The 56,483-nt window shown below is 70.8% G+C and carries 51 protein-coding genes and 1 pseudogene (2 of these 52 running past the window's edge); 17 read left to right on the plus strand and 35 right to left on the minus strand.

What is annotated here, in order from left to right:
• The 4 genes from H9622_RS13960 to xylA all read right to left on the minus strand — a co-directional run.
• On the minus strand, positions 1–658 hold the 5' portion of the coding sequence (locus H9622_RS13960) for a GTP pyrophosphokinase (protein WP_191767028.1). It extends 74 nt beyond the left edge of the window; the window shows 658 of its 732 coding nt (coding positions 1–658); its start codon is at positions 656–658; its stop codon lies beyond the left edge, outside the window.
• Positions 659–704: 46 nt separating this feature from the next.
• Positions 705–1,538 carry a transposase gene (locus H9622_RS13965; RefSeq protein WP_191767029.1) on the minus strand — a complete coding sequence of 278 codons (834 nt, stop codon included), beginning with the start codon at positions 1,536–1,538 and terminating at the stop codon, positions 705–707.
• 93 nt (positions 1,539–1,631) lie between these two features.
• The gene (gene xylB / locus H9622_RS13970) at positions 1,632–2,936 is read right to left on the minus strand and encodes a xylulokinase (protein WP_191767030.1); all 1,305 of its coding nucleotides are present in this window, start codon (positions 2,934–2,936) and stop codon (positions 1,632–1,634) included.
• Between the two features lie 102 nt (positions 2,937–3,038).
• On the minus strand, positions 3,039–4,226 hold the full coding sequence (gene xylA / locus H9622_RS13975; protein ID WP_191767031.1) for a xylose isomerase: 1,188 nt from the start codon (positions 4,224–4,226) through the stop codon (positions 3,039–3,041).
• A 149-nt stretch (positions 4,227–4,375) separates the two neighbouring features.
• Here xylA and H9622_RS13980 point away from each other — a divergent pair, with 149 nt between their 5' ends.
• Positions 4,376–5,386 carry a LacI family DNA-binding transcriptional regulator gene (locus H9622_RS13980; RefSeq protein WP_191767032.1) on the plus strand — a complete coding sequence of 337 codons (1,011 nt, stop codon included), beginning with the start codon at positions 4,376–4,378 and terminating at the stop codon, positions 5,384–5,386.
• A 352-nt stretch (positions 5,387–5,738) separates the two neighbouring features.
• Positions 5,739–6,044, plus strand: coding sequence for a hypothetical protein (locus H9622_RS13985; RefSeq protein ID WP_225222117.1), 306 nt, complete (start codon positions 5,739–5,741; stop codon positions 6,042–6,044).
• 9 nt (positions 6,045–6,053) lie between these two features.
• Here the strand turns inward: H9622_RS13985 and H9622_RS13990 are convergent, their stop codons facing one another.
• Genes H9622_RS13990 through H9622_RS14005 form a run of 4 tightly spaced genes read right to left on the minus strand, consistent with a single transcriptional unit; the run spans position 6,054 to position 11,656 of the window.
• A complete protein-coding gene (locus H9622_RS13990; RefSeq protein ID WP_191767033.1) occupies positions 6,054–8,420 on the minus strand; it encodes a beta-xylosidase/alpha-l-arabinosidase in 2,367 nt (788 codons plus the stop codon).
• Entirely contained in the window at positions 8,417–9,313 is an 897-nt protein-coding gene (locus H9622_RS13995; protein WP_191767034.1) for a carbohydrate ABC transporter permease, read from the minus strand. Before H9622_RS13995 ends, H9622_RS13990 begins: the two co-directional genes overlap by 4 nt.
• A gap of 1 nt (position 9,314) precedes the next feature.
• Complete coding sequence (locus tag H9622_RS14000; RefSeq protein WP_191767035.1) at positions 9,315–10,352, minus strand: carbohydrate ABC transporter permease; 1,038 nt, start codon at positions 10,350–10,352, stop codon at positions 9,315–9,317.
• 2 nt (positions 10,353–10,354) lie between these two features.
• The gene (locus H9622_RS14005; protein WP_225222118.1) at positions 10,355–11,656 is read right to left on the minus strand and encodes an ABC transporter substrate-binding protein; all 1,302 of its coding nucleotides are present in this window, start codon (positions 11,654–11,656) and stop codon (positions 10,355–10,357) included.
• 133 nt (positions 11,657–11,789) lie between these two features.
• On the opposite strand from H9622_RS14005, the gene H9622_RS14010 reads away from it, so the two are divergent.
• The gene (locus H9622_RS14010; RefSeq protein ID WP_191767036.1) at positions 11,790–12,971 is read left to right on the plus strand and encodes an ROK family transcriptional regulator; all 1,182 of its coding nucleotides are present in this window, start codon (positions 11,790–11,792) and stop codon (positions 12,969–12,971) included.
• Positions 12,972–13,268: 297 nt separating this feature from the next.
• Here the strand turns inward: H9622_RS14010 and H9622_RS14015 are convergent, their stop codons facing one another.
• From H9622_RS14015 to H9622_RS14025, 3 genes are read right to left on the minus strand one after another with little or no spacing between them, the layout of a single operon-like run.
• Positions 13,269–14,321 (minus strand): ABC transporter ATP-binding protein, encoded by a 1,053-nt coding sequence (locus tag H9622_RS14015; RefSeq protein ID WP_191767037.1) that lies wholly within the window; start codon positions 14,319–14,321, stop codon positions 13,269–13,271.
• Positions 14,318–15,865: an ABC transporter permease gene (locus tag H9622_RS14020; protein ID WP_318247129.1), complete on the minus strand. Its 1,548-nt coding sequence runs from the start codon at positions 15,863–15,865 to the stop codon at positions 14,318–14,320. Before H9622_RS14020 ends, H9622_RS14015 begins: the two co-directional genes overlap by 4 nt.
• Before the next feature lie 5 nt (positions 15,866–15,870).
• A complete protein-coding gene (locus H9622_RS14025; protein WP_191767038.1) occupies positions 15,871–16,923 on the minus strand; it encodes an extracellular solute-binding protein in 1,053 nt (350 codons plus the stop codon).
• Positions 16,924–17,150: 227 nt separating this feature from the next.
• On the opposite strand from H9622_RS14025, the gene H9622_RS14030 reads away from it, so the two are divergent.
• Both H9622_RS14030 and H9622_RS14035 read left to right on the plus strand, forming a co-directional pair.
• Complete coding sequence (locus tag H9622_RS14030; protein WP_191767039.1) at positions 17,151–18,554, plus strand: aspartate aminotransferase family protein; 1,404 nt, start codon at positions 17,151–17,153, stop codon at positions 18,552–18,554.
• A 58-nt stretch (positions 18,555–18,612) separates the two neighbouring features.
• Entirely contained in the window at positions 18,613–19,248 is a 636-nt protein-coding gene (locus H9622_RS14035) for an NADPH-dependent F420 reductase (protein WP_191767040.1), read from the plus strand.
• Positions 19,249–19,376: 128 nt separating this feature from the next.
• On the opposite strand, the gene H9622_RS14040 is transcribed toward H9622_RS14035, so the two are convergent.
• Positions 19,377–20,507 carry a Gfo/Idh/MocA family protein gene (locus tag H9622_RS14040; protein WP_191767041.1) on the minus strand — a complete coding sequence of 377 codons (1,131 nt, stop codon included), beginning with the start codon at positions 20,505–20,507 and terminating at the stop codon, positions 19,377–19,379.
• Positions 20,507–21,313 (minus strand): sugar phosphate isomerase/epimerase family protein, encoded by an 807-nt coding sequence (locus H9622_RS14045; protein WP_191767042.1) that lies wholly within the window; start codon positions 21,311–21,313, stop codon positions 20,507–20,509. Before H9622_RS14045 ends, H9622_RS14040 begins: the two co-directional genes overlap by 1 nt.
• Before the next feature lie 105 nt (positions 21,314–21,418).
• Here H9622_RS14045 and H9622_RS14050 point away from each other — a divergent pair, with 105 nt between their 5' ends.
• The gene (locus H9622_RS14050; RefSeq protein WP_191767043.1) at positions 21,419–22,063 is read left to right on the plus strand and encodes a TetR/AcrR family transcriptional regulator; all 645 of its coding nucleotides are present in this window, start codon (positions 21,419–21,421) and stop codon (positions 22,061–22,063) included.
• Between the two features lie 9 nt (positions 22,064–22,072).
• Positions 22,073–22,381 (plus strand): annotated as a pseudogene (locus tag H9622_RS14055) (DUF7882 family protein); the annotation flags it as partial.
• A gap of 122 nt (positions 22,382–22,503) precedes the next feature.
• Here the strand turns inward: H9622_RS14055 and H9622_RS14060 are convergent.
• Positions 22,504–22,821, minus strand: coding sequence for a DUF7882 family protein (locus H9622_RS14060; RefSeq protein ID WP_191767044.1), 318 nt, complete (start codon positions 22,819–22,821; stop codon positions 22,504–22,506).
• A gap of 22 nt (positions 22,822–22,843) precedes the next feature.
• On the minus strand, positions 22,844–23,407 hold the full coding sequence (locus tag H9622_RS14065) for a TetR/AcrR family transcriptional regulator (protein WP_191767045.1): 564 nt from the start codon (positions 23,405–23,407) through the stop codon (positions 22,844–22,846).
• Positions 23,408–23,458: 51 nt separating this feature from the next.
• On the opposite strand from H9622_RS14065, the gene H9622_RS14070 reads away from it, so the two are divergent.
• On the plus strand, positions 23,459–24,535 hold the full coding sequence (locus tag H9622_RS14070) for an SDR family NAD(P)-dependent oxidoreductase (RefSeq protein WP_191767046.1): 1,077 nt from the start codon (positions 23,459–23,461) through the stop codon (positions 24,533–24,535).
• A gap of 86 nt (positions 24,536–24,621) precedes the next feature.
• Here H9622_RS14070 and H9622_RS14075 read toward each other — a convergent pair whose 3' ends face one another.
• The 4 genes from H9622_RS14075 to H9622_RS14090 all read right to left on the minus strand — a co-directional run bounded on the left by H9622_RS14075 (position 24,622) and on the right by H9622_RS14090 (position 30,599).
• Positions 24,622–26,184: an SLC13 family permease gene (locus H9622_RS14075; RefSeq protein WP_191767047.1), complete on the minus strand. Its 1,563-nt coding sequence runs from the start codon at positions 26,182–26,184 to the stop codon at positions 24,622–24,624.
• Between the two features lie 58 nt (positions 26,185–26,242).
• The gene (locus tag H9622_RS14080; protein ID WP_191767048.1) at positions 26,243–28,246 is read right to left on the minus strand and encodes an oxidoreductase; all 2,004 of its coding nucleotides are present in this window, start codon (positions 28,244–28,246) and stop codon (positions 26,243–26,245) included.
• Positions 28,247–28,428: 182 nt separating this feature from the next.
• On the minus strand, positions 28,429–29,589 hold the full coding sequence (locus H9622_RS14085; RefSeq protein ID WP_191767049.1) for a cystathionine gamma-synthase: 1,161 nt from the start codon (positions 29,587–29,589) through the stop codon (positions 28,429–28,431).
• Positions 29,586–30,599, minus strand: a complete 1,014-nt coding sequence (locus tag H9622_RS14090; RefSeq protein WP_191767050.1) for a PLP-dependent cysteine synthase family protein — start codon at positions 30,597–30,599, stop codon at positions 29,586–29,588. The genes H9622_RS14085 and H9622_RS14090 overlap by 4 nt, the downstream gene beginning before the upstream one ends.
• Positions 30,600–30,760: 161 nt before the next feature.
• Here H9622_RS14090 and H9622_RS14095 point away from each other — a divergent pair, with 161 nt between their 5' ends.
• Positions 30,761–31,039 carry a DUF6412 domain-containing protein gene (locus H9622_RS14095; RefSeq protein ID WP_191767051.1) on the plus strand — a complete coding sequence of 93 codons (279 nt, stop codon included), beginning with the start codon at positions 30,761–30,763 and terminating at the stop codon, positions 31,037–31,039.
• A 106-nt stretch (positions 31,040–31,145) separates the two neighbouring features.
• Positions 31,146–31,898, plus strand: coding sequence for a YidC/Oxa1 family membrane protein insertase (locus tag H9622_RS14100; protein ID WP_191767052.1), 753 nt, complete (start codon positions 31,146–31,148; stop codon positions 31,896–31,898).
• 3 nt (positions 31,899–31,901) lie between these two features.
• Here H9622_RS14100 and H9622_RS14105 read toward each other — a convergent pair whose 3' ends face one another.
• Positions 31,902–32,471 carry a two pore domain potassium channel family protein gene (locus H9622_RS14105; protein WP_191767053.1) on the minus strand — a complete coding sequence of 190 codons (570 nt, stop codon included), beginning with the start codon at positions 32,469–32,471 and terminating at the stop codon, positions 31,902–31,904.
• 174 nt (positions 32,472–32,645) lie between these two features.
• Here H9622_RS14105 and H9622_RS14110 point away from each other — a divergent pair, with 174 nt between their 5' ends.
• From H9622_RS14110 to panB, 3 genes are read left to right on the plus strand one after another with little or no spacing between them, the layout of a single operon-like run.
• On the plus strand, positions 32,646–33,401 hold the full coding sequence (locus tag H9622_RS14110; protein WP_191767054.1) for a DUF2520 domain-containing protein: 756 nt from the start codon (positions 32,646–32,648) through the stop codon (positions 33,399–33,401).
• Positions 33,398–34,249, plus strand: coding sequence for a pantoate--beta-alanine ligase (panC, locus tag H9622_RS14115; protein WP_191767055.1), 852 nt, complete (start codon positions 33,398–33,400; stop codon positions 34,247–34,249). The genes H9622_RS14110 and panC overlap by 4 nt, the downstream gene beginning before the upstream one ends.
• A complete protein-coding gene (gene panB, locus H9622_RS14120; RefSeq protein ID WP_191767056.1) occupies positions 34,246–35,169 on the plus strand; it encodes a 3-methyl-2-oxobutanoate hydroxymethyltransferase in 924 nt (307 codons plus the stop codon). The genes panC and panB overlap by 4 nt, the downstream gene beginning before the upstream one ends.
• Before the next feature lie 72 nt (positions 35,170–35,241).
• Here the strand turns inward: panB and H9622_RS14125 are convergent, their stop codons facing one another.
• From H9622_RS14125 to H9622_RS14145, 5 genes are all read right to left on the minus strand, one after another.
• The gene (locus H9622_RS14125; RefSeq protein ID WP_191767057.1) at positions 35,242–35,421 is read right to left on the minus strand and encodes a CsbD family protein; all 180 of its coding nucleotides are present in this window, start codon (positions 35,419–35,421) and stop codon (positions 35,242–35,244) included.
• Between the two features lie 42 nt (positions 35,422–35,463).
• Positions 35,464–36,174, minus strand: coding sequence for a hypothetical protein (locus H9622_RS14130; protein ID WP_225222119.1), 711 nt, complete (start codon positions 36,172–36,174; stop codon positions 35,464–35,466).
• A gap of 317 nt (positions 36,175–36,491) precedes the next feature.
• Entirely contained in the window at positions 36,492–37,031 is a 540-nt protein-coding gene (locus H9622_RS14135; RefSeq protein WP_191767058.1) for a YaeQ family protein, read from the minus strand.
• An 11-nt stretch (positions 37,032–37,042) separates the two neighbouring features.
• Positions 37,043–37,255: a putative acetyltransferase gene (locus H9622_RS14140; RefSeq protein ID WP_191767059.1), complete on the minus strand. Its 213-nt coding sequence runs from the start codon at positions 37,253–37,255 to the stop codon at positions 37,043–37,045.
• Complete coding sequence (locus H9622_RS14145; protein WP_191767060.1) at positions 37,249–38,751, minus strand: SDR family NAD(P)-dependent oxidoreductase; 1,503 nt, start codon at positions 38,749–38,751, stop codon at positions 37,249–37,251. The genes H9622_RS14140 and H9622_RS14145 overlap by 7 nt, the downstream gene beginning before the upstream one ends.
• Positions 38,752–38,776: 25 nt before the next feature.
• Here H9622_RS14145 and H9622_RS14150 point away from each other — a divergent pair, with 25 nt between their 5' ends.
• Positions 38,777–39,193 (plus strand): NUDIX hydrolase, encoded by a 417-nt coding sequence (locus H9622_RS14150; protein ID WP_191767061.1) that lies wholly within the window; start codon positions 38,777–38,779, stop codon positions 39,191–39,193.
• Between the two features lie 21 nt (positions 39,194–39,214).
• Here H9622_RS14150 and H9622_RS14155 read toward each other — a convergent pair whose 3' ends face one another.
• Entirely contained in the window at positions 39,215–39,508 is a 294-nt protein-coding gene (locus tag H9622_RS14155) for a hypothetical protein (RefSeq protein WP_191767062.1), read from the minus strand.
• Positions 39,509–39,722: 214 nt separating this feature from the next.
• On the opposite strand from H9622_RS14155, the gene H9622_RS14160 reads away from it, so the two are divergent.
• Positions 39,723–41,009, plus strand: coding sequence for a cytochrome P450 (locus H9622_RS14160; protein ID WP_191767063.1), 1,287 nt, complete (start codon positions 39,723–39,725; stop codon positions 41,007–41,009).
• A 66-nt stretch (positions 41,010–41,075) separates the two neighbouring features.
• Here H9622_RS14160 and H9622_RS14165 read toward each other — a convergent pair whose 3' ends face one another.
• A complete protein-coding gene (locus H9622_RS14165) occupies positions 41,076–43,430 on the minus strand; it encodes an arylsulfatase (RefSeq protein ID WP_191767064.1) in 2,355 nt (784 codons plus the stop codon).
• 249 nt (positions 43,431–43,679) lie between these two features.
• Between H9622_RS14165 and H9622_RS14170 the strand changes: the two genes are divergently transcribed.
• Positions 43,680–44,762 (plus strand): CorA family divalent cation transporter, encoded by a 1,083-nt coding sequence (locus tag H9622_RS14170; protein WP_191767065.1) that lies wholly within the window; start codon positions 43,680–43,682, stop codon positions 44,760–44,762.
• A 42-nt stretch (positions 44,763–44,804) separates the two neighbouring features.
• Here H9622_RS14170 and H9622_RS14175 read toward each other — a convergent pair whose 3' ends face one another.
• The gene (locus H9622_RS14175; RefSeq protein ID WP_191767086.1) at positions 44,805–46,061 is read right to left on the minus strand and encodes an MFS transporter; all 1,257 of its coding nucleotides are present in this window, start codon (positions 46,059–46,061) and stop codon (positions 44,805–44,807) included.
• Between the two features lie 184 nt (positions 46,062–46,245).
• Here H9622_RS14175 and H9622_RS14180 point away from each other — a divergent pair, with 184 nt between their 5' ends.
• On the plus strand, positions 46,246–47,163 hold the full coding sequence (locus H9622_RS14180) for a hypothetical protein (protein WP_191767066.1): 918 nt from the start codon (positions 46,246–46,248) through the stop codon (positions 47,161–47,163).
• Between the two features lie 13 nt (positions 47,164–47,176).
• Here the strand turns inward: H9622_RS14180 and H9622_RS14185 are convergent, their stop codons facing one another.
• The 7 genes from H9622_RS14185 to H9622_RS14215 form a co-directional block, all read right to left on the minus strand.
• Positions 47,177–48,400: a nitrate/nitrite transporter gene (locus tag H9622_RS14185; protein WP_318247130.1), complete on the minus strand. Its 1,224-nt coding sequence runs from the start codon at positions 48,398–48,400 to the stop codon at positions 47,177–47,179.
• Positions 48,397–49,185, minus strand: coding sequence for a respiratory nitrate reductase subunit gamma (narI, locus tag H9622_RS14190; RefSeq protein WP_191767067.1), 789 nt, complete (start codon positions 49,183–49,185; stop codon positions 48,397–48,399). The genes H9622_RS14185 and narI overlap by 4 nt, the downstream gene beginning before the upstream one ends.
• The gene (narJ, locus tag H9622_RS14195; RefSeq protein WP_191767068.1) at positions 49,185–49,808 is read right to left on the minus strand and encodes a nitrate reductase molybdenum cofactor assembly chaperone; all 624 of its coding nucleotides are present in this window, start codon (positions 49,806–49,808) and stop codon (positions 49,185–49,187) included. The genes narI and narJ overlap by 1 nt, the downstream gene beginning before the upstream one ends.
• The gene (narH, locus tag H9622_RS14200) at positions 49,805–51,496 is read right to left on the minus strand and encodes a nitrate reductase subunit beta (RefSeq protein WP_191767069.1); all 1,692 of its coding nucleotides are present in this window, start codon (positions 51,494–51,496) and stop codon (positions 49,805–49,807) included. The genes narJ and narH overlap by 4 nt, the downstream gene beginning before the upstream one ends.
• Entirely contained in the window at positions 51,496–55,200 is a 3,705-nt protein-coding gene (locus H9622_RS14205) for a nitrate reductase subunit alpha (RefSeq protein ID WP_191767070.1), read from the minus strand. The genes narH and H9622_RS14205 overlap by 1 nt, the downstream gene beginning before the upstream one ends.
• A gap of 96 nt (positions 55,201–55,296) precedes the next feature.
• Positions 55,297–55,968 carry a GAP family protein gene (locus H9622_RS14210; protein ID WP_191767071.1) on the minus strand — a complete coding sequence of 224 codons (672 nt, stop codon included), beginning with the start codon at positions 55,966–55,968 and terminating at the stop codon, positions 55,297–55,299.
• A gap of 161 nt (positions 55,969–56,129) precedes the next feature.
• Positions 56,130–56,483, minus strand: the 3' portion of a protein-coding gene (locus H9622_RS14215) for a type 1 glutamine amidotransferase domain-containing protein (protein ID WP_191767072.1). It continues 195 nt past the right edge of the window; only the last 354 of its 549 coding nucleotides appear in the window; the start codon falls outside the window, past its right edge; the stop codon is at positions 56,130–56,132.

Below are 56,483 nucleotides of genomic sequence, written 5' to 3' on the forward strand. Positions count from 1 at the left end.
GCAGCCGCTCCATGCGCTCGTCCAGCTCGGCGGCCGTGTCGGCGGCGTCCTTGAGCTCGTCGAGCAGTCCGGCGGGCACGTTGGTGTCGTACTTGTAGTAGATCTTGTGCTCGAGGCTCGCCCAGAAGTCCATCGCGATCGTGCGGAACTGCACCTCGACGGGCACCTCGACGCGGCCGCTCGAGAGGAACACCGGCACCTCGACGATGGCGTGCAGGCTCTTGTACCCGTTCGACTTCGGCTCCGCGATGTAGTCCTTGACGGTGATCACTCGGATGTCGTCCTGCGCGGCGAGCAGGTCGAACAGGCGGTACGCGTCCGAGACGAAGCTGCACGTGACGCGCACGCCGGCGATGTCGGTGATGTGCTCGCGGATCGAGCCGAAGTCGGGGTCGATGCCCTTGCGCTGCACCTTCTCGACGAGGCTGTCCGGCGACTTGACGCGGCTGGCGAGGTGCTCGATCGGGTTGTAGTCGTGCACGAGCTGGAACTCGTCGCGCAGGATGCCGAGCTTCGTCTCGACCTCCTGCATGCCGAAGCGGTACTCCATGAGGAAGCGCTCGAACTCGTCGCGCATCTCGCGCAGCTCGGCGGCCGAGACCGTGATCGAGGTGTCGTCGGGACTCGATGCGCGCGCGAGGGGCGCCGGGGTGGCCATGTCCCCCACGCTAGGCAGGCCGGCTACGAGACACCTGTGAGATGCCTCAGCCCTCGAGCGCGCCGCGCGCGCGTTCGGCGTCCTTCGCGGCCGATCGGGCTCGGGATGCTGCAGCCCCCCGCTCCTCCTCGACCTGCCCGAGCGCCGCCTGGGCTCTCGCCTGCTCCTCCTCGAGCCGATCGAGATCGCGGCGCAGGTCGTCGATGCGCTCGGAGACGTGGTCGACGCGCTCCTGCAGCTTCGTCCGCTGCGCCTCGATGCGGGCGAGCTCGCGCTCCGCCTCGTTCGCGAGGCGCTCGGCTTCGCGCGCGGCCTTCTCCGCGGCCTTCCGCGCGCGCCGCTCGGCGAGGTCGTCGCGCTGCCGAGGTGCGGCGACGCCGGGGAGCGAACCGCCGACCGCGTCCGCGAGGTCGGCCTCCTCGAAGGCGCCCGCCTCGAGCGGAGTGACGAGGCGACCCGTCATGACGGCGGCAGCGGCCGCGGCATCCATCACCGCCGCATTTATCGTCTTCTCGACGTCATCCCGCGCCGCGGCGCTGACGGTGACGCCGGCATCCTTCGCGAGGCCGGTGGCCTGGGTCGCGAGTGCGGCGACGAGGGCGCGGCGCTGGCGTCCGAGCCGCGAGAGCTCGGCGGCGTCGAGATCCTCCTGCGCCTCGCGCAGCGCGGCCGAAAGTTCGAGCGCCTCGCCGAGCTGGCCGCCGCGAGCGAGGAGGTTGACCGTCCACGCGGCCACGGTGGGCTTGCGCAGCCCTTTCACCTGCGCGGCGATGGACCGGTCGGCCATGCCGGCACGGGCGTTGCGCGCTGCGGTGAACTCGGCCGGCGGGAGGACGTAGAGCTCGGCCGCTATCGCGTCGAGGTCGGAGCGCTCCGGCATGGGTTCATTGTGTCAGGGGCGGCCACCGAGAGGTCGGGGAACGGGCGGGTTCGGGGGACGGGCGGGTTCGGCGCCGCGAGGTTCGGGGAGGGTTCAGCCCGCGAGAACCGAGGCGGCCTGGCGTGCGGCGCCGAGGGCGACGTACTCGCCGGGCTCGGGCACCTCGACCGCAAGGCCGAGCACGAGGGGAGCGATCGCCCGCACGGCCTCGGACTGCGCGCCTCCGCCGATGAGGAGCGCGCGATCGAGCGGCACACCGAGGCCGCGCAGGGCGTCGAGGCCGGCCGCGAGTCCCGACAGCATCCCCTCGACGGCGGCGCGCGCGAGGTTCTCCCGGGTGGTGGAGGCGAGCGTCATCCCGGTGAGCGACGCCGTCGCGTCGGGCAGGTTCGGGGTGCGCTCCCCCTCGAAGTACGGCACCAGCGCGAGGCCGTCCGCCCCGGGCGACGCGGCCAGCGCGAGCCGCGACAGCTCTGCGTGGTCGACGCCGAGCAGACCCGCGATCGCGTCGAGCACGCGCGCGGCGTTGAGCGTGGCGACGAGCGGCAGGAAGCGCCCCGTGCAGTCGGCGAAACCGGCGACCGTGCCCGTCGGGTCGATCGTGCGCTCGTCGCTGACGGCGAACACGGTGCCGCTCGTGCCGATCGACACGACGACGTCGCCCGGTCCGGCGCCCAGTCCGAGCGCGGCGCCGGCGTTGTCGCCCGCGCCTCCGCCGACGCGGCGTCCGTCCGCGTCCTCGACCCACTCGTCGGGGCCGAGCACGCGCGGCAGCAGCGCGTCGTGCCCGAGCCCCGCCGCCAGGAGGTCGCGGTCGTAGCCGCCGGTCTCGGGGTTCCAGTAGCCGGTGCCCGAGGCATCCGATCGATCCGTCACGAGCTCGTCGAGGACCGGTCCACGCGGCGACTCACCCGCGGGGCCGAAGCCGCGCAGGCGCCAGGTCAGCCAGTCGTGCGGGAGCGCGACGGCCGCAACGCGCGCGGCGTTGCCGGGCTCGGCATCGCGCAGCCAGCGCAGCTTGGTGAGGGTGAAGGATGCCACGGGCACCAGTCCGGTGCGCCGGGCGAGCTCCTCCGCACCGAACTCGGCGGTGAGGTCGGCCGCCGCCGGCGCGGAGCGGGTGTCGTTCCACAGGAGCGCCGGGCGGATGACCCGCCCGCCCTCGTCGAGCACGACCATGCCGTGCTGCTGGCCGCCGACGGCCCACGCCTCGACGTCGGCGAGGCCGCCTGCGTCGGCGATCGCGGCCTGCAGCGCTTCCCACCACGCGGCGGGGTCGACCTCGGTGCCGGCCGGGTGCGATGCACGCCCCTGGCGCACGATCGCGCCGGTGGCGGCGTCGACGATCACGACCTTGCAGGACTGGGTCGACGAGTCGACTCCCATGACGAGCGGCATCGCTCCTCCTTCACGCGGTGGCGCGAACCAGGGGATTCTTCGCGAGTCCGAGGGTGGTGCCCCCGGTCTCGGCGGGAATCCCCTGGTTCGGGCGAGGATGGATCAGCGGGCGCCGAGCAGGTGCTCGGTCGCGAGCTGCTGCAGGCGCACGAACCCGGCGCCCTTGCCGCCCAGGTACACGCTGGGGTCGAAGTCCTCGTAGGCCGAGCGATCGGCGAGGAAGTCGTCGTAGCTCTCCCCCGGGTTGAGGGTCGGGGTCGCGAGCTCGTCGACCTTCGCGGCGGCGAGCGCCTCCTGCACCTCGGGGTCGGCGCGGAACGCCGCGGCGCGCTCCTTGAGCAGCAGGTAGGTGCGCATGTTGGCGGCGGCCGACTCCCACACGCCGACCTCGTCCTCGGTGCGCGAGGGCTTGTAGTCGAAGTGGCGCGGGCCGTCGTAGGCGGGCACCCCACCGGGGCCGCCGTTCTCGAGCAGGTCGACGAGGGCGAAGGCGTTGTGCAGGTCGCCGTGGCCGAATACGAGATCCTGGTCGTACTTGATGCCGCGCTGGCCGTTGAGGTCGATGTGGAAGAGCTTGCCGTGGTACAGCGCCTGGGCGATGCCGGCGGCGAAGTTGAGGCCCGCCATCTGCTCGTGGCCGACCTCGGGGTTGAGGCCGACGAGCTCGGGACGCTCGAGCGAGTCGATGAACGCGATCGCGTGGCCGAGCGTCGGCAGCAGGATGTCGCCGCGGGGCTCGTTCGGCTTGGGCTCGATCGCGAAGCGGATGTCGTAGCCCTTGTCGGTGACGTAGTCGCCGAGCAGGTTCACGGCCTCGCGGTAGCGCTCCAGCGCCTGGCGGATGTCCTTGGCCGAGTCGTACTCGGCACCCTCACGGCCGCCCCACATGACGAACGTCTTCGCGCCGAGCTCGGCACCGAGGTCGAGCTGGCGGAAGACCTTCCGCAGCGCGAAGCGGCGCACGTCGCGGTCATTGGCGGTGAAGCCGCCGTCCTTGAACACGGGCGCGGAGAAGAGGTTGGTCGTGACCATCGGCACGATGAGGCCGGTGTCGGCGAGCGCGCCCTTGAGCCGGTCGATCTGCTTCTGGCGCTCGGCGTCGGTGGACCCGAACGCGAACAGGTCGTCGTCGTGGAATGTGAGGCCGTAGGCGCCGAGCTCGGCGAGCTTCTCGACCGCGTGCACGACGTCGAGCGGGTTGCGGGTGGGCCCGCCGAAGGGGTCGGTGCCGTTGTATCCGACGGTCCAGAGGCCGAAGGAGAACTTGTCGGCGGGAGTGGGGGTGGGCATGACGCTCCTCGATTCGGCGGCGAACCAGGTTCGACGGTGAACTAAATGTTGTTGAAAACAACCTATAGCATGAGCGGATGCTGCGTCCACTGCGTCATCCCGAGAATTACGCTTCTCCATCCCGATACTTTCGGCGCTAGCATCGTCCCATGGCCGATACGTCACGGGTGACCCTCGCCGAGATCGCCGCGGAAGCGGGGGTCTCGCTCGCGACCATGTCGAAGGTGCTGAACGGCCGCACGGACGTCTCGCCCGCGACCCGCGCCCGGCTCGAGGAGCACCTCGCGCGGCACGGGTACCAGCGCCGCACCTCCGCGCAGCGCAGCGAGTTCGTCGAGCTCGTGTTCCACGAGCTCGAGCCGATCTGGTCGATGGAGGTCATCGAGGGCGTCGAAGACGTCGCGCACGCAGCCGGTCTCTCCGTCGTGCTGACGGTGAGCGGAGACCGCCACTCGCCCGCGCCCGACTGGATCGACGGCGTCCTGCGCCGGCGACCGGTCGGCGTCGTGCTGGTGTTCAGCGACCTGGAAGCCCGTTACCGCGAGAAGCTGCGGTCGCGCGGCATCCCGTTCGTCATCGTCGACCCGGCGGGCGATCCGTCGCCCGACGTTCCCTCGGTGGGTTCGGCGAACTGGTCGGGCGGTCTCATGGCCACGCGGCACCTCATCGAGCTCGGGCACCACCGGATCGCCGCGATCACCGGCCCCGAGGACATGATGTGCTCGCTGGCCCGCGTCGACGGCTACCGCTCGGCGATGAACGCCGCCGGACTGCCGATCGACCCGGAGCTGATCCGCTTCGGCGACTTCCACCCCGGCGGCGGAGAGCACCACGGCCGCGAGCTGCTCGCGCTGCCCGACCCGCCGACCGCCATCTTCGCGGGAAGCGACCTGCAGGCGCTCGGCGTCATCGCCGCCGGCTCGGCCGCGGGACTCCGCGTTCCCGACGACCTGTCCGTCGTGGGCTACGACGACATCGCGCTCTCCCGCTGGATGAGCCCGCAGCTCACCACCGTGCACCAGCCGCTGCGGCGTATGGGCGAGGAGGCCACGCGCCTCGCGCTGCGCCTCGCCGACGGCGCCACCGCCGACACCCTGCGCATGGACCTCGCGACGCACCTCGTGGTGCGCGACAGCAGCGCCCCGCCGCCGCCTCGCTGATCAGCCCACCGGGTCGGGTGTCGCAACATCGGAGATCCGGGCGACACACGGGGGCGAGGCATCCGTCGCCCCGCGTGTCTGTCGCGATCTCCGATTCTGCGGCCTCCCCCGCGCCGCGCACCACCGGGAGGGGGCACGGGTGTCGGTGCGGTGCTGGGGCGCCTCCTCAACCGGCGGGGCCGGGCATACCGGGGGGCCGGGCATACCGGGGGCCGGGCCGGCCGGGGGCCGGGCATACCGGGGAGCCGGGCTGGCCGGAGGGCGGGCATACCGGGGAGCCGGACCGGAGTCAAGCCTCCTCCTCCGGCGGGGGAAGCGGCGCATGATCGCTTCACGCGAAAGGAGCGCGCCCATGGTTCTGGAACTGCCGACGTCGTCGCCACGCCCGACCGCCCTGCGCTCCCGCGGAGTCCGCACGCTCCGCGAACTCCCGCCCCGCCGGCCGCAGCAGCCCGCGCCGCTTGACGCCGTCGTGCGGTGGGTCCGCACCGGCGACCGCTACGAGGTCCGGGTGCGCGAGCACCTCGTCGGCTACATCGACGTGGTCGGCGCGGTCTTCGTCGTGCTGGCCGGCGCCCGCTACGACCGTGCCGTCGAGGTGCTCCAGACCCTCGACTTCGACGCGGCCGTGCGGGCGATCAGCTCTGCGGAGGGCTGACGGCGACCCTCACTCCGGGGTCACCCCGACCTGCGCGTGCAGCGCGCGTCCGCTCCCGACGTGGCGCACGTCGCCCGTCACCCGCACCGTGCGGGTTGCGACGATCTCGGCGCTCGAGCGGCCGAAGCCGAAGTCGATGGCGCCCGGCTCGACGCGCCGACGGCCGTCCGCGCCGGTGAACGACACCAGGTCGGCCGGCACCTCGAACGACACGCGCACGCGCTCACCGACCCGCAGCGGCACGCGCGCGTAGCCGATGAGCCGCTGCACGGGACGCACGACCGAGGCGACGGGATCGTGCACGTACAGCTGCACGACCTCGACACCGTCCCGCTCGCCGGCGTTGCCCACGTGGATCGACACCGTGACGGACCCGTCGGCGCTCATCTCGGCTGCCGAGGCCGCGGCATCCGCCCACACGAAGTGGGAGTACCCGAGACCGTGACCGAACGCGAACGCCGCGGTGGGGTCGATGTTCGACACCTCGCTGCGGCGCGCGAGCGCTGCCGCGAGATAGGTCGACGGCTGAGCGCCCGGGTCGCGGGGCACGCTCACCGGCAGCCTCCCGCTCGGGTTGACCCGGCCGCTCAGCACGCCGGTGATCGCCGCGGTGCCCTCCTCGCCGGCGAAGAACGTCTGCACGATGGCCGCCGCGCGCTCGGGAGCCGACCCGAGCGCGTAGGGGCGCCCGGCCAGCAGGGTCACGACCGTCGGCGTACCGCTGTCGAGCATGGCGTCGAGCAGCGCCTGCTGGGTCCCGGGGAGCGACAGGTCGGCGACATCGCAGCCTTCGCCGCTGGTTCCGCGGCCGAAGAGTCCGGCACGGTCGCCGAGTGCCAGCACGACGACATCGGCTTCGGATGCCGCGGCCGCGGCCTCCTCGAAGCCGACGGTCTCGCCGCCGTCGACCGTGGTGCCCTGCGCGTAGACGATCTCGGCGTCGGGGAACTCCGCGGCGAGCGCATCCTGCAGGGTCGGCAGGGATATGCCGATGGGGACTTCGGGATGCCGCACCCCGACGTGCGACGGGAACGAGTAGCAGCCGAGCACGGCGTAGGGGTCTGCGGCGGTCGGCCCGACGACGGCGATGCGCTTCGGGCGGACCAGAGGCAGGGTGCCGTCGTTGGCGAGCAGCACGACGGCCTCCTCGGCGAGACGCCGGGCGAGGTCGCGGTTGGAGGCGGGGTCGAGGTCGACGCTGCCGCGCACATCCTCGCTCGTGCCGGCACGGTCCGCGAGCGCGGACGGCACCGGCGACCAGGCGGCGTCCAGCATGCCGAGCTCCGCCTTCTGCCGCAGCACGCGCCGGAGCGCGCGGTCGATGAGGCCCTCGTCGACCTCGCCGTCCTCGACGGCGCGTACGAACGCCGCCCCGAAGGTCTTGACGGTCGGCAGCTCGACGTCGATGCCCGCGGCGAGCGCGTCGCGCGCAGCTTCCGTCCACCCCTCGCTGTAGCGGTGGAGCTCCTTCAGGAAGGCGATCGAGAAGTAGTCCGCGACCACCGTGCCCTCGAAGCCCCATTCGTCGCGGAGCAGTCCGGTCAGCAGTGAGGCGTCGGCGGCCGTCGGGATGCCGTCGAGGTCGGTGTAGGAGTTCATCACCGAGCGGACCCCGCTCTCGCGGATCGCCATCTCGAACGGCGGCAGCAGCACGTCGGCGAGCTCGCGGGGGCCCACCGAGACCGGTGCCAGGTTGCGCCCGCCCTTGGAGGCGGAGTAGCCGACGAAGTGCTTCAGCGTGGCGATGACGCCCGCCGATTCGACGCCCTGGATGTAGGCGGTCGCGACCGTGCCCACGAGGTACGGGTCTTCGCCGATCGTCTCTTCGACGCGACCCCAGCGGGCGTCGCGCACGACGTCGAGCACCGGCGCGAGGCCCTGGTGCACGCCGACGGAGCGCATGTCGTCGCCGATACGGCGACCCATCTCGCGCACCAGGTCGGGGTCGAACGACGCCCCCCAGCTCAGCGGCACCGGGTAGGCGGTCGCGCCCCAGGTGGCGAACCCGGCGAGGCACTCCTCGTGCGCCAGTGCGGGGATGCCGAAGCGGTTGGCGGCCATGATCCGCTGCTGCGCGCGCTGGAGCGAGAGTGCCCCCGTCGCCGGGTCCACCGGCGCCGTGCCGAACGGCCGCGTGAGCTGCCCGAGCCCCATCGGCAGGATGGCGTCGAGGTCGACGTGGTCGTCCATGTCGTGCTGGTGCGGGGCGACGTCCTCGCCGTCGTCGGAGGCTCCGACCCACACGCCGTACAGCTGCGCCACCTTCTCGGCGACGCTCATCTCGGCGATGAGCGCGTCGACGCGGTCGTCGATCGGCAGCGTCGCATCGCGCCAGGGCGCGACGCTCTCGATGCCTGTCTGGTTCGAGAGGGTCATCCCTTCACCGCTCCTGTCAGTCCGCCGACGATCCGCTTCTCGGCGACGAGGAAGAACGCCAGCGCCGGGATCATCGCCAATGAGGTGTACGCCAGGATCGCGCCGGTGTTCTGCGAGTACTGGCTGGAGAACTGCGTCACGCCGAGCGGGAGCGGCCACAGTTCCTGCGGCAGGCTGCCCGTGCTGATCACGAGCAGCGGAAGCAGGTAGCCGTTCCAGCTCGCGACGAAGGCCAGGATGCCGACCGTGATGAGGCCCGGCTTGGCCAGCGGCAGCATGATGCGCCAGAAGAACCCGATGCGCGAGGCACCGTCGATCATCGCCGCCTCCTCGAGCTCGGCGGGGATCGCCCGCAGGAACGGCACCAGGATGATGATCGTGGTGGGCAGGGCGAACGCGATGCCCGGGATGATCACGCCCAGGTAGGTTCCGTGCAGTCCGAGCGTGCGCAGCAGCAGCGTGAGCGGCAGCGCGGCGACGGTCAGGGGGAACATCAGGCCCGCGGCGAACAGTGTGTAGAGGCCTTGACGGCCGCGGAACTCGTAGCGCGCCAGCACGAAGGCGGCCATGATGCCCGCGACGACGACACCGACGGTCGTCGAGACGGCCAGCACCGTGCTCGCGAAGACGTTGCCCCAGAACCTCGGAGCGCTGAGCACAGCGATCCAGTTCTCGAGGGTCCACGGATCGGGCAGGCCGGCCGGGTTGGCGTTGATGTCGGCGGTGGTGCGCAGGCCGCCCATGAAGACGTAGATCACGGGGCCGATGGCGATCGCCGCGATGACGAGCGCCACGAGATAGACGAACGGCTGGCCCCAGTCGAATCCGCGGCGGACGGGCAGGACGTCGCGCGGCTCGGTCCCGCCGGTGACGATGGTGGTGGTGGCCGACATGTCAACCCTCCCCTCTCTTGCGTCGGACGCCCGGCTCGCGCGTGCGGCGGGCCGAGGATCCGGTGATCGATCCCGCGAGGTCGCGGCGCAGCGCGAAGCGCTGATAGACGAGTGCGATGACGAGCGAGATGACGAAGAGAATCACGGCGATCGCACTGCCATAGCCGGGCTGCCCGGCGAACTGGCCCTGCTGCACCATGTAGGTCGCCATGGATTCCGTCGCGATCCGCCGCACGGCGGGCGCGACGGTGACCCAGATCATGTCGAAGACCTGCAGCGAGCCGATGATCGACAGGAACGCCCAGATGCGGATCGTCGGGCCGAGGAGAGGCAGGGTGATGTACCGCTGGATCTGCCACCAGCTGGCGCCGTCGATGGCCGCGGCCTCGGCGAGCTCGTCGGGCACGCCCTGGAGGCCTGCGAGCATGAGCAGGATGGCGAAGCCGATGTACTTCCAGGTGAGGATGAAGAAGATCGTCCAGAGCGCGAGATCCGGGTCCGCGAGCCAGTTCTGGGCGAGTCCACCGAGTCCGATGGCCTCGAGCGTCGCGTTGACCGCGCCGGTCGGCTGGAGGATGAGTCGCCACGACAGGCCCGCGATGACCTCGGCGAGCACGTAGGGGACGAAGATCAGCAGGCGGAAGACGCTGCGGCCGCGCATGCGCCGGTTGAGCAGCAGCGCGATGCCGATGGCGATCGGACCCTGCACGAGCAGGGACATGATCAGGATGAAGAAGGTGTTGGCGATGGCTCGCTGGAACTCGGGTGTGGTCAGCGCCCGCACGTAGTTGTCGAGGCCGATGAACCGGCCCGAGTCGGCGAGGTTCTCCCACCGGAACGCGGGAGGCAGGTTGTAGAGGCTGTAGACCGCCGCGAGGATCACCGGCAGGATCACGAACCCCAGGAACAGCACGAGCGCGGGGGTGATGAAGAAGAAGATCTCGAGGCGCTTGCGGGCCTCGCCGCGCCGCCGAGGGCGCGTGGGTGCAGGGCCCGGGCCCGCGGTGACCGCGGGCCCGGGCGTGGTGAGAGTGGTCATGTCTACAGCGTCGCCGCGGCGTCCTGCATCCGCTTGACGATGTCCTCCGGCGTGCCGTTGCCTGCGAACAGGTTGACGATGCCTTCGTTCATGGCGTTGCCGACAGTCGTGCCGAACGCGGTGTCGAACCAGAGCTGGACGAAGGATGCCTCGGCCAGCCCGGCTGCGACGGCCTTGAGGTTCTCATCCTCGAGCCCATCCTGTGCGGCGGGCACCGTCGGGATGCCCGAGCCGCTCTCGGCGAAGCGCCGCTGGACGTCCTCGGACATGATGTAGGCCAGCAGGTCGGCGCACTCCGGCGGTGCCTCGGCCGCGCAGCCGAAGCCGTCGCCGCCGCCGAGTGCGGCCGTCGGGTCGCCGGCCGCGCCTTCGATGCCGGGCATCGGGAACCAGCCGAGGAAGGCGGGCACCTGCTGGTCGGGGGTGAGACCGCCGATCGTGCCGGCGTTCCAGTGGCCCATGAGCTCCATGGCGGCCTGGCCGTTGGCGATCATGCCCGCGGAGCTGCCAGCGCCCTCCTGGGGCACGGTGCCGAGGAAGCCGTCCTGGAACGGCTCGATCCCGAGGAACTCCTCGAGCTGCTCGCCCGCCTCGACCCAGCACGGGTCGCTGAAGTCGAACTCCTCCTGACCCGCTGCGAGGGTCTCGGGCGAGCAGGACTTGAGCGCGAACTGGTACCACCAGTGCGCGGCCGGCCAGCCGGCGCCGGCTCCGACCGAGATCGGAACGACGCCCGACTCGCGCAGGTCGGCCACCGCGTCGACGAGGTCGTCGAACGTCTCGGGCACCTCGACGCCGGCCTCTTCGAACATGTCGGTGTTGTACCAGAAGCCCTCGATGCCGAAGGTGAAGGGGACGGCGTAGGTCTCGCCGCCGACCTGCCACGGGTTCACCGTGGCGCCGACGCTCTCGATGGTGTCGGGGATCAGGTCGTCGAGGGGCATCAGATAGCCGTTCTCGACCTGGTCGCGCAGCTCGCCGCCGGGCCACACCTGGAAGAGGTCCGGCGGGTCGCCTGCCGCGAGCGCGTTGGGGATGAGCGTGCGCTGCAGCTCCTCGTTCTGGTAGCCGACCTGTTCCACGTTGACGCCGGGGTTGGCCTCCTCGAACTCGGCCGCCACTTCCTCCCAGACGTCGGGCAGGGGACCGTTGGTGGCGTTGTGCCACCAGGTGAGCGTGACTTCTTCGCCGTCGCCGTCTCCGTCGTCGCCGCCCCCACCGGCCGTACAGCCGGCGAGTGCACCGGCGGTGAGGCCGGCGGCTGCGATCACGGCGAAGACGCGCATCCTGCTGCGTGTGTTCATCCTCGAACCTCTCGAAAGTTTCGACGTCTGCGTCGAAAGTGATGTGGACGTCCTCAGAGTAGGCCGCCCCACATTTGGAGTCAAGCGCAACAAATACCGATCCGATCACGGTGGCGGCCCTACAGTGAGGGGGATGACCGATCCGTCCCCCGCCGCCGAAGGCGTGCGCCAGCGAAACCTGGCCCGCCTGCTGCGGCTCGTGCACCTCGACGGCCCGCTGTCTCGCGCCGCGCTGACCGAAGCGACCGGGCTGAACCGGTCGACCATCGCCGACCTGGTCGCAGAGCTCGCACGCGAGGGACTCGTCGAGGAGCGCGCACCCGATCCGTCACGGCGGGTCGGCCGCCCCTCCCCGGTAGTCGCCGCCGCTCCCCGTGTCATCGCCGCCGCAGTGAACCCCGAGGTCGACGCCGTGACGCTGGCCGCGATCGGACTCGACCGCGAGATCGTGCTGCGCGAGCGCATCGACGTCGACCACCTGGTCACCCCGGAGGAGACCGCGGCGATCATCGCCGAGCGCATCGCGGCGTGGCGGGAGGGCGGACTGAGCGGGGCGCGCATCGTCGCGGTCGGGCTCGCCGTACCCGGTCTCGTACGCGCAGCGGATGGCCTCGTGCGCGACGCCCCCCACTTGCATTGGACCGACGCGCCCGTGCGCGATCTCGTCACCGCGGCCACCGGGCTGCCGACGGTCGTGGGCAATGACGCCAGCCTCGGCGCCGTCGCCGAGCACCTCTACGGCGCCGCGCGCGGCATCGACCACGTCGTCTACCTCAACGGCGGTGCGAGCGGCATCGGCGGCGGGCTGATCGTGCACGGGATGCCGGTGGCCGGCGCCGGCGGCTACGCCGGCGAGTTCGGGCAGAACCGGCCCGGCATCGCGTCGAACGCGGACCGGCGGGCGGGCGAGGGGGTGCTGGAGGACGAGGTCAGCCGCGCACGGCTGCTCGCGGCCGTGCGGCTGTCGGCCGCCGACGAGCCGACTCTCGCCGCGGCGCTCGCGGCATCGGATCAGCCCGACGTCACGGACGAGCTGACGCGGCAGCGCGGCATCCTGGCGACCGCTCTGGCCAACGCCGTGAACGTGCTCAATCCGTCGGTCGTCGTGCTGGGCGGCTTCCTGGCGACGCTCGCCGAGCACGACGTCGAGGGGCTCACGGCCGCCGTCGGCGCGCAGGCGATGACGGCGAACATGGAGGGCCTCGACATCCGCGTCGCCTCGCTGGCCGAGGACCGGCTGCTCATCGGCGCGGCCGAGGCGGCGTTCGAGAGGCTCCTCGCCGACCCCAGCGGCGCGTCGTCCCCCGCGTCCTGAGCACTACACCGCTCGCGCGGCTCGGTCAACGGGGGTGAGGGATGCCGCGGCCCGGCCCAGTCTGGGGAGGTACAGGAGGGCCTTTCCCATGACTGATCCGAACACCTTCCCAGGCACACCGGGAGCTCCGGGCGGCACACCGGGAGCTCCGGGCGGCACACCGGGAGTTCCGGGGGAGACACCGGGGCCGTACCCGACCGAGCCGCCCGTCCCGACGCCGGACGAGCCGCTCGCCCCGAACCCGCAGGAACCCACGTTCCCGTCGCCCGACGAGCCCAGCGTGCCCCGTCCGCCGGGTCAGGAATAGGCGACCGCGGACCCGCTGACGCGGACCGCGACCACGTCGGCGACCCGGGGAATCGACCCGGCGGGCACGCGTGCCAGGAGGGCTCCCGCCTCGCTGTCCAGGTGGACGAGTGCGGCGTGCCCGCCATACTGCACGCGGGTCACGCGGGCGGAGATTCCTCCTTCCGGCGCCAGCTCGAACTGCTCCGGTCGCAGCATCACGGTGACCGGGCCGCTCGCCGGCGGCGAGATGACGAGATCGCCGAGCGGAGTGGACGCCGCCGACCCGGTCGCGACGCCGTCGGTGAAGACGGCCTCTCCGACGAACGTCGCGACCCAGGGCGAGACGGGATGCCGGTAGAGGTCGACAGGCGTGCTCTGCTGCACCACCCGACCGTCGCGCATCACGACCACTGTGTCGGCGATCAGCAGGGCCTCGTCCTGATCGTGGGTGACCATCAGGCAGGTCACGCGCAATCGCCCGAGCAGCGTGCGTACGTCCTCGCGCAGCTCGCCGCGGAGCTGCGGGTCCAGCGCGGCGAACGGCTCGTCGAGCAGAAGCAGCCGGGGCTCGGCGGCCAGGGCGCGCGCCAGCGCGACCCGCTGGGCCTGGCCCCCCGAGAGCTGGTCGGGGTATCGGGAAGCGAGGGCGCCGAGGCCGGTCAGTTCGAGCAGCTCGCCGAGCACGCGCTCGTCGTCGGTCGTCCGAAGGGCTTTCCCTGCCCGGCGCCGGCGGGCCCGGAGCCCCGCACGACCGAACGCGACGTTCTGCGCGACGGTCAGGTGCGGGAACAGCGTCGCGTCCTGGGGCACCCAGCCGACCCCGCGACGCTCCGGAGGCACGACGACCGCGGCGGCATCCGTGACGATCTCGCCGCCGAGTTCGACGCGTCCCGCTCGCGCCGGGATCAGCCCCGCGATCGTTCGCAGCAGCGTCGACTTGCCGCAGCCGCTCGGGCCGACGATCACTGCGAACGCACCGTCGTGCACGCGCAGCGACACATCCGTCAGCACATCCGCACCGCCCAGGTCCACGACGACACCGTCCACCACGAGCTCGCTCATACCGGCCTTCCCATCTCGACACGCTCCTCGCGCGGCGACAGCAGCACCGCCGGAATCGTCGCGAGCACGACGAGCACGACCGCATAGGGTACGGCGGCTCCATACTGGGCGATGTCGGTCCTCGCCCACAGCTCGACCGCAAGCGTCGTCGTTCCCGTGGGGCGGAGCATGAGCGTCGCCGGCAGCTCCTTCATCGCGGTCACCGCGATGAACAGCGCCGCCACCAGGATGCCAGGTCGCGCGAGGCGCATCGTCACGCGCCACCACGTCGCGAGCGGGGCATGCCCGAGAGTCCCGGCGACGTCACCGAGCGCACGGGGGACGCGCTCGATCGACGAACGGATCGTGCCGACCGCCTTCGGCAGGAAGAGGATGCCGTAGGCGAAGGCGAGCAGGATCGACGTCTGATAGAGCGCGGGCACGGCGACCAGCGAGAAGAACACGAGTCCGAGTCCCAGGACGATTCCAGGCACCGCCAGCGGCACGGATCCCGCTGTCTCGAGGATGCGCGACACCCGCCCCGCGTACCGCGCGGCGAGCGTCGCGATCGGCAGGGCGAGGATCACCGCGATGATCGCGCCGGCGACGGACAGGACGATCGTGTTCCCGGTCGCCTCGGCGAGGGCCGAGGCATCCGTCCCGTCCACCGTCTGCGCATTCAGCAGCCGCGCGATGAGGCTCGCGACGGGCACCGCGACCGCGCCGACCGGCGCGATGAGAAGTACGACGGCGGCGACCGGAACGGTCCACCCCGTGAGGCCCGGTGGCCTGGCGCCCGCACGTCCGACGGCGAACTCCCGGCGCGGGCGGAGGCGCCGCTCCGCCGCGAAGATCGCGAGCGCGATGAGCACGAGCACGCCCGCGAGGACGGCGGCGTAGTACCGGTCGAAGCTCGCGCCGTACGCCTGATGGATCGCCGTCGTCAGCACCGGATAGCGGAACAGCGCGACCCCGCCGAAGTCCGCGAGCACATACAGGCAGGTCAGCAGCGCACCGGCGAGCGTCGGGGTGCGGATGCCGGGCCACACGACCGAGACGAACGTGCGCACCGGACCGTGGCCGAGCGTTCGGGAGACCTCGGCGAACGCGGCGGGGGCGCCCCGGAGGGCGCCGACGACGGGGAGGGTCACATACGGAACGGTCACGAGGGTGAGCACCGCCCACGACGGCCAGAACCCGTGGATCCCGGGGAAGGTCGCGAGCCAGCCGAACGCCGCGAGGTACGACGGCACCGCGAGCGGCAGCACGGCCGCCACCGCGAACAGACGCGGCGCGGGCAGTCGGACGCGGCTGAGGGCGAGTGCGCCGGCGACTCCCAGCGCGACGGCGGAGAGGGTGACGGATGCCGCGAGCACGACCGTGTTCGCGAGCAGAAGGGGGATCCGGGGGCGCTCCAGCACCCGGATCACGCCCTCCCACCCCGCTTCGCCGATGCGGACGCCGAGGTAGATGAGCGGGATCGCCGCGAGGACGGCCGACAGCCCCGCCGCTGCGATCAGCAGCAGCGGGGCCTTCCGGCGAGGACTCGAGGTCGAGCGGTCCACGACGCCTAGATGAGGCCGTGCGCGGCCAGGAGCTCCTGCGTCTCGGAGACCGACTCGAGGTCGCTGAGGTCGAGGTCGGGGTTCACGAGGGTGTCGAGCTCCGGAAGCCCCTCCGGCGCGGCGACGCCGGGCACCAGCGGGTACTCGTGCGTCTGCTCGACGAAGTACGCCTGACCGTCCTCGGACAGCAGATACTCCACGAAGGCGACGGCATCGGGATCGCCCTGTGCGCCGGCGAGGATCGCCGCTCCCGTGACGTTCATGATCCCGCCCGCGTCACCGGGGAGGAACTTCAGCTGTGCGCGCATGTTCTCCGCACCGACCTCCTCGGCCGCCTCGTACCAGTAGTAGTGGTTGATCAGGCCGAGCTGCGCCGCGCCGGTGTTGACGAGCTCGAGCGAATCACCGTTGCTTTCAGTCAGCACCGGGGCGTTTGCCGCGATTCCTGCGACCCACTCGTCCGCCGCCTCCTCGCCCTCGAGGACGCGAAGGCCCGTCACGAAGGACTGGAAGCTGGCATTGCCCGGGGCGAACGCGACCTTTCCGTTCCACTGCGGCGCCACCAGATCGTCGGTGGAGTCGGGCACCTCGTTCGCGGTGAGCTGGCTGCCGTCGTATGCGATCACACGGGCGCGCCCCGTGATGCCGACCCAGCTGCCATCCGTGCTGGTGAAGCCCGCGGGGACCGCGTCGGCGAGCTCGGCGGGGATCGCCGAGGCGAGGCCCGCCTGGGTGAGCGCGCCGAGCGCGCCGGCGTCCTGCGAGAGGAACACCTCGGCGGGAGTCGCGTTCCCCTCCTCGAGCAGCAGCGCCGCGATCTCGCCCGTCGAGCCGTATCGCGCCTCGACCTCGATGCCCGTCTCTTCCGTGAACTGCTCGATCAGCGGTCCGATCAGATCCTCGCTGCGGCCCGAGTACAGCGTCAGCACGCCATCGCTCTCGATGGCGGCGCCATCCTCCGACGGCGCGGAGCCGGGGCCCGACGGCGTGGCTGCGCAGCCGGTGGTGACGAGAGCGACGACGGCCAGTGCCGCCATCGCGGTGCGTCGAGGGGTCATGCAGGATCTCCTTCACGAACGGATGACTGGATCAGGTAAGCCTAACCTTAGTCCGTACGCGTGAGCGAACATATGACGCCCGACTGCGCGCCGACGCCGCCGAGCCGGAGGCGCGTCAGCGCGTCCGGCTCGGTCGGTGAGACCGCACCAATTGTCTGCCGGGGCCACTGACGCAGCCGATGGCCCACGGCGTAGGGTCGGGGACACGTCCTACGGAAGGCCCACCCATGTCGACCACGACCGAACGCCACGCCCGCACCGAGGCCGAGCTCCAGCAGATGGCCAAGGATCATCTGTGGATGCACTTCGCCCGCCAGTCGGTGATGACCGAAGGACCGGGCGTCCCGATCATCGTCAAGGGCGAGGGCCACCACATCTGGGACTCGCAGGGCAGGAAGTACATCGACGGCCTGGCCGGCCTGTTCGTCGTCGCCGCCGGTCATGGCCGCAAGCGCATCGCCGAGGTCGCCGCGAAGCAGGCCGAGCAGCTCGCCTTCTTCCCGATCTGGTCGTACGCGCACCCCGCCGCGATCGAGCTGGCCGACCGCATCGCCGACTACGCGCCCGGCGACCTCAACAAGGTCTTCTTCTCCACGGGCGGCGGCGAGGCCGTCGAGACCGCCTTCAAGCTCGCGAAGTACTACTGGAAGCTGCAGGGCAAGCCCACTAAGCACAAGGTGATCTCGCGGTCCGTCGCCTACCACGGCACCCCGCAGGGCGCGCTCGCGATCACCGGCATCCCTGCCATGAAGGCCATGTTCGAGCCGCTGACCCCCGGCGGCTTCCGCGTGCCGAACACGAACTTCTACCGCGCCGAAGACATGGGCGCTCCCACGGGCAGCCTCGAGGAGTTCGGCGTGTGGGCCGCGGACCGCATCGAGGAGATGATCCAGTTCGAGGGTCCTGACACCGTCGCGGCCGTCTTCCTCGAGCCGGTGCAGAACTCGGGCGGATGCTTCCCGCCCCCTCCCGGCTACTTCCAGCGGGTCCGCGAGATCTGCGACAAGTACGACGTGCTGCTGGTGTCCGACGAGGTGATCTGCGCCTTCGGCCGAATCGGGCACATGTTCGCGTGCGACGCCTACGGGTACCAGCCCGACATGATCACGTTCGCCAAGGCGGTCACCAGCGGCTACGCGCCGCTCGGCGGCACCGTCGTCTCGGACCGCATCTACGAGCCGTTCGCGCACGGCGACACCGCGTTCTACCACGGCTACACCTTCGGCGGTCACCCCGTCGCGGCCGCCGTGGCGCTCGAGAACCTCGACATCTTCGAGGAGGAGGGCCTGCCCGAGCGGGTGCGCGAGAACTCGCCGATCTTCCGCCAGACGCTCGAGAAGCTGACCGACCTGCCCATCGTCGGCGACGTGCGCGGCGACGGATACTTCTTCGGCATCGAGCTGGTGAAGGACAAGGCGACGAAGGAGACGTTCGACGACGACGAGTCCGAGCGGCTGCTGCGCGGGTTCCTCTCGAAGGCTCTGTTCGACGCCGGCCTGTACTGCCGGGCCGACGACCGCGGCGACCCGGTCATCCAGCTCGCTCCGCCGCTGACCATCGGACCGAGCGAGTTCACCGAGATCGAGCAGATCCTCCGCTCGGTGCTGACGGAGGCCTGGACCCGGCTCTGAGTCGCAGCATGACGCCCGGCGGGAATTCCCGCCGGGCGTCTGCGCGTTCCCCTACGGCATGACACGAGTCGGAATCATCGGAGCAGGACACATCGGATCGACCCTCGCGCGCGGCCTCGCCGAGCGCGGCTACGAGGTCGTGATCAGCAATTCGCGCGGTCCCGAGACGCTCACGGCGCTCGCCGGCGAGCTCGGGCCGAATGTCTCGGCAGGAACTGTGACGGATGCCGCGGCATCCGGTGACGTCGTCATCGTGACCGTGCCGCTCAAGGCGCTGGATCAGATCCCGGTCGAGCCCCTCGCGGGCAAGATCGTGCTCGACACGAACAACTACTACTGGGAGCGCGACGGGCGGATCGCCGCGCTCGACGCCAAGCAGACCACCACGACCGGGATGCTGCAGGAGCACCTGCCCGACTCGAAGGTCGTGAAGGCGTTCAACCACCTGTACTCGACGGACATCCTGACGACGGGTGCCCCCTCGGGCACTGAGGACCGGCGCGCGCTCGCCACGGCGAGCGATCACCCCGACGCCGTGGCGTTCGTCACGGAGCTGTATGACGAGTTCGGCTTCGACACCGTCGACATCGGCTCGGTCGCCGAGAGCTGGCGCGTCGAGCGCGACCAGCCGGCGTACGTGTCGCGGCAGACGAAGTCCGAGCTCGAGGCGAACCTGGCCCGCGCGACCCGCTGACGCTCCGCCGCCCCTCCGCCCCTCCCCCCAGTTCGTCGTCCACGGATGCAGGGTCCGCAGCCCGGCTGAGGCCGCTCCTGTGGACAACGAACAAGGGGCGGGGCGGGGCCGGGCGGGCGAGGAACGCGTCAGAGCGTCGCGGCGTAGGGGTCGAAGTCGGCCGGGATCGAGCCCACCGCGTCGATCGTGCTCTGCACCGGCACGAAGGCGCCGGACTCGACGGACTCCTCGATCGAGAGCAGCGTGTCGAGCACGTGGTAGCCGAAGCGCCCCGTCGCGACGTGCGGGCGCCCGGCGCGGATCGACCGCACCATGTCCAGCAGGCCCAGGCCGCGCCCGGCGAGAACGCCCTCCTGCTCGACCTCCACGATCTCCTGCACGACCGGCGCCGGCGGCACGATCATCTCGGCGAGCGGTCGCGTGATCGTGATCGGACCGCCGAAGGTGTTCGGGTCGGGGATGACGAGCGTCCCTTCGGTGCCGGTGATCTCGACGATGCCCTGGCGCAGCAGCGGGGAATCGGTGCTGTACAGACTCGACGCCTGGCCGCCCTGCTCGAACTGCGTCAGCACCGAGACGGTCGAGGGGATCTCGACGGGGAACTCCTGTCCGGCGAGCGGGCCGACCTGCACGACGCGTGAGTCGGTGGCGCGCAGGCCGACCGCTGCGACCGCCGCGACCGGACCGAACACGTGGACGAGCGCCGAGACGTAGTACGGACCCATGTCGAGCAGCGGACCGCCACCGACGGCGTAGAGGAACGCGGGGTTGGGATGGAAGATCTCCGGCCCCTGCCACTGGAACGTCGTCTGCGCGAACAGCGGGCGCCCGATGTCACCGCGGGCGATCGCGCGCTTCGCCGTCTGCACGCCCGGTCCGAGCACCGTGTCGGGCGCGACGCCGACGCGCAGGCCCGCGGCATCCGCCTTCTCGAGCATGCGCAGCGACGACGCACGATCCACGCCGATGGGCTTCTCGGTCCACACGTGCTTGCCGGCGGCCAGGATCGCCTCGGAGACCTCGACGTGCACGGCGGGGATCGTGAGGTTGACGACGATCTCGATGTCGGGGTCGCCGAGCACGAGGTCGACGCCCCCGGCCCTCGGCACGCCGTACTTCGCCGCCTGCTCGCGCGCCCGGTCCTCGAGCAGGTCGCCGATCGCGAGCACCCTCACGTCGGGGAAGGCCGTGAGGTTCCGCAGGTACTGGTCGCTGATGTTCCCCGCGCCGATGATGCCGACGCCGACGGGCGCGCCCATCAGGCCGCCGCCCGCTCGTCGAGGAAGACGCGGCTCTGCTCGATCGCGTCGAACAGGTCGCCGGCGTAGGCGTCGAACTCCACGATGGCGAATTCAAGAGCGGATGCCGCGTCCAGCGCCGAGTTCAGCGGCACGTTGCCCGTGCCGGCCGGCACCTGGTCGGCGGGCGGGTAGGCCTTGATCGCCTCGGCGTCGAGCGTGCCGTCCTTGACGTGCACCGCGACGACGCGGTCGCCCAGCGTGGTGAGCAGCGCGGCCGGGTCGACTCCCGCGCGGGCGGCCCAGTACAGGTCGACCTCGAGCACGACGCGGGGGTCCAGCAGCTCGGCGAGCAGCTCGAGGCCGGTCTGCCCGTCGATCTGCGCCTCGAGCTCGTGCGCATGGTTGTGGTACCCGACGCGCAGTCCGCGGTGGGCCGCGATCTCGGCGGCGGCGTTGAGCAGGCGTGCGGTCTCCTCGATCTGCTCGCGCGTCTCCCAGCGGGCGGGCTCGGTGTACGGGTCGATGACCGTGCCCATGCCGAGGATCTCGGCGGCATCGAACACCTCGTCGGGCGTCGGCACGGGGAGTGTGGTGCCGCTGCCGTCGGGGTTCACGAAGGAGGTCGACGCGAGGAATGCGTGGCCGGTGGGGGCGGCAAGGCCGTGAGCGGTGAGGGATGCCGCGAGCGGGGCCGCGCGCCGGACGAAGTCGTAAGGCTCGACGGCGGTGAACCCGCGCCGGGCGACCTCGGCGAGGGTGCCGTCCAGGTCGGCCTCGAGGGCGTCCTTCACGGTGAACAGCTGAACCGATGTGAGTGCCGTCATGGAACCTCTCCTGTGGTCGACGTCGACGTGCGCCCGATGGCGCCACGTGAGCACGCTAGCACAAAACCTCCACACGGAGGTTTTCATTCTGGCTAGGATGCCTGCATGCCCGAAGAGCCCGCGGTCGCCGCCGACGACGACGCCTCGTCCCGGCCGCGCGGGCCGTATGCGAAGGGCCTCGCCCGGCGACAGCAGATCCTCGACCGTGCCATCGAAGTGTTCGCGCGGCGGGGGTCGGCCGGTACCAGCCTGCGATCGATCGCCCAGGAGATCGGGGTCTCGCATGCCGCGCTGTCGCACTACTTCTCGTCGCGCGAAAGCCTGCTCGTCGAGGTGTACCGCGAGGCGGAGCGCCAGCAGGTCGAGGCCGAGCCGCACGGCCTCGACGCGTCGCCCGTCGACATCATGACCGCATCCGCTCGACGCAACCACGCCGTGCCCGGGCTGGTGCAGCTCTACTCGACGCTCGTCGCGGCAGCCCTCGAAGCCGGCCATCCCGACGCCACCGCCTTCGCCACCGAGCGCTTCGCGGCGGTGCGCGCCGACCTCGTGCAGCGCGTCGAGCGCGGGCAGGCGTCGGGGCGCATCCGTGACGACGTCGATGCCGAGTCCGTCGCATCGCTCGTCATCGCGGCGTCCGACGGGCTGCAGACCCAGTGGATGCTCGACGAGTCGGTCCCCCAGTCCGAATCGCTCGATCTTCTCGCGCGACTGCTGGAACCCCACCCCCGGCGCGGCGGCAAGGCATAGGATCGCGGCGTGGGGACCATCTACTACGGCGGCTCGGCGACTCCGATCCACATCGAAGACCGGGCGCTGGCGCATCTCAAGGTCGTCATCACGACGAAGCTGCGGCGCGGGGAGAGCTTCACCGTCTCGTGGGAGCACCCGGACGATGAGCCGCGCGGGCGCAGCACGCTGTGGCTGCATCCCTCCATCCCGCTGCGCTTCGTCTTCGACGACCCCGAACCGACGAAGCTCAGTCGGCAGTGGGTCGAAGACCTTGCCAACTCAGCCAGCTCCTCCGGTGGCATCACCCTCGTCGCGGAGCACATCGACACCGCGCCCGAGCCGACGAGCGGCACGGCGGAGGGAGATGTGACGCTCGGCGCGGTCGAGGTCGACAGCCTCGATGTCGGCACCCTGCGAGTGGCGGGCACCGAGTTCCCCGGCGACGAGCGCTGAGGCTCTCAGGCCTCTTCCGGCGCGGCGTCCTCGGCGGGCTCGGGGACGATCGAGAGCCCGGAGGGGCCACTCGCGGAGAGCATCAGGTCTTCGATCCAGCGCCGATTGACCCGCGGCTGACGGCTGCCGAAGAAGTGGAACTGCAGCGGCACGGACGGATGGATCCAGAAGCTGCGACGACCACTGCCGTCGCCCACCTCGACGTCGAACATGAACGGCTCCCCCCGGCGGAGCTTGTTCATGATGACGATGCGCAGATGCGCGAGGGTCCGATCGTCGATGTCGACCGAGTTCGCCGTCGTGTCGTAGATGAACCTGCCCATGCGAGGAGCATAGAGCGCCGTGTCAGCGCGGCGCGAACGCGGCGGCGAACAGGCGCCGGGCCCTTGCCGCGACGGCGGGCCGGGCAGGCGGGTCGGTGCGGGCCAGCTCGGTGGCCAGCATCCCGGCCGCCATCGTCACGTCCTCGGCGTCGATGTGGTCGCCGATGCGGCCCGCACGGTGCTCTCGTTCGACGAGCGACGACACCACCACGGCGAAGCGCTCGCCCAGCGGCTGAACGCGCGGGTCGGTCAGGTCGGCCGTGATGAGCGCGAGCAGCGCGGTGGACTCGACGGCCTGCGCCACGACTCTGTCGAGCAGGTCGTCGATCGTGCGGTCGGGACCGGAGATGTACTCCTCCAACTCGGCGACGTTCTCCTCGAACACCGCGACGGCGAGCGCCGTGCGGTCGGGGAAGTGCCGATAGAGACTGCCCTGCCCGACGCCGGCGCGCTTGGCGACAGCGCTGAAGGGCGCGGCGAGGCCCCCGTCGGCGTACACCTCTCGAGCGGCGGCGATCAGGGCTCTGCGATTCTCGGCGGCGGCGGCGGGCCCACGGTTCGCACGGGGGGATGCGGTGCTCTGCACGGGTGTAGCCTAACTCCGGACAATGATGTCCGGTTACGAAAGGAACTCATCATGGGCAACCCGAAGCCCCTCACCGGGGACTCCTCGATCGCCGAGTGGCTGGCCGATCCCGCCGGGAACGCGATCCTCACCCACATGCTCGCGCAGAGCGGGCAGACGCCCGAGGTCTTCACACCCGTGCGACGCCTCGCGATCAAGCGACTCGTGAAGCTCAGTCGCGGCTCCTTCACCCAGGGGATGCTCGACGACCTGGTCGCTCGTGCCGCCGCGGGCGACGTGCCCGAGGGCGCCACCGGCGCTGCCCCGGCCGTCACCGCCGACGCTGCCGACGGTGCCGACGACGCCGTGCCGACGGTCGCGCTGCGTGAGTGGACCGAACGCATCGACCAGGGCCGCTTCGCCGGTCAGACCGTGATCGTCACCGGGGCCGGCTCGGGCATCGGCCGCGCCACGGCGTCCCGCATCGCGCGCGAGGGCGGTCGGGTCATCGCGGTGGACGTCAGCCAGGAGCGCCTCGACGAGTTCGTCGGCGAACACCCGGGGGCCGACATCTCCGCCCTCGCCGCCGATATCACCGACGACGAAGCGATCGCCCGCATCGTCGAGACGGCCGGCGACACCATCGACGGTCTCGCCAACATCGCCGGGATCATGGACGACATGACGCCGGTGGGCGAGGTCTCCGACGCCGTCTGGCAGCGTGTCTTCCGCGTGAACGTCGACGGCACGATGAAGCTCATGCGAGCGGTCATCCCGACGATGCTCGCTCAGGGCGGCGGCTCGATCGTCAACACCGCATCCGAAGCCGCGCTGCGCGGCTCTGCCGCCGGTGCCGCCTACACCGCGTCCAAGCACGCCGTCGTCGGCCTCACCAAGTCGAGCGCCTTCATGTACGGTCCCAGCGGCATCCGCGTCAACGCGGTCGCCCCCGGCGCGACGATCACCAACATCGAGGCGAGCTTCGCCTCGCCGCTCGGAGCGGAGCGCGTGCGCACCGGCATGGCGGTCATGTCCGACCCGGTCGAGGCCGATGCTCTCGCGGCATCCATCACCTTCCTGCTCTCCGACGACGGCGTGAACATCAACGGCGTCACGCTTGCGAGCGACGGGGGCTGGTCCGCGGCCTGACGCGGTAGCGGAGAACGCTGCGCGGCTGCTCCCGCGGCACGGCGCTCCCGATGCCCGGCGAAGCGATTCGCCGGGCATCGGCCGTGTCAGAAGGGCCAGACCAGGGGCACGTAGAGCACGGCGAACAGCAGGAAGATCACGGCGAGCGGGAGCCCGAGCTTCCAGTAGTCGCCGAACCGGTAGCCGCCGGGCTCCATCACCATCAGGTTGACCGGGGTCGCGATGGGAGTCAGGAACGAGGCGGCCGCCGCGACGGTGAGCGCCATCATGAACGGCTGCACCGACAGATCGAGGGATGCGGCGACCGACACCGCGATCGGAGCGACGATGAGCACCGTCGCGGTGTTGCTGATCAGCTGACCGAGCACGACGGTGAGCAGGCACAGCGCTGCCAGGGCGACGTGCGGTCCGCCCGCGCCGAGCATGGAGAGCAGCCCATCCGCGATGAGCGCGGCGGTGCCGGTCTCGATGAAGGCCGTCGACAGCGGGATCATGCCGGCGATCAGCACGATCGTCGTCCACGAGATCGACCGATACGCCTGCATCGGCGTGACCGTCCGCGTCAGCACCAGCGCCATCGCCGCGAGCAGTCCGGCGACGACCGGCGGCACGACGCCGGTTGCGAGGAGCACGATCATCGCGGCGAGCACGACCAGCGATCGCTTGGCGCCGCGGCCGAGCGGCACCGAGCGGCGCAGTCGCGCGGGCGGGTCGACGACGAGCACGCCCGTCTTCTCCGCGTGCCGGGTGAGGTCGTCCCACGTCCCCTGCATGAGCAGCACGTCGCCCGCCTGGATCGTGATGTCCTGGCCCTTCAGCTGCTCATCACCGCGACGGGCGGCCAGGATCACCAGTTCGCCGTTGGGCGCGGCCATGCCGCAGTACACCGTGGTGCCGATGAGAGGTGACCGCGGCGGGATCACGACCTCGCTCACGCCGTTCTGCGGTCCCATGATCAGGCCGGTGTCGAGGCTGAGCGAGTACTGCTGCCGCAGCAGGCGCGCGTGCCGCACGAGGTCGAGAGGCATGCTGCTGACGGTGCGTACGGGAAGCAGCGGTTTGCCGAACAGGGCCATGAACGCGACCGTCACGATGACCAGGGGAACACCGACTAGCGCGAACTCGAAGTAGCCGAAGGCGCGACCGCCGTTCTCGGCGGCGATCTCCGAGACGATGACGTTCACCGGGGTGCCGGTGAGCAGCAGCAGCGAACCGGCGGAGGCCGCGAATGCCAGCGGCATGAGGAGCTGCGAGGTCGGGATGCCCGCGCGGGACGCGACGACGACCACCAGGGGCAGGAGCGCGGCGACCGCGCCGTTGATGCTGATCAGCGCAGCCGCCCCGGCGACGAGCATGCAGATGAGCACCAGGAGGGGGAGGCGGCGGGTGCCCGCGCGGCCGATCACCTTCTGCCCCGCCCACGCCGTGACGCCCGACGCATCGAGCGACTCGCTCACCACGAAGAGAGCCGCGATGAACAGGACGGTCGGGTCGCCGAAGCCGGCGAGCGCCTGCGGCAGCGTGAGCACACCGGTGAAGAACAGCGCGAGCGAGACGCCGAGCGCGACGACTCCGAGGGGCACGCGATTGCTCACGAAGGCGACGATCGCCAGTGCCAGGATGATCAGCGTCGCCGCGACGGGGTCCACTCGCCCACCCTAGCCAGCGTGTCCGGCGGACGTCAGGCGACGCGGAGCGGCCGCGAGCTCAGCCGCGGAGCACCGCGAGCCCGGCCACGTCGTAGGCCACCTCGACCGCCTCGAAGATCGCGGCGTCGATCGTGCGGGGCGCGTAGGCGTCGCCGATGGTGACGACGCGGGGCGCGGCATCCGACAGTCCGTCGATCACGACGGAGGCGCGCGGCTCGACCGCCACGACGGCGTCGAGCCCGGTGAGCGTCTCATCGACGCCGGTGAGCGTGTCGGCGAGGTCGACCGTGCCACTGCCGAGGGCGGTCACCGACTGCGCCGTGCGGCGCCGGAAGCCGCCGTGCGCGCGCAGGCGCTGCAGCAGGAGCGGCCGGTCGTAGCCCGCGCCGATATGCGGGAACACCGACTCGAACGGCGTGACGAGCTCGAGTTCGTCGACGTGGTCGAGCAGGGTGAGCACGATGCCGGCCGCGTACGCCGTGCCGTCCGCGTCGACGACGGCGATCCGCGATCCGACGCGTGCAGGGGCGGATGCCGCGGCGAACGCGTCGACCGTGCCCTCGAGGGGGAAGCCGCCGGCGTACGCGCCGCCCAGAGCGAGCGACGAACGGCGCGGCGCCGTCGCCCCGGTGGCAAGGACGATGCCGTCGGCAGCCTCCGCGCGCAGATCGGCGGCGGTCGCGCGCACCCCGAGCCGTACGTCGACGCTCGCATCCGCGAGATCGCGCACCAGGTCGTTCACGAGCAGGCCGACGCTCTCGCGGCCGGGGACGCGCCGCGCGAGCCGCAGCTGGCCGCCGAGCTCCTCATCCGCCTCGAGCAGCGTGACGTCGTGCCCGTCGGAAGCGAGCTCGACCGCGGCGCGCATGCCTGCCGGTCCGCCGCCGACCACGATCCACCGCTGCGCGACCTCGGCGCGGGGGCGCTCCGCGCGTTCGCGCTCCCGGCCCGCGAGCGGGTTGACGGTGCACGACATCGCCAATCCGCGACTGCCGCGGCCGAGGCATCCCTGATTCAGCCGGATGCAATGACGGATGCCGCCGGCCCCTGCAGCACCGGTCGCGCCGGTGAGCTTCAGTCCGAGGTCGGGGTCGGCGATCTGAGCCCGCGTGAGGGCGACCATGTCGGCGATGCCCGACGCGACGACCTCCTCGGCCTCTTCAACCGACTGCGCGGCGCCGACGCCGAACACCGGCACGTCGGGGTCCGCCGCCTTGACCGCCGCCACGTCGTCGCGCAGCCACGCCACAGGCATGGCGGACGACGGGAAGACGTAGTGCACGTTGTGGTACCCGCCGGCGGCGAGGTCGAGGAAGTCGATGCGCGCTTCGGCACGGAGGCGCGCGATCACCTCGCGCATCGCCGCGCCGTCGAGTCCGTCGGCGTGGAACTCGTTCGCGACGATGCGGATGCCGACGGTGAAGTCGTCGCCGACACGTGCGCGCACGGCGCGCAGCACCTCACGCGGGAACCGCGTGCGGCCCTCGAGGTCGCCGCCGTACTCGTCGCGCCGGGCGTTGTAGAGCGGCGAGAGGAACTGGTGGAGCAGGTACCCGTGCGCCATGTGGATCTCGACGCCGTCGAACCCTCCGTCGCGGGAATGCGCAGCCGAGGTCGCCCACCCCTCGATCACCGAGGCGATGTCGTCGTGGCTCATCGCCCGCGTCGCGTGCGAGGTGGAGGGAGACAGTATGCGCGACGGGGCATACACCGTGCGCGGTCCGTCGGGTCCGTCGGGCTGCGCCTGCGCGCCGTGGTGGTTGAGCTGCACGAAGACGCGCGCACCGGCGTCGTGGATGGCGTCGGTCATGCGACGGCTGGCCGGAACCGACTCCGGCCGGAACGCGTCCTGGAAGCCGCGGATCGAGCCCGACGGATGCACGAAGTGGTTGCCGGCGATGAACAGGCCGCAGCCGCCCTCCGCCCGCCGCACGAAGTACGCCGTCTCGCGGTCGGACTCGACGCGGTCGGAGTACTGCTTCGAGTGCGCCGTCTGCATGATGCGGTTCGGAACCGTCACGGCCCCGATCCGCAGCGGCTGGGACAGCAGGCTCTCGGTCATCCTTCGAGCCTACGACCCCGGTGCCCGCTGCTCACCTGTCGCGAAGTGCTGCCCGCGGCGGCACCTTGTGACAGGTGAGCGGCGGCGACTCGGGCGCGGGCTGCTCACCTGTCGCGAAGTGCTGCCCGCGGCGGCACCTTGTGACAGGTGAGCGATCCCGCGCTGGGCTCAGAGCGCCGGGCTCAGAGGGCCGAGAGCGCCTGATCCAGGTCGGCGATGAGGTCGTCGACGGTCTCGATGCCGACCGACAGCCGCACGAGCTCCTCGGGGACGGCGAGCTCGGTGCCGCGCACCGATGCGTGGGTCATTGCATCCGGGTAGTTCATGAGCGACTCCACACCGCCCAGCGACTCCGCCAGCTGGAACAGCTTCGTCGACTCCGCGAGACGGCGAGCGGATGCCGCGTCCGCCAGTTCCGCGGAGACGATGCCGCCGAAGCCGCTCATCTGGCGGGCGGCGAGCTCGTGACCGGGGTGTGCGGGCAGGCCGGGGTAGTGCACGCGGGCCACCTTCGGGTGCGCGTCGAGGAACTCCGCCACCGCCTGCGCGTTCTCGCTGTGGCGCTGCATGCGCACGGCGAGCGTCTTGATACCGCGCGTGGTGAGCCAGGCGTCCAGCGGACCGGAGACCGCACCCACCGCGAACTGGTGGAACTTCGCCTGCTCGTAGAGAGCGTCGTCATTGAGGATCAGCGCGCCGCCGACGACGTCGGAGTGCCCGCCGAGGTACTTGGTCGTCGAATGGACGACGACGTCGGCGCCGAGCGAGAGCGGCTGCTGGAGCGCCGGCGAGGCGAAGGTGTTGTCGACGACGATGAGGGCGCCGGCGTCGTGGCCGAGCCGTGCGAGCCCCGCGATGTCGGTGATGTGCAGCATCGGGTTGCTCGGCGTCTCGACCCACAGGATCCGCGCCGGTCGCTCGGCGAGCGCGGCCCCGACCGCGGCGAGGTCGCTCATGTCGACGATCCGCAGACCGATGCCCCACGGCGCGAGCACCCGGGCCAGCAGGCGGTATGTGCCGCCGTAGACGTCGCTGCCGAGCAGCACCTCGTCGCCGGGCGTGAGGACGGATCGGAGGAGTGCGTCCTCGGCGGCGAGCCCCGAGGCGAACGACAGACCGTGCGCGCCGCCCTCGAGCGCGGCGAGCTGTGACTCGAGAGCGGTGCGCGTCGGGTTGCCGCTGCGGCCGTACTCGAAGCCTTGGCGGAGCCCGCCGATGCCGTCCTGGGCATACGTCGTCGAGAAGTGCACGGGCGGGATGACCGCGCCGGTCGTCGGATCGAAGGTCTGTCCGGCGTGGACGGCGCGGGTCTCGAATCCGCGAGGGGCGTTCGTGTCGGTCATGCCTGGGTTCCTTCGGATCGGGGTTCGGGCTGCTCGGCGACCGGCTCCGGTGCGTCGACATCGAAGCCTCGTGCGCGCATCCAGCCGTCGTCGTAGATCTTGCTGAGGTAGCCGCGGCCGTGGTCGGGGAGCAGCACGACGACCACCGCGTCAGCAGGCAGGTCGCGGGCGACGCGCAGCGCGCCGACGACGGCCATCCCGCTCGAGCCGCCGACGAGCAGCGCCTCCTCGCGGGCGAGTCGGCGCGTCATCGCGAACGACTCGGCGTCGGGGACGCGCACCACCTCGTGCGCCACCGTGCGGTCGTACGTCTCAGGCCAGAAGTCCTCGCCGACGCCCTCGGTGAGGTAGCCGTGAACCGGACCGCCGGAGTAGATCGAGCCCTCGGGATCGACCCCGATCACGCGCACGGCGTCATGGGACACGTCGCGCAGGTACCGCCCGGTGCCGGTGATCGTGCCGCCCGTGCCGATGCCCGCCACGAAGTGCGTCACCCGGCCGTCGGTGTCGCGCCAGATCTCGGGCCCGGTCGTCTCGTAGTGGCCGCGGGGACCGTTCTGGTTCGCGAACTGGTTCGGCTTGAACGCGCCGGGGATCTCGCGGGCCAAGCGGTCCGACACGCTGTAGTACGAGCGCGGGTCTTCGGGCGGAACGCTCGTCTCGGTGATGACGACCTCGGCGCCGTACGCCTTCAGCACGGCGACCTTCTCGCCCGCGAACTTGTCGGGCACGACGAAGATCATGCGGTACCCGCGCTGCTGCGCGATCAGCGCCAGGCCGACGCCGGTGTTCCCGCTGGTCGGCTCGACAATCGTGCCGCCCGGACGCAGCAGGCCGTCACGCTCGGCGGCGTCGATGATGTTGCGGGCGATGCGGTCCTTGGCGGAGCTGCCCGGGTTGAAGTACTCGACCTTCGCGAGGACCGTGGCGGCGATGCCGTCGGTGACGCGGGTGAGCTGGACGAGAGGGGTGTTGCCGACCAGGTCGGCCACGCTCTTGGCGTAACGCACGGATGTGTCCTAGGTGGTGTCGCCGCGCGGGGCGCGGACGGGCTGTCGGGGTCGCGGAAGCGTGCCGGCGGCACTCAGCGACAACAACGACAGGTCAACACGCGGTCAGTCTAGCCCGGCGTCCGTGTTAGCGTGAGCGCGGTCGACGGAAGGCGGTGGGCATGAGCGAGTCTCTGGGCATTCTGCTCCGCCTGCTGCTCGAGGTGTTCGGTGCCGTCGCGGTCCGCGAGCCCAGCGCACTGGTGCTCGCCGCCGCGCTCGCGGCGATCGCGATCGTCGCCCTCACCGCCGCGTCAGTCGAGCTTCCCGCCTCCGCCGTCGGGTCGTCGCCGCACCCGCGCCGCGCGATCGACGTGTCGGTGAGGCCTGCGCAGAGCGATCCGGATGCCCCCGGACACTCGCGTCCGCGCGCGCCGGGATTCGCGGTCCCGGCCGCCTGACCCGTTCCGCGCCGTCCGCGCTCCCCCGTCCGCGGGGTGCCGTCGGCGTCTGCCGACGTCGTCGTGGCCGCATGCGACCACCTCGGCATCGACGAACGGACCACCCTTGGACATCTACGCCTTCCCCCCTGTCGCCGCGATCCTCGACGCGGCCTACGCCGTGCTCATGCAGATCACGGTGCTCCTCGAACCACTCGCGGGTGCGGCTGCAGCCGCGGCATCCGTCCTTCTCCTCACCCTGCTGGTGCGCGCCGCGCTCGTGCCCGCCGGAGTGTCGCAGGCCAAGGCCGAACAGACGCGCAGCCGGCTCGCGCCGAAGCTGCGCGACCTGCAGAAGCGGTACGGCCGCGACCGCGAGCGGCTGCAGCGCGAGACCATGAGGCTGTACGCCGACGAGAACACCTCGCCGTTCGCAGGCTGCCTGCCCCTCGTGGCGCAGGCGCCGGTCATCGGGGTCGTCTATGCGCTCTTCGCATTCCCGACGATCGCGGGCCATGCGAACGCGCTGCTGTCCGAGACGCTCCTCGGCGTCCCGCTCGGCGCGAGCCTCTTGGGATCGATCGCCGCCGGTACCGCGACAGCGCCGACCTTCGCGGTGTTCGGCGCGCTGATCGTCGTGATCGTGATCGCCGCCGAGGTCACGCGACGCGCGTTCCGACCACCGGTGACGGACGGAGCGGATGCCTCGCCCCTTGCGGGCGCGGGATTCGCGCGTGCCGTCGGGGCGCTGCAGTTCACGACCGCGATCGTCGCACTGTTCGTCCCGCTCGCAACGGCGATCTACCTCGCGACCACCGTCGTCTGGACGCTGGTGCAGCGCGTGATCCTGCGCCGCCGCTACCCGCTCGCCGCGCCCTGAGGGTCAGCGGTCGGCGACGGGCGCCGGCCCGCCGGCATCCGAGGATTTCGGCTCCCGCCCGTACTTGACGACCATCGTGAGCAGGCGGACACCCGCGCCGAGCACGATGAGGTTGAGGATCATCTGCACCGTCACCACCACGCGCGCGACCTCGGCGACGGCGCTGATGTCACCGAACCCGACCGTCGCGAAGATCGTCACCGTGAAGTAGAGGGCGTCCATGCGCGACAGGTCGCCGGTGAACGCGCCGGGGTCGTTCCGCTCCATCAGGAAGTACATGGTGGCGAAGAGGAGGAGATAGATGGGGGCGATCACGGCGAGGGCCTCGATCGCGCGCACGCCCGGATCGGCGGAGCGGATGATCGCGAGCACCTGCCACACCGTCACCCCGGCGAGCACGCCGGCCGCGACGACGATCGCGGCCGGCACGGGGATCGTGTCGATCCAGTCGAGCGGCACGAGGAAATAGAGCGTGACGAGCACGGTCGCCGAGAGGAGCGCCCGCAGCAGGCCGACGGCGATGACCTTCCGGCGCTGAGACCGGGTCAGCCGTTCGATCGGCGCTTCGTCCATGCGTGCGGCGTCCTCTCCCCCGGCGTGCGCAGGGCGCGGCTCCGCCACGGTGACCTCAAGGGTGCCGGTCGACCTGCGGCGGTGCATCACCCGCCGGGAGTGAACTCGCGGCGTCTCGCCGCCCCCGCCGCAGTGGGATACTCGACAGACCGGCCGCCAGTGGCCGTCACCATCATGAGCACCTCGAATCAGAGTCGCATCGTCGCGAGCATCAGCGTCGTGGGGGCCGGCCGCGTGGGCCGAGCCGCCGCCGCCGCGTTCCGCGCCGCGGGCTACGAGGTGCACGGCCCGACCGTCCGGGGCGAGCGCATCGCACCCGCGGACGCCGTGCTCCTGTGCGTCCCCGACCGCGAGATCGGCGACGCGGGCGCGGCCGCGCGCGGTGCCGCGCCCTTCGTGGGCCACACGTCCGGCGCGACGCCGCTGGTCGAAGCGGGCGTCGACTTCGGACTCCATCCGCTGCGGGCCTTCGTGGGCACCGAGGACGCCGACTCCTTCGACGGCGTCGGCTGCGCCGTCGCCGGCACCTCGCCCGACGCGCTGCGGGTCGCCGAGGAGCTCGCCCTCGCCGTCGGCGGCCGGCCGTTCGAGGTGCGCGACGAGCAGCGTGCCGGGTATCACGCCGCCGCCTCGATCGCGTCGAACTACCTCGTGACACTGCAGGCGGCCGCCGAGACGGTGGCTGCGGCATCCGGCCTTCCCGAGGGGTTCCGCTCGCACCTCGTTCCGCTCGTGCGCGGCACCGTCGAGAACTGGGCCGCCCACGGGCCCCGCGAGGCGCTCACCGGGCCTATCGTGCGCGGAGACGAGGCGACCGTGCAGCGGCAGCGGGCCGCGGTCGAGGCATCCGCTCCCGACCTTCTTCCGCTCTTCGACGAACTGACCGACCGCACGCGCTCACTCGTCGGCACGAAGGGGATGCCGGTATGAGGATCGTCCGGACCGTAGCCGACGTGCGTGCCGCCGTGCGCGACGCGCGATCGCGGAGCGCCGCAGTGGGACTCGTGCCCACGATGGGCGCCCTCCACGACGGTCACCTCTCGCTCGTCCGTCGGGCGCGGGACGAGAACGACCTCGTCGTGATTTCGCTGTTCGTCAATCCGACGCAGTTCGGGCCGAACGAGGACCTCGCGTCGTATCCGCGCGACGAGGCGCGTGACGCCGAACTGGCCGCGGCGGCGGGTGCCGACATCCTGTTCGCTCCTCCGGTGGACGAGGTCTACCCGCGCGGGTTCTCGACGACCATCCACATCGCCGGCATCACCGACGTGCTCGACGGCGCCCATCGCGGCCCGCACCATTTCGACGGGGTGGCGACGGTCGTCACGAAGCTGTTCCAGATGGTGGCGCCGGATGCCGCGTACTTCGGCCAGAAGGACGCCCAGCAGGTGCTCGTGATCCGCCGGCTCGTGCGCGACCTCGACATGCCGGTGCGCATCGTCGCGTGCCCGATCGTGCGCGAGGCGGACGGGCTCGCGATGAGCTCGCGCAACGTCTACCTCGATCCCGCCGCCCGTGAGCAGGCGACCGCGCTCAACCGCGCTCTCGAGGCGGCCGACGCCGTCGTCCGCAACGGCGAGACCGGGGCGGATGCCGTGATCGCGGCCGCGCGCGAGGTGCTGGCGCGTGCCGGCATCGAGCCCGAGTACCTCGAGCTGCGGTCGCCCGACGACCTGGCCGAGCTCGACCGCGTGGACGGCGGAGCGCTGCTGGCCGTCGCCGCGCAGGTCGGCAGGGCACGACTCATCGACAACCGAATCCTGGAGGCCACCGCATGAGCGCAGGATCCTTCCCCACCGCCGACAAGCCCGCCCGCCCCCGCATGACCTTCGGCGCACTCGCCGCGATGAAGGAACGCGGTGAGCCGATCGCGATGGTCACCGCCTACGACTATCCGAGCGCCCAGATCGCCGAGGCGGCGGGAGTCGACATGGTGCTCGTCGGCGACTCGGCGGCGATGACCGTGCTCGGGCATGAATCGACCGTGCCCGTGACGGTCGACGAGATGCTGATGCTCACGGCCGCCGTTCGCCGCGGACTGTCGACACCGCTGCTCGTCGCCGACCTGCCGTTCGGGTCGTACGAGCAGTCCGACGAGCAGGCCGTCAAGACCGCGCAGCGCTTCGTGAAGAGGACAGGCTGCGACGCTGTCAAGATCGAGCGCGGCGGCTCGTCGGTCGACCGCGCCCGCGCGATCGTGGCCGCGGGCATCCCGGTGATGGGGCACGTCGGTCTCACGCCGCAGACGGCGGCGAGCATCGGCGGCTACCGCGCGCAGGGCCGCACCGCGGAGGAGGCCGTCGCCCTGTGCGAGAGCGCGATCGCCCTCCAGGACGCCGGATGCTTCGCGATCGTGTTCGAGGCGATCCCGACGCCCGTGACCGAGGCGATCATGCCGCAGCTCTCGATCCCGGTGATCGGCATCGGCGCCGGACCGAGCACCGACGGCCAGGTGCTCGTGTTCCACGACCTGCTCGGCATCTACGACGGTCACACCGCCCGGTTCGTCAAGCGTTACGCCGAGCTGCGCGGCGAGATGATCGGCGCCGTCTCGGCGTACGCCGAAGAGGTGCGCACGGGCGCCTATCCGCAGCCCGAGCACGGGTACGGGATGCCGGCCGACGAGTCCGCTCGCCTGCGCGCGATCCTCGATTCGAGCGCTCCGCCGCAGGTGCGCACGCGCCGGCCCGGGGCGTAGCGATCACTGTGCGCGGTCGCCCCGCGCACGGCTGTGCCCCCGGCCGGAACCGGGGGCACGCGGCACGCCAGATCAGCGATCGTTGGTGAAGGCGTCCTTCACGTCGTCGCCGGCCTGCTTGATGTTGGCTTTGGCCTGATCCATCTTGCCTTCGGCCTCGAGTCGTTCGTTGTCGGTCATGTCGCCGACCGACTCCTTGACCTTGCCCTTCATCTCCTCCGCGCCGTGCTTGATGTCATCTCCTGCACCCATGGCGTTCTCCCTTCTCTGGATGGTCCTTGCGAGGGTCTTGAGTCACACGCCGTCGGCGTCGCGGTCCACGCCGAGTCGATCGACCCGGCGGTGATAGCGCATCCCGAGGATGCCGCCGAGGATCGCGCCGCCGAGGGTGACGATCGCCGCCACCACGGCGGTGATGATGCCTGTGAGCGTCGCGTCCATCGGGAAGCGCGGGAATCCGTCGAGCGCCGACAGGATGTCCCACCGGCTGCCGGCGGCGAGGCTGAGCAGCGCCACCACGATCGCGATGACGATGCCCCACAGCCAGACGGCGAAGCCCTGCGCAGCACCGCTGAACCGCGCCATGCGCCCGGCGACGTAGCCGCCCGCGAGGTACGCGACGAACAGGGCGATCCCGATCGCGATGGCCCCGACGATGCCGACGGTGTCGGGGTTGTCGGATGCCGCGTCCGCGACCTCTTCCACCGTGGTGCCGGTCTCGATGCCGATGGCGGCACCGACGGCGCCGACGATGGCCGAGAGCAGCACGACCGCTCCGAAGGCGGCAAGCCAGCCGAAGAACGCCGAGCCGAACTTCACGCCACCGAAGCGGTTGCGCTCCTCGGCGAGTGCCCGGCCGTGCGACAGATCCGCCGGCGCCACCGGTGCGGCGGCGACCGTGTCGGCGTCGTGCACGGTGCGAGGTGCCACCGGTGCGGCGGCGACTCTGTCGGCGTCGTGCACGGTGCGATCCCGGTCAGTGCGCGCGTCGTTGTCGTAACTCATGCGGCGAGATTAGGCCGCTTGCGCTCGCAGGGGTCCCCCGTTGCGGCGAAGGCGCGGAAGGCTTATCCTCCCGCGCCCGCGAAGCGTTTTCCGGTCGGGCCCGGTGCCCCTGTCCCGGGAACGTGCGCTTCGCGCGCACTCGATCGACCGGGTGAGGTCGGGCAGCGGTCAAACCGTCGGGAGAAACGCCGTCGCGAGTTGCCGGTGCGGGCCGTTGAGGCCGAAATCTCCCGACGCTTTGACAGGGAGCGCACCAGCTTCAGGAGATGCGGTGACGGGAGTCCGGAGAGGCCGCGGTGTGGGCGCTTCACGCGCAGTCAGACGATCGAGTGGTCGTGGATCTCCGACGAGGTGCTGGTGCCGTTCAGCTCGAGGTAGAGCTGGCGCTCGGTTACCGAGAGGGTCATGGTGTTGCGGCGGGCGATCGCCGCAACGGCCGCATCGATGAACCCGGGGTCGAAGCTGTGCAGCACGATCCCCTCGGCGTTGTAGATGCGCTTGCCCGCCCACGGCGCCATCACCTTCGCGGGATCGCGGTGCGTGTACACGACGGTCCGCTCGGCGAGCCTGCTGCCGTGGTGGAGACGCTCGGCGTCGGGGGCGCCGACCTCGATCCACGCGGTCACGCGGCCGGTGAGGTCGCGCACGAGCACGGCGGGCTCGTCGGTCGCCGAGATGCCCTCGCTGAAGGCGATGCCCTCCTCGTACTCGAGGCAGTACGCGAGCACGCGCGTCATCATGAACGCGTCCGTCTCAGACGGATGCCGCGCCACACGCAGCGTGAGGTCTTCATACACACCGCGATCGACGTCGGCCAGGGACACGTCGAAGGTGTGGATGGTCGCGCCGAGTGCCATAGCCGACGAGCCTAGACGATGCGGGGTCGGGGAGCGGGCGGCGGCGGAACCTCCTTGGCCGCGATGATGTCGGCCCGTGCGATGCGCTCGACACCGCGCTTTCCGTCGACGACGACGGTCTCGGCATCCGCTTCCAGCAGCTCTCCGAGCGCGTCGGTCGCCTGCCCCGAGGGCAGCAGGTAGCGCACGACGACCCGGTGGCCGGGCTCGGGAAGCGTCACCATGCGCCGGGCGCGTAGTCCTTGAGGAACACGCCGAACAGGTCTTCGCCGGCCTCGCCGCGCACGATCGGGTCGTAGACGCGGGCGGCCCCGTCGACGAGGTCGAGCGGCGCGTGGAAGCCCTCCTCGGCGAGACGCACCTTCGTCGGGTGCGGGCGCTCGTCGGTGATCCAGCCGGTGTCGACGCTCGTCATCAGGATGCGGTCGGTCTCGAACATCTCGCGCGCACTCGTGCGGGTGAGCATGTTGACGGCCGCCTTGGCCATGTTGGTGTGCGGATGCCCCGGCCCTTTGTACCCGCGGTTGAAGACACCCTCCATCGCGCTGACGTTCACCACGTATGTGCGCCGAGCCGGGCTGGCGGCGAGCGACGGGCGCAGTCGCGAGATGAGGAGGAAGGGCGCGGTCGTGTTCGCGAGCTGCACCTCGAGCATCTCGAGCGGGTCGACCTCGTCCACCCGCTGCACCCACGAGTTGGAGTGGTCGAGGTCGGGGATGAGCCCGCCCGCGTCGATCGCCGTGCCCGCCGCGAGGCGGTCGAGCGAGCTCGAGCCCGCGGCCATCGCCTGCTCGGTGAGCTCGTCGGCGCGCGCGGCCGCGGCGGCGAGGATCGGGTGCGCGGTGACCGACCGCTCCAGCGCCTGCGGATGCTGGTCGTTCGTGTGGCCGAACGTGACGAGCTCGGGCAGCGGGCCGTTCGGCAGCGGCGCGAGTTCGGCGTCGACCAGCGGCTGGTATGCACCCGGCGAACGACGGACGGTCTGCGTCGCGTTGTTGATCAGGATGTCGAGCGGTCCGGCGGCGGCGATCTCGTCGGCGAGGCCGATCACCTGCGCCGGATCGCGCAGGTCGATGCCGACGATCTTGAGCCGGTCGATCCAGTCGCCGGCGTCGGGCAGGCCGCTGAAGCGGCGCACGGCATCGCGCGGGAAGCGGGTCGTGATCGTGGTGTGCGCGCCGTCGCGCAGCAGTCGAAGCGCGATGTACATGCCGATCTTCGCGCGGCCGCCGGTCAGCAGGGCGCGCTTGCCGGTCAGGTCGGTGCGGGCGTTGCGCTTCTCGTGGCTCATCGCCGCGCAGGTGGGGCAGAGCTGGTGGTAGAACGCGTCGACCACCGTGTACGGCTGCTTGCAGATGTAGCAGCCGCGCGCCTTGAGGAGCGTGCCGGCCGTCGGTGCGGTCGTGGACGTGCTGATCGGGATGCCGCGCGTCTCGTCGTCGATCCGGTCGGGTGCTCCGGTGGCCGTCGCCGCGACGACGGCCTTGTCGGCCTGGGCGATCGCCTCGCGGATCTCGCGCCGCCGCTCCTTCTTGACCGCCTTGAACATCGCCGCGGTCGCGCGCCGAACGGCGATGAAGTCGGGGTGGGTCTCATCGAGCCCGGCCATGTTCCCGAGGACGCGGAGCGTCGTCTCGAGGTCGGCACGGTCGATGCCGCTCGGCGGGAGGTCGGCGGCGGGGGTCTGGTCAGGCACACGCGATTCTACGTCGGCCCGCATGGGCGCGACCTGTTAGCGTGCCGGGGTGACCACCCCGCCCGACGAGCCGACGCCGCCCCGCCGCATCCACGTGTCGGCCGCGGTCATCCTCGACGAGCACGGCCGGCTGCTGCTGGTGCGCAAGGAGGGGACGACGGCGTTCATGCAGCCGGGCGGCAAGCCCGAACCGGGCGAATCCCCGGATGAGACCCTCAGCCGCGAGCTGGCCGAGGAACTCGGCATCCATGTGCCCGTCGACGACCTCCGCTCGCTGGGCGCCTTCACCGCCGCGGCCGCGAATGAGCCCGGCTGCCTCGTCGTCGCCGACGTGTTCGCCGCCGACATCCGCTCGCAGAGTCCCACGGTCGGCGCCGAGATCGCCGAGCTGCGCTGGATCACGCGCGCTGACGCCGAGTCGCTCGAGGTCGCGCCTCTCGCGCGCGAGAACTTCCTGCCCGACTGACGAAGCCGCGAGGGGCGACCCTCAGGCCGTAGGAACCGCGACCGGCGTCGCCGCCGCGAGGCTGGTCTCCCGCCGCACGCGCATCCCCTCCGCGATGGCCGCCAGCGCATCACCCAGCGACGGGTACTCGTCGACGCCGGCACGGCCGTGCACCCAGAGCACGTAGACGATCTGGTCCTTGCACTCGAGGTAGGCGACCACACGGTGGGGATCGCTCCGCTCTGCGAGAGCGTCGCACGCGACCCACCCGCCGTTGCCCACCCAGACGAGGTCGGGCCGGGGATCGCCCCCGGTGATCACATGCGTCATCTCCATGGCCATGCCTCCTCGCACTCGCCCGGCGTCCCACACGCCGGCCCCAGCATCCCAGCCCCCCTGCACGCGGTGGGAGGTCTTGACGAGCACCTGAATGTCTGAGTCGAAAGTGCCTCGAGGCCGATGCCGCGTCCCGACGAGCGGCGATGTAGCACAGCCGCCGCGGGCGCCGCACCCCCTGGCACGGGCGCCGCGCACCTGCGAGCGTGGCGGAATGCTGATCGACGACGGTCTCCGATTCGCCGCACGCGGCTACGACTTCAGCGCGAGCATGTGGCGCCGAGCACGTCGGGGGGCGCGCGCTGTTCCGATGCAGCTCCTCTGGCGGGAGGCGCTGTTCGTGCGGGGTGCCGACGGCGTCGACGTGTTCTACGACGACCGGCTAGTCGCACGCCACGGCGCGATGCCCTCGATCGTGCAGGAGACCCTGTTCGGTCACGGCTCGGTGCACAGCCTCGACGGTGACGACCACCGACACCGCAAGGCGACGTTCGTCGACGTCGCGTACGAAGACGCCCAGGTCGAGCGGCTCACTCCGCTCCTCGAGCGCGAATGGCAGGCGGAGCTCGCGGACTGGATCGCCGGCGGTCGCCGCTCCGCGTACGACGCGGCGGTGGGGGCGCTCGGTCGGGCGATCACGACGTGGGCGGGACTGCCGGGCACGGCGGCGGCGCGCACCCGATGGTCGGCGCGACTCGCCCAGATCGTCGACGGGTTCGGCGCCCCGTACTCCCCCGCCTTCCTGCAGGCGCAGCTCAACCGCGCCTGGTCGGACCGCCACGCGGCACGGCTCATCGAAGCGGTCCGCGCCGGCTCGCTCAGTGCTCCGCCCGGCACGGCGCTGGCCGAGTGGGCGTGGCACACGAACCGAGACGGTGCTCTGCTGACGCCGCATCTCGCGGGCGTGGAGCTGCAGAACAGCATCCGCCCGATGGTGGCCGTCGCGCGGTTCGTGGCGTTCGCGGCCAAGCGGCTGCGTGAGCAGCCGGAGTGGCGAGGACGCATCGCCGCCGAGACCGGCGAGCGTGGGTCGCTCGTCGGCGGTCCGCTTGCCCTCGCGTTCGCGCAGGAGGTGCGCCGCGTGTCGCCCTTCGTGCCCATGCTGCCGGGGTGGGCGATCGCCGACGTCGAGCTCGACGGCCAGCGCGTGGGCAAGGGCGGACGCGTCGTGCTCGACATCCTCGGCTCGAACACCGACGACGAGTCGTGGGCCCGCCCCGGCGACTTCGACCCCGAACGGTTCGTCGGCGTCGACGACTATGAGGCTCTGCGCGCCTTCGTCCCGCACGGCGGAGCGGAGGTGCGCACCGGCCACCGCTGCCCCGGCGAGAAGCTCGCGCTGGCCGGACTCTCCGCGGCGATCGCCGTGCTGAGCGACCCTCGGCTCACGGTCCTCCCGCAGGGTCTGAGCGTGAACCGTCGGCGTCTGCCGACCAAGCCGTCGTCGGGCGCGAAGGTGCGCGCCGCAGGTACGGGCGGGCGCTGTCCCTTCCACGGCTAGGCGGGCGGCACGCGCGATGCGCCGGTCGCCAGGCGCGCGCCCCTCGGGGCGCCCAGCACCCTCCGGTCAGGCCTTCGCCGGCATGGTGTAGGCCACGTGCACGCGCCCGATCTCCCCGTCGAATGCGAAGGGCATCCGGTCGGCGTACGCCCGCGACACGGCACCTCCGTACGCGCGGCCGATGTCGAGGCAGTCGTTGGCGGAGAACAGCAGGGGCGCGCTCACCGGGACGGTGCCCGATGCGACCTCGGCGCCGTCGACGCGCAGCACCACGGAGAGAGGTCCCCCCGGGCGCGGCTCCACATACGACGTCTCGATCTCGATCGTGTGATCGCCAGCTGGGAGGGGATCGGATGCCGCGACCGTCGTCCGCTGCACGAGGAACAGGTTGTACTCGTACGTCAGAATGCCGTCGACGACGAACGCCGTCAGCCCGCCGCCCGCTCCGCCCAGCTTGTAGAGCACGCCGTTGGCCTTCTCGCCGACCGTCACCTCGATGGAGACCGTGTTGGGCTTGTTCCCCAGCGCCGGCGCGCAGAACTCCGGCACGCGCACGGTGTCACCCGTCATGTCCCACTCCGTGTACGGCGGTGAGATGCGCAGTTCCGGGTGGAACGGCACGACCCACAGACCCCCGCCGACCGGAAGCACTTTGTTCTTCGCCGCCTCGATCGCGAAGAGCTCCTTCATCGCGGCGAGCCTCTCGGGATGCTGGGCGGCGAGGTCGTTCGCCTGGCTCCAGTCCGCATCGACGTTGTAGAGCTCCCACACGTCTTTGTCGGGCGTCCATGTGGCGATGCCGGGCGGCACACCCGGAACCCAGGGAAGTCGCGGACCGGTGGTCGATGCCATCCAGCCGTCCTCGTAGATCGAGCGGCTGGCCATGATCTCGAAGTACTGCACGCGATGCCGGCCCTCGGCCGCCTTGTCGTCGATCGAGTACGCGAAGCTCGTGCCGTCGATGGGATCCTGCGGGATGCCGTTGACCGTATCGGGGTGCGAGATACCGAGGATCTCGTAGATCGTCGGCGCGAGATCGATCACGTGGTGGAACTGCGTGCGGGGCTCGGGATCGTGCTCGATCCGCGCGGGCCACCGGATGAACATCGGGTTGCGCGTGCCGCCCAGATGCGACGCCATGAGCTTCATGCCCTGGTAGGGCGACGACCCCGCCCAGGCCCACGCCGCGTGGTACTGGTTGTCGGTCGCCGGCGTGCCCAGGGCGTCGAGGCCGCCGAGCTCCTCGAGCGCGGCGATGTGCTGGTCGACCGTCGTCGGGATCATGTTCTGTGCGAGCAGTTCGCTGATCGTGCCGTTCTGCCCCTCGCCCGACGAGCCGTTGTCGCCCCAGATGTAGACCACGATGGTGTTGTCCGCGTACCCGAGGCTCTCCAGCTCGTCGACCACGCGCCCGGCCTGCACGTCGGCGTGCTCGCCGAAGCCCGCGCACAGCTCCATGAGCCGCGCCTGGAACGGCTTCTGGTGATCGGGGATGTCGTCCCAGCCCTGCAGCGACTCCGGCCGCGGGGTCAGCACCGCGTCGTCGGGCACCCAGCCCGCCGCCTTCGCACCCGCCAGAGCGTCTTCGCGATAGGCATCCCATCCATCGTCGAAGACGCCCTTGTACTTGTCGGCCCACTCCTGGTGGACGTGGTGCGGCCCGTGGATGGCGCCGGTCGCCCAGTACATGAAGAACGGCTTGTCGGGTGAGAGCGCCTTGTGGTCGCGCAGCCACGCGATGGCGTCGTCGGCGATGTCCTCGCTGAGGTGGTAGCCCTCTTCCGGCGACTTCGGCGGCAGGACGCTCGTGGTGTTGCGCACGAGGTTCGGCTCGTACTGAGAGGCCTCGCCGGCGAGGAAGCCGTAGAAGTACTCGAACCCGTTGCCCGTCGGCCAGTTGTCGTAGGGCCCGGCCTTCGTCGTCTCCTCGGCGGGGGTGTTGTGCCACTTGCCCCACGCCGCAGTCGAGTAGCCGTAGTTGCGCAGCACCTCGGGGATCGTCGCACTGCTCTTGGGGATGTGGCCCGAGTAGCCGTCCCAGTCGTTGGCGAGTTCGGCGATCTGCCCCGCCCCGACCCGATGGTGGTTGCGACCGGTGAGCAGAGACGCGCGGGTCGGCGAGCACATCGCCGTCGTGTGGAAGCGGTTGTAGCCGATGCCCGTCTCTCGGATGCGTTCGAGCGTCGGAGTGTCGATCCTTCCGCCGATCGGCGCGGGCAGCGCGGGCCCGGCGTCGTCGATGAGGATCACCAGGATGTTCGGTGCGTCGTCACCGAGGTGCTGCTCGGGCGGAAGAGGAGAGTAGGTCGACTCGGCGAGGGTGCGACCGGCATAGCTGCCCGACGGCTTCGGGGGGAACGGCAGTGACCGGGCGGGGGGAAGCGGACCTCCCACGATCGATGTCTTGTTCTCTTCGGTCATCTCGATGCCCTCTCGTCACAGTCCGTGTCGTCCGGCCGAGGTCGCGCAGCGGTGAGGATGCGGCCCCCCGGTCACAGGACTGGAGCGTAGGGGGGATGCCTCGGGTGGGGCATCACCCGCATCGGGCGATGGCGAAGCGCGCCACGGCCGTCCCCACGGCCGAGCGGTTGTCAAGCCCCGTCCGTGCTCGCAGGCACGAGGGCGACACTTCGACGCGGTGGCGCCGGCCACCCCACGAAGGAGTGCACCATGTCGACCAGTTCAGGACGGGCCCCCACCACCGAGCCGCGACTATCCTCACCCACGGCCGACGACGGCCCACAGGAGGGTTCGGGCGCGCAGCCGGGCAGGCTGCGGGGGTTCCGCCTCACACCCGACATCGAGGAGCTGGACGACTTCGAGCTCGACGAGATCCCCAAGGTCGTCGCTCGTGCGAGGCGACACGGCGACTTCGTGTGGCTGCATCTTGTCGAGCCCGAGGAGGAGACCGTCGAGCAGGCTCGCACGATCCTCGGCGTCCATCCGATCGCCGCCGCCGACGTGGCCTCCGGTCGGCAGCAGCCGAAGGTGCAGAAGTTCGCGGAGCATCTGTTCGTCATGCTGTGGAGCATCCTCGAGCACGAGGAGTCGGACGCGCTGGTGCTCGGCCAGACGTACCTCTATATCGGCGAAGGGTGGCTGCTCACCGTGCAGCGGTCCGAGGGCGGGAAGCTCCCCGACCTCCGCGCACTGCTCGAAGAAGCGCCCGAAGACCTCCGCAACGGCACCATGCCTGCCGCCTACACGATCATGGCGAACGTCGTCGACGGGTACGCGAAAGCCGCCGCCGACGTCGAGACCGAACTCGAGGAGCTCGAGGAGCAGGTGTTCAACGACGCGACGGCGGAGGACCACCGGAGGATCTACAAGATCCGCAAGGACATCGGCCGTGTCGACCGGGCGGTCTCGAGCATCGCCGCCGCGCTGCGCGAGAGCACCGATCATCTCGAGTCGCTGACGGTCGGCAACGAGCACATCGTGCCCTACCTCCACGACCTCCTCGACGACGCCGCCGGCACGGCCGCTCTCATCAACAACCAGAGCAAAGCGCTCGACGCGATCCTCTCCAGTCACGAGAACAACGTCGCCGCGCGGCAGAACCAGGACATGCGCACGATCTCCGCCTTTGCCGCGCTCCTCGCGCTGCCGACGCTGATCGCCGGCCTGTACGGCATGAACTTCAAGAACATCCCGCTGGTGCAGTGGCAGTACGGGTGGGTGGCCATCGGCGTCGCGATGGTCATCGTCGACATCGTCATCTACGTCATGTTCAAGCGCCGGAACTGGCTGTGATGCCGACGCGGAGAAGGGATGCCGCCGCCCGCGGCGCAGTCCTTACGCCTGCCCGCCTTCGGCGACCTCCCGGGCGGTGTCGGCGGGGGCGTTCTGCGCCCTGCTGAGCAGGACGAACGGGATCGCGACGGCCGAGATGACGCCGCTCCAGATCAGCGAGGTGCCGTAGCCCCCGACATCTGCCGCTCGTCCCAGCACCGGCTGGATGACCACACCGCCACCCGAGCCCATCAGCGAGTCGAACGACAGCACCGTCGCCCGCTGCTTCGACGGGATCATGTCGTTGAGGTAGGCGCGATGCACGGGGTCGTCGATCGCGGAGGCGATGCCCCACAGCGCCACCAGCACGATCGCGAGCCAGAAGTCGCGCACCAGCCCCAGTCCGAGCAGCACGAGCGCGCTCGCCACGGTGGCCAGCAGGATCGCCGAGGTGCGACGGCGGAAGAGCCTGCGCACCCACGGGGCGAGTGCCCCGCCGACGATCGCCGCGCCCGAGAGCAGCGCGGCGGCGAGCCCGGCCACCGTATACGCCTCCTCGTCACCCCAGAGCTCGAGCAGGTACGGCTGCAGCGCGTAGAAGACGTAGATGCCGACCCCGGCGGTGAACGGGCTGGCGAGCATGAGCCAGCGCACCGGCGGGTCACCCAGCCCATAGCGGAACGAAGCGCGCAGGACCGTGCGCGTCGCGCGCAGCGGCGTCTCGCTGCGATCCGGCGTGAAGCCGAGGTCGCGCATCAGCAGGGCGGCGACGACGAACATCAGCAGCAGGATGGCGCCGCGGATCACGAACGGCACGCCGAGGTTCGTCGCCTGCGCGACGATGCCGCCGAGTACCGAGCCCGACAGCATCGCGATGCCGCCGACGATCTGAGCGCGCCCGAAGACGGTCTCGAGGCTGCCGGTGTAGCCCGTCGCCTTCAGCGCATCGACGAGCCAGGCATCCACCGCGCCGGAGAAGAAGGTGAAACCGAGCCCGAGCAGCACCGAGACGATCGCCCAGGCCCAGAACGGCGACTGCCACACCCACAGCAGCCAGTACATGACGGTCGTGACCGCCAGCGTGATCGTGCCCAGCAGATACGACGCCCGTCGACCGACCGTGTCGGCCACGACGCCGGTGGGGATCTCGAAGATCAGCATGCCTGCCGTGAAGAACGCGTTCGCGGAGAACGCCTCGAGGTTCGAGAGTCCGGCGTCGAGGAGGAAGAGGGTGTTCACTCCCCAGATGAACGACGCGGCGAGGGTGTTGCCGAGCATCAGCGTGTAATAGGTGCCCTGCACTCGCCGCGGGGTGGGCATCGGGCGCGCGGCACTGACGTGGGAGATGACGGCACCGCCCCTCTGCGAGAGCTTCGACGACACCGCGACAGTAGTCCCGTCGGCGGTCAGCGTCCACGGGGTGCCGCGAAGCTCGCCGGGTCGGCCCGACCGGCACGCGGTAGGTTCGAGGCGACGAGCCGCAGATCCGTCGGGAGGCGATGCGATGGCGACGACGCTCACCCCCGAGAAGGGCACCGAGCCGGATGGCCGTCGCCCGCACCGGAAGACGGCCGCACGGGTCCGGGTCACCGTTCTGGTGGTCGCGCTCGTCGGTCTCGTGCTCGCCGCCCTGGTGCTGTTCGCCTGGATGGTCAACGAGGAGCACTTCGAGCGACCGAGCGCGGAGTTCGACGAGCTTGCGAGCACGATCGACAGCCTCCCCGGTGTCGAAGCCGTCGAGAAGGAGCGCTGGGTCGAGGCGCCGACGTTCGCGAACCCGACGTCGTGGATGGCGGTGACCGTGGACCAGGCGGGTCTCCCCGGTGTGCTCGACGCCGCGTGCGCGACCGGATACCCCGACGCCGTGATGTGGTCGCTCCACGTGCGCACGCCGTCAGGTGCCGACGTATCGGTGCACGGCGACTCGCCCTCCCGGAGCGCGGTCGGCAGCGGCGCACGGTGCCCGGACTTCGGGTTCGATGCGGTCGAGGTCGTCGACGAGCTCGACCGGGTCGCACCCGGGCTCGCCGTTCAGCCGGCGAGGTGGGACGCGACCAGGTTCGCGTTGGTGGAGGGCGAGGAAGCGCCATCCGCCGGATTCACCCACCTGCTGCCGCTCGTCGCGCACGCCGAGGATCTCGTCGCCGCGGCCGGTCTCGATGCCGGCACCGTGGTGGAGATCAACTCCTCCTCGCTCGGGGTCGCCGTTCAGCCGGACGAGAGCGACCGGCTTCTCGCGCTGCTCACCGAGCTCGCCGACGAACACGCCGTGAGCAGCTTCTGGGCCGACGGCCGGGAGACGAACACGCAGGCGAGGGTGCAGATCGTCGCCCCGGAGCCGCAGCACGACGCGATCGAGGAGCTCGTCCGGGAATCGGACCTCGACATCGCCGACCTGCCCGTGCGCTTCCTCGAGCAGTGAACTGACGTGGAGCTCACGCCGCGCGACGCCCCTTCCTCGCGAGGAAGATCGTGAAGCCCAGAGCGACCAGGGCGGTGAGGCAGAGAAGGCTGAGTCCGATCGTGTAGCTGTGGGCCTCGGCGTTGTACGTGGCACCCATCACGAGCGGCGGGAAGTAGCCGCCGAGCCCTCCGGCGGCGCCGACGATGCCGGTCACGCTGCCGACCTTCTCCGCAGGGGCGCGCTGGGCGACCCAGGTGAAGACGGCACCGGTACCGAGTCCCAGCGCGAGCGCCATGAGGACGAACGCGGTGCCGGCGGCGAGTTCGGGGGGTGGCTGCAGAGCGATCACCACAGCCATGACGGCGGCCCCGCCCAGCGAGATGCTGAGCACGGCCGCCGGTCCGATGCGGTCGGAGAGCCATCCGCCGACGGGTCGCGCGATGACCGCGGCGATGGCGAAGCCTGCGGTGCGCGCGCCGGCATCGGCGAGGTCGTAGCCATAGACCTCCTTGAGGTACGTCGGCAAGTAGGTCGAGAACGCGACGAAGCCGCCGAAGGTCACCGCGTACAGGAATGCCATCTGCCAGGTCACGGCAAGTCTCGACGCCGCCTTCAGCTTGGGCATGACCGGGGCGGTGTTGGGCTTCCACCGCGGCGAGTCGCGCATGAACAGCCACACGATGAGTGCGACGACGAGGAGCGCGCCGGCCATGATGAGGTGGGTCGGGACATAGCCGAACCACGCCACCATGCGCGGTGTGAAGAACGCCGACAGAGCGGTGCCGCCCATGCCCGCGCCGAAGAGGCCCGTCGCGAACCCGCGCTTCGACGGCTCGTACCAGGCGTTGACGAAAGGGATGCCGATGGCGAACGTCGTTCCGGCGATGCCCAGCAGGAACCCGAACGCGAGCATCAAGGCGTACGATCCCATGACCCCCGCGAGCGCCACGAGGACGACGGGCACGGCCGATGCCGCGGTGAGCAGGGTGAACATCAGGCGGCCGCCGAATCGGTCGGTGAATGCCCCGGTGAGGATGCGCCCCAGCGAGCCGACGAGCACGGGCGTCGCGATGAGCAACGACGCCTGCGTCGAGTCCAGCCCCATCTCGGCGGTGTACTGCACTCCGAGAGGGGCCACCAGGTTCCACGCCCAGAAGGTGATCGTGAACGCCAGCAGCGCCAGCAGAAGGTTCTTGGTGCGGCCGGGCAGCGCCTGAACGGCGGCTTCCGCCCGGGCGGAGGCATCCGTCGTCATCGTCGTCCTCCTGTCTTGGTGCCGCTGCGGCCGGCCTTGCGATCGGGGGTGCGGTCAGTGGTCCCGACGGGCGCCCAGCCGCGCCGGATGCCACGGGCGGTCGTCGGCCGCCCGTCGCGTGAGCGGTACACGATGTACGGGCGGAAGAGATAGTGCACCGGCGCCGTGAACGCGTGCACGAGCCGCGTGAACGGCCAGAGCATGAACAGGAGCATTCCGATCACCGTGTGAACCTTGAAGTCGAGCGACGACGCGCTCATCGCAGCGATGTCGGGCTGGAAGACGAAGAGCGAGCGGAACCAGGGCGCCACCGTCTCGCGATAGGTGACCTCGTGCGGCGGTCCCACGACGCTCAGCACCGTCGTCGCGAGTCCCGCGACGATCGCGGCGACCAGCACGATATACATCGTCTTGTCGTTCTTCGTCGTCGCCATGAACACCGGTCCGGTGGTGCGACGTCGATAGATCAGGATGCCGACTCCGACGAGGGTTGCGAACCCCGCGATCGTGCCGAGGCCGAGTGCGGCGAGGTGGTACATGTCCTCTGAGACGCCGAAGGCGTCCGTCCACGCCTTCGGGATGACGAGACCGACGACGTGGCCGATGACGACGACGAGGATGCCGAAGTGGAACAGCGGCGAGCCGATCCGCAGCAGCCGTGACTCGTACAGCTGCGACGAGCGCGTCGTCCAGCCGAACTGGTCGTAGCGGTAGCGCCAGATCGTGCCGCCGACGAGCACCGCGACCATGATGTACGGCAGGATGCCCCACAGGAACAGGTCCATCAGTGCCTCCCCACCGGTTCGAGCGGCAGCAGCCGCGGGTCGTGCGGGTCGAGACCGACCGACTCTCGCGGCGGTCCGGCCGCGGCCATCGCCATCGCCTGCTGCCGGTCGGCAGGCGAGCGTCCCGGAAGCGTGTCGCACACGGCGGCGACGACGCCGGTGTAGGGCGAGCCGCGCTCGCCGAGCGCGAGGCGGATGAGCTCGAGACTCGGCCGGTACTCCTGCAGCAGCGCGCTGCCCTCGCGCGGGGAGTGCCGGGCGAACTCGAGCACCAGCGGCAGGAAGTCGGGGAGCTCTCCGGTTCCCTCGAGAGCGAGGCCCGCCTCGCGGTAGCGCCGCTTCAGGTCTGCGAGCACGGCGCCGCGACGACGGGTGTCGCCGTCGGTCCAGTAGCTCAGGTAGAGCGCGTGGCGTCGCGACATGTCGAACGTGTCGACGTAGGCGGCCTGCACCTCGTCCGGCGGCGTGCTCGCCCACCAGTGAAGGAGCGGGGCGAAGGATGCCGCGGCCTGCGGTGCCGCCTCGCGCAGCGCGGCGTCGATCATCGCCGCCGATCCGAGTACCGCGTCGTCGGGGTAGCTCAGGCACAGTGACGCCGCCTGGTGGACCACGCGCGCGTTCATGACGAGCCCTCTTCCGGGGCATCGGGTCGGTCGTCTCGTGGCGGGAACAACCCCGGTGGCGACCCGTTGCCGTCCCAGTTGAGCAGGTTCACCCGGCCGCGCAGCGACTCGCCGCTCGCCGCCGTGTCGGAGGTCTGCCGCTCCTTGAGCGCCTGGAAGGTCTCCACGGCGACCGGGACGGGTCGGCCGCTGGCCTCGCCGAACATGCCCGACTCGCTTGCGTAGGGCCCGCCGTCGAAGTCGAGCGAGCAGCCCAGCTCTTCCAGCTCGTGGGCTCGCTCGTAGTGCGCTGTGGGGATGACATAGCGGTCTTCGTACTTCGCGATGGCGAGCAGGCGATACATCTCGTAGATCGAATCGCCGGTCATCCCGACCGCCTGCGGAATCGACTCGTCGCGCTCCCGGTCGAGGGTGATGTCGCGAAGGTACGCGCGCATGGCGGCGAGGCGTCGGAGCACGATGGTGATGAGGTCGGCGTCTCCGGCGGTGAAGAGCTCGGCGAGGTACTCGACCGGAATGCGCAGAGCCTCGATGGCACCGAACAGCGTGCCCGCCGCTTCGGCGTCGTGACCCTGATCCCGCAGCAGGTCGACGATGGGCGACAGCGGCGGGATGTACCAGACCATCGGCATCGTGCGGTACTCCGGATGCAGCGGCAGCGCCACCCGGTAGGTCTTCGCCAGGGCGTACACCGGCGACCGGCGCGCGGCATCCATCCAGTCGTCGGGGATGTCACCCTGCGCGCGCACCGCCGCGATGACCTCGGGGTCGTCGGGGTCGAGCATCAGGTCGAGCTGCGCCTCGTAGAGATCCTGGGGGTCGGGTGTCGACGCCGCCTCGGTCACGCGGTCGGCGTCGTAGAGGAAGAGGCCGAGGTAGCGGAGGCGTCCGACGCACGTCTCGGAGCAGACCGTGGGGATGCCGACCTCGAGGCGCGGGTAGCAGAGTGTGCACTTCTCGGCCTTGCCGGTCTTGTGGTTGAAGTAGATCTTCTTGTACGGGCACCCCGTGATGCATTGGCGCCAGCCGCGACAGCGGTCCTGATCGACGAGCACGATCCCGTCCTCGGCTCGCTTGTAGATCGCGCCCGACGGGCACGACGCCATGCACGAGGGGTTCAAGCAGTGCTCGCAGATCCGCGGCAGGTAGAACATGAAAGTCTTCTCGAACTGCAGCTTGATCTTGTCTTCCGACTCGCGCCGCACCCGCTCGACGATGGGGTCGAGATGGCCCATCTCCGAGGCGCCTCCGAGGTCGTCGTCCCAGTTCGCCGACCACGTGATCTTCGTGTCCTCGCCGGTGATGAGCGACTTCGGCCGTGCCACCGGGAAGTCGTCGCCGAGCGGCGCGTCGATCAGGGTCTCGTAGTCGTACGTCCAGGGCTCGTAGTAGTCGGCGAGCTTCGGCTGCACCGGGGACGAGAAGATCGTGAGCAGGCGCTTCAGACGACTGCCGGTGCGCAGCGCCAGGCGTCCGCGTTTGTTGAGCGTCCACCCGCCGCGCCACTGCTCCTGGTCCTCGTAACGGCGCGGATAGCCCTGACCGGGGCGCGTCTCGACGTTGTTGAACCACACGTACTCGGTTCCCGCGCGGTTCGTCCACGCCTGCTTGCACGTCACCGAGCAGGTGTGGCACCCGATGCACTTGTCGAGGTTCATCACCATGCCCATCTGGGCCATCACACGCATCAGTACGTCACCTCCTGCGAGCGGCGGCGCACCGTCGCGACCATGTCGCGCTGGTTGCCCGTCGGGCCGAGATAGTTGAACGTGTACGACAGCTGCGCGTACCCGCCGATGAGGTGCGTCGGCTTGACCAGAAGCCTCGTGACGGAATTGTGGATGCCGCCGCGCCGACCGGTCGCCTCCGACTTCGGCACGTCGATCGTGCGCTCCTGCGCGTGGTGCACGTACACGACGCCGGTCGGCATGCGGTGCGACACGATCGCCCGCGCGACCAGCACACCGTTGGAGTTCACGCACTCGACCCAGTCGTTGTCGGCTGCACCGATGGCCGCGGCATCCGCCGGACTCATCCACACCGTGGGTCCTCCCCGTGAGAGCGACAGCATGAACAGGTTGTCCTGGTACTCCGAGTGGATCGACCACTTCGAGTGGGGCGTGAGATAACGCACCACGACCTGCTGCGCGCCATCGGGCCCGAGGGTGGGCTCGCCGAACAGGCGGTGCATGTCCAGCGGTGGGCGATAGATGGGGAGGGCCTCCCCGAGGTCGCGCATCCACGCGTGATCCAGGTAGAAGTGCATCCGCCCGGTCAGCGTGTGGAAGGGCTTCAATCGCTCGATGTTCACGGTGAAGGGCGCGTACCGTCGCCCGCCCGTCTCCGACCCCGACCACTCCGGCGACGTGATCACCGGCACCGGTGCCGCCTGCGTCATCGCGAACGTGATGCGCTTCTCCTCGGAGCCCTCCGCGAGGTCGGCCAGCGGCTTGCCGACGCGTTTCTCGAGGGTGCGGAAGCCCTGCGACGCGAGTTCGCCGTTCGTGGTCCCGGAGAACGCCAGGATCGCCTCGGCCATCTTGACGTCCGTGTCGATCGCCGGACGCCCCTCGGCGGCACCGCCGAGCATCACGCCGTTCTTCTGTGCCAGCCGCTGGACCTCGTGCGAGACGTCGTAGGTCACGGCCTTGATGGTGAAGCCGAGCTCGTCTGCGAGCGGTCCGACGGTGGCGAGCTTGTCGGCGATCGCGGTGTAGTCGCGCTCGACCACGGTGAACTGCGGCATCGTCTTGCCGGGGACGCCGACGCCATCGCCGCGCGACCAGTCCCGCACCGCACCGCCCGGCTGCGACGTCTCGCCGGGCGTGTCGTGCTGCATCGGCACGGAGACGAGATCCCTGCGCGTGCCGAGATGCGTCCGAGCCTGCGCCGAGAACTCGACGGCGATGGCGTGGAACAGGTCGAAGTCGCTCTTCGCCTCCCACGGCGGGTCGATCGCCGGGGTGAACGCGTGCACGAACGGATGCATGTCGGTCGATGACAGGTCGTGCTTCTCGTACCAGGTCGCCGCAGGGAACACGACGTCCGACAGCAGCGTGGTCGAGGTCATGCGGAAGTCGGCCGAAACCAGCAGGTCGAGTTTCCCCTCCGGGATCTCGTCGTGCCATTTCACGTCGTTCGGTCGCACGGCGGCTTCATCGGTCGCCATGACGTTGCTGTGGGTGCCGAGCAGGTGCTTGAGGAAGTACTCATTGCCCTTCGCGCTCGACCCCATGAGGTTCGAGCGCCACAGCGTGAGCAGGCGCGGCCAGTTCTCGGGGGCGTCGACGTCGGCGATCGCCGGCTGCAGTTCGCCGGACTGGAGCTGCGAGGCGACGAAGGATGCGGCATCCGTCGCCTCTCCGTGGGCCACGGCCGCGTCGGCTCGGTCGGCGAGGTCGAGAGGGTTGACGTCGAACTGCGGGTAGAACGGCATCCATCCGAGCCGCGCGGACTGGGCGATCGTGTCCGCGGTGTGCATCCCGGTGAGATGGCCGTCGGCGAGCGGTGAGGCAAGGGCGTCGGCGGAGTAGCCGTCGAAGCGCCACTGGTCGGTGTGCATGTACCAGTACGCGGTGCCGATCATCGTGCGCGGTGGACGACTCCAGTCGAGCGCGTTTGCGAGCGACAGCCAGCCGGTGATCGGCCGGCACTTCTCCTGGCCGACGTAGTGCGCCCATCCGCCGCCGTTGCGCCCCATGGAACCCGTCAGGATGAGGAGCGCGAGGATGGAGCGGTAGGTCGCGTCGCCGTGGAACCACTGGCAGATGCCGGCACCCATGATGATCATCGACCGGCCGTTCGACTCGACCGCGTTCGCCGCGAACTCCCGGGCGATGCGCGTGCACGCTTGTGCGGGCACGCCGGTGATCTCCTCCTGCCACGCGGGAGTGTAGGGGGAATCGGCGTCGTCGTACCCGGTCGGCCACTCACCGGGCAGTCCGTCACGGCCGACGCCGTACTGCGCCAGCATCAGATCGAGGACGGTCGTGACCAGGATGCCGCCCACCCGCGTCGCCGGGACCCCGCGGCGCAGCACCTCGCCGGAGCCGTCTGCCGAGTCGAACCGCGGCAGGAGCACCTCGACATCGACGGCCGGGGAAGCGGCGGGCAGGTCGCGGATCGACAGCGCCGGCTCGACTCCCTCGAGGTCGAGGTTCCAGCGACCCTCCCCCGACGCGGCGTAGCGGAACCCCATGGAGCCGTTGGGAACCCGCGGTTCGCCGGACGCGGCATCCAGCACCACGGTCTTCCACTCCTCCTCGGGCGTCTCTCCGCCGAGGTCCTTCGACGTGAGGAACGTGCCGGGCACGTGAGCGCCGTCGCGCTCGATGAGGCGCACGAGATGCGGCAGATCGGTGTACTGGCGCGCGAAGTCGGCGAAGAAGGGAACGTGGCGGTCGACGTAGTTCTCCGTGAGCACGACATGACCCATCGCCATCGCGAGGGCGGCGTCGGTGCCCGCCTGGCACGGCAGCCACTCGTCGGCGAACTTGGTGTTGTCGGCGTAGTCGGGGCTCACCGTCACGACCTTGGTGCCGCGGTAGCGGACCTCGGCCATCCAGTGGGCGTCGGGGGTGCGGGTCACCGGCACGTTCGAGCCCCACATCATGAGGTAGGTCGCATCCCACCAGTCGCCCGACTCGGGCACGTCGGTCTGGTCCCCGAACACCTGCGGACTGGCGACGGGGAGATCGGCGTACCAGTCGTAGAAGGACGTCATCACGCCGCCGACGAGTTGCGTGAACCGGGTGCCGACGCAGTGCGACACCATCGACATCGCCGGGATGGGCGAGAAGCCCGCGACGCGGTCGGGACCGTACTCCTTGATCGTGTGGACGTAGCCGGCTGCGACGAGCTCGACGGCCTCCCGCCACGACGCCCGCACCAGACCGCCCTTTCCGCGAGCCTGCTGGTAGCGACGACGGGTCTCGGGGTCGCGGGTGACCTCGCCGAACGCCTCGACGGGATCGTTGCCGCGGGCCTTGGCGGCGCGGTACTCCTCGAGCAGCACGCCCCGGACGTACGGGTACCGCACCCGCGTGGGCGAATAGGTGTACCACGAGAACGCAGCCCCGCGGGGGCAGCCGCGGGGCTCGTATTCGGGACGGTCGGGTCCGACGCTCGGGTAGTCGGTCTCCTGGGCCTCCCACGTGATGATGCCGTCCTTGACGTACACCTTCCACGAACATGAGCCCGTGCAGTTCACGCCGTGCGTCGAGCGGACGACCTTGTCGTGACTCCATCGGTCGCGGTAGAAGGCGTCGCCCTCGCGCCCGCCCTCGAGGAAGGCCGCGCGATGATCGGCGGTCTGGTCCCATCGGGTGAAGAAGCGCCCTGCCGCCAGCAGCGCATCGGAAGCCGGCCCGTCCACACCGATCTGGGGCGTCATGACTCGGACCCTAGTGAACGTTTTCCTGCCGCACCAGAGCGGTCGTGGAGCGCGCCCCCGGGCCGGGCCCCGGTGGCGCGGTCCGGGGCCTTCGGTCTAGAAGGCGCCGATGCCCTTGCCGATGAGAGCCACGCCGATCACCAGAAGCAGCACGCTCATGATGACCGCGTTCTCCTTCTCGAGCCAGCCGCGCAGCCCGTCCAGTGGGGCGCGCAGCCGGTCGGCGGCGATCAGGTAGGCCACGACGGGAACGAGCACAGTGGATGCCGCGATCACGGTGAAGATGGCGATCACCGCGATCGTCGACCCGAGGTCGAGTCCTGCGGTGCCGATGTCGACGCCGGCTCCGGCTGCCATCAGCAGGTTCTTGGGGTTCACCGCCGAGAGGAGGAAACCGAGCCCGATGGCGACCGGGAAGGTGATCCTGTCGATCGCCGCCATCCACTTCGGGAGGGCCACCGGCTCGCCGGGTTTGGGTCGTCCCCGCCACTGACGCATCGCCACCAGGAGCAGACCGACGCCGAGAATGATCTGAACGGCGCCCCGGGCCGGGTTCGCGGCATCCGAGTCCGGCGGTGCGATGACCGACGCGAGCAGCGTGAACACCGTGACCGCTGTCACGATCCCGACGATCCAGCCGAGCAGGAAGCCGACGCTCGTCACCCGCGCGCGCGGCGAGAGCAGCATGAGGATCGCGGCGATGATCGGGATCGGGCTGATCGCGACACCGAGGGCGAGGGGCAGGACGGCTCCGATGGCGGCGTTCACGCGAACTCCTCCGTTGCGAGGGCGAGGTGCGCGCGCCGAAGACGGCCGAGCCACCGACGGGGAGCGCGCTGTGGACGAGGCTAGCGCGTGACGCCTCCGCTGTGGGGCGGCCACCGGAGGAGAGGCCTGACCCGCATGACGCGGGCCAGGCCTCTCTCGGGTCAGGCGCTCTGCGCGGAGTGCCGGCCTTCGGCGATCTCCTCGACGACCTTCGCGTTGAACGCCGGCAGATCGTCGGGGGTGCGACTGGTGACGAGACCGTCCTCGACGACGACCTCTTCGTCCACCCAGGTCGCACCGGCGTTGCGGAGGTCGGTCTGCAGACTCGGGTAGCTCGTCAGCGTGCGGCCGTCGACGACCTTCGCCTCGACGAGCAGCCAGGCGGCATGGCAGATGGCGGCCACCGGCTTGTGCTGCTCGAAGAATGCCCGCGCGAAGTCGACGGCGTTCCCGTCCATGCGCAGGTGGTCGGCGTTGACGACTCCACCCGGCAGCACGAGCGCGTCGAAGGCGCC

It is taken from the genome of Microbacterium gallinarum (genome assembly GCF_014837165.1).
Lineage (GTDB): Bacteria > Actinomycetota > Actinomycetes > Actinomycetales > Microbacteriaceae > Microbacterium > Microbacterium gallinarum.

Excerpts from the sequence above, each read along its gene's own strand:
- H9622_RS14095 (WP_191767051.1), top strand. The coding sequence starts at position 30,761 with ATGAGCGAGTCTCTGGGCATTCTGCTCCGCCTGCTGCTCGAGGTGTTC.
- H9622_RS14010 (WP_191767036.1), top strand. The coding sequence starts at position 11,790 with ATGACCGATCCGTCCCCCGCCGCCGAAGGCGTGCGCCAGCGAAACCTG.
- narJ (WP_191767068.1), bottom strand. The coding sequence starts at position 49,808 with ATGAACGCGCGCGTGGTCCACCAGGCGGCGTCACTGTGCCTGAGCTAC.
- H9622_RS14025 (WP_191767038.1), bottom strand. The coding sequence starts at position 16,923 with ATGACCCCTCGACGCACCGCGATGGCGGCACTGGCCGTCGTCGCTCTC.
- H9622_RS14185 (WP_318247130.1), bottom strand. The coding sequence starts at position 48,400 with ATGACGACGGATGCCTCCGCCCGGGCGGAAGCCGCCGTTCAGGCGCTG.
- H9622_RS14040 (WP_191767041.1), bottom strand. The coding sequence starts at position 20,507 with ATGGGCGCGCCCGTCGGCGTCGGCATCATCGGCGCGGGGAACATCAGC.
- H9622_RS14130 (WP_225222119.1), bottom strand. The coding sequence starts at position 36,174 with ATGAGTTACGACAACGACGCGCGCACTGACCGGGATCGCACCGTGCAC.
- H9622_RS14005 (WP_225222118.1), bottom strand. The coding sequence starts at position 11,656 with ATGAACACACGCAGCAGGATGCGCGTCTTCGCCGTGATCGCAGCCGCC.
- H9622_RS14080 (WP_191767048.1), bottom strand. The coding sequence starts at position 28,246 with ATGACCGAGAGCCTGCTGTCCCAGCCGCTGCGGATCGGGGCCGTGACG.
- H9622_RS14145 (WP_191767060.1), bottom strand. The coding sequence starts at position 38,751 with ATGCGGGCCGACGTAGAATCGCGTGTGCCTGACCAGACCCCCGCCGCC.
- H9622_RS14125 (WP_191767057.1), bottom strand. The coding sequence starts at position 35,421 with ATGGGTGCAGGAGATGACATCAAGCACGGCGCGGAGGAGATGAAGGGC.
- H9622_RS14030 (WP_191767039.1), top strand. The coding sequence starts at position 17,151 with ATGTCGACCACGACCGAACGCCACGCCCGCACCGAGGCCGAGCTCCAG.
- H9622_RS14060 (WP_191767044.1), bottom strand. The coding sequence starts at position 22,821 with ATGGGCAGGTTCATCTACGACACGACGGCGAACTCGGTCGACATCGAC.
- H9622_RS14135 (WP_191767058.1), bottom strand. The coding sequence starts at position 37,031 with ATGGCACTCGGCGCGACCATCCACACCTTCGACGTGTCCCTGGCCGAC.
- H9622_RS14175 (WP_191767086.1), bottom strand. The coding sequence starts at position 46,061 with ATGCCCACCCCGCGGCGAGTGCAGGGCACCTATTACACGCTGATGCTC.
- panC (WP_191767055.1), top strand. The coding sequence starts at position 33,398 with ATGAGGATCGTCCGGACCGTAGCCGACGTGCGTGCCGCCGTGCGCGAC.
- H9622_RS13995 (WP_191767034.1), bottom strand. The coding sequence starts at position 9,313 with ATGTCGGCCACCACCACCATCGTCACCGGCGGGACCGAGCCGCGCGAC.
- H9622_RS14015 (WP_191767037.1), bottom strand. The coding sequence starts at position 14,321 with ATGAGCGAGCTCGTGGTGGACGGTGTCGTCGTGGACCTGGGCGGTGCG.
- H9622_RS14000 (WP_191767035.1), bottom strand. The coding sequence starts at position 10,352 with ATGACCACTCTCACCACGCCCGGGCCCGCGGTCACCGCGGGCCCGGGC.
- panB (WP_191767056.1), top strand. The coding sequence starts at position 34,246 with ATGAGCGCAGGATCCTTCCCCACCGCCGACAAGCCCGCCCGCCCCCGC.
- H9622_RS14045 (WP_191767042.1), bottom strand. The coding sequence starts at position 21,313 with ATGACGGCACTCACATCGGTTCAGCTGTTCACCGTGAAGGACGCCCTC.
- H9622_RS14205 (WP_191767070.1), bottom strand. The coding sequence starts at position 55,200 with ATGACGCCCCAGATCGGTGTGGACGGGCCGGCTTCCGATGCGCTGCTG.
- H9622_RS14050 (WP_191767043.1), top strand. The coding sequence starts at position 21,419 with ATGCCCGAAGAGCCCGCGGTCGCCGCCGACGACGACGCCTCGTCCCGG.
- H9622_RS14035 (WP_191767040.1), top strand. The coding sequence starts at position 18,613 with ATGACACGAGTCGGAATCATCGGAGCAGGACACATCGGATCGACCCTC.
- narH (WP_191767069.1), bottom strand. The coding sequence starts at position 51,496 with ATGCGTGTGATGGCCCAGATGGGCATGGTGATGAACCTCGACAAGTGC.
- H9622_RS14155 (WP_191767062.1), bottom strand. The coding sequence starts at position 39,508 with ATGGAGATGACGCATGTGATCACCGGGGGCGATCCCCGGCCCGACCTC.
- H9622_RS14160 (WP_191767063.1), top strand. The coding sequence starts at position 39,723 with ATGCTGATCGACGACGGTCTCCGATTCGCCGCACGCGGCTACGACTTC.
- H9622_RS14170 (WP_191767065.1), top strand. The coding sequence starts at position 43,680 with ATGTCGACCAGTTCAGGACGGGCCCCCACCACCGAGCCGCGACTATCC.
- H9622_RS13985 (WP_225222117.1), top strand. The coding sequence starts at position 5,739 with ATGGTTCTGGAACTGCCGACGTCGTCGCCACGCCCGACCGCCCTGCGC.
- H9622_RS14165 (WP_191767064.1), bottom strand. The coding sequence starts at position 43,430 with ATGACCGAAGAGAACAAGACATCGATCGTGGGAGGTCCGCTTCCCCCC.
- H9622_RS13990 (WP_191767033.1), bottom strand. The coding sequence starts at position 8,420 with ATGACCCTCTCGAACCAGACAGGCATCGAGAGCGTCGCGCCCTGGCGC.
- narI (WP_191767067.1), bottom strand. The coding sequence starts at position 49,185 with ATGGACCTGTTCCTGTGGGGCATCCTGCCGTACATCATGGTCGCGGTG.
- H9622_RS14110 (WP_191767054.1), top strand. The coding sequence starts at position 32,646 with ATGAGCACCTCGAATCAGAGTCGCATCGTCGCGAGCATCAGCGTCGTG.
- H9622_RS14140 (WP_191767059.1), bottom strand. The coding sequence starts at position 37,255 with ATGGTGACGCTTCCCGAGCCCGGCCACCGGGTCGTCGTGCGCTACCTG.
- H9622_RS14105 (WP_191767053.1), bottom strand. The coding sequence starts at position 32,471 with ATGGACGAAGCGCCGATCGAACGGCTGACCCGGTCTCAGCGCCGGAAG.
- H9622_RS13980 (WP_191767032.1), top strand. The coding sequence starts at position 4,376 with ATGGCCGATACGTCACGGGTGACCCTCGCCGAGATCGCCGCGGAAGCG.
- H9622_RS14085 (WP_191767049.1), bottom strand. The coding sequence starts at position 29,589 with ATGACCGACACGAACGCCCCTCGCGGATTCGAGACCCGCGCCGTCCAC.
- H9622_RS14070 (WP_191767046.1), top strand. The coding sequence starts at position 23,459 with ATGGGCAACCCGAAGCCCCTCACCGGGGACTCCTCGATCGCCGAGTGG.
- xylA (WP_191767031.1), bottom strand. The coding sequence starts at position 4,226 with ATGCCCACCCCCACTCCCGCCGACAAGTTCTCCTTCGGCCTCTGGACC.
- H9622_RS14180 (WP_191767066.1), top strand. The coding sequence starts at position 46,246 with ATGGCGACGACGCTCACCCCCGAGAAGGGCACCGAGCCGGATGGCCGT.
- H9622_RS13965 (WP_191767029.1), bottom strand. The coding sequence starts at position 1,538 with ATGCCGGAGCGCTCCGACCTCGACGCGATAGCGGCCGAGCTCTACGTC.
- xylB (WP_191767030.1), bottom strand. The coding sequence starts at position 2,936 with ATGCCGCTCGTCATGGGAGTCGACTCGTCGACCCAGTCCTGCAAGGTC.